43 protein-coding genes and 1 pseudogene (2 of these 44 cut by a window edge) are annotated in these 57,671 nt (G+C 67.9%); 28 read left to right on the forward strand and 16 right to left on the reverse strand.

The window, feature by feature from the left end; genetic code table 11:
* The 3 genes from FHP25_RS20055 to FHP25_RS20065 all read right to left on the reverse strand — a co-directional run.
* Nucleotides 1-884 carry the 5' end (the start) of a hypothetical protein gene (locus FHP25_RS20055; RefSeq protein ID WP_147848738.1) on the reverse strand. Its footprint begins 2,050 nt before the window's first position, so the window shows 884 of its 2,934 coding nt (coding positions 1-884); its start codon is at nucleotides 882-884; its stop codon lies off the left edge, out of view.
* 59 nt (nucleotides 885-943) lie between these two features.
* Nucleotides 944-1,666, reverse strand: coding sequence for a hypothetical protein (locus tag FHP25_RS20060; RefSeq protein WP_147848739.1), 723 nt, complete (start codon nucleotides 1,664-1,666; stop codon nucleotides 944-946).
* Between the two features lie 98 nt (nucleotides 1,667-1,764).
* Nucleotides 1,765-1,953 (reverse strand): hypothetical protein, encoded by a 189-nt coding sequence (locus FHP25_RS20065; RefSeq protein WP_147848740.1) that lies wholly within the window; start codon nucleotides 1,951-1,953, stop codon nucleotides 1,765-1,767.
* A 1,179-nt stretch (nucleotides 1,954-3,132) separates the two neighbouring features.
* On the opposite strand from FHP25_RS20065, the gene FHP25_RS20075 reads away from it, so the two are divergent.
* Both FHP25_RS20075 and FHP25_RS20080 read left to right on the forward strand, forming a co-directional pair.
* Nucleotides 3,133-3,423 carry an antibiotic biosynthesis monooxygenase gene (locus FHP25_RS20075; protein ID WP_147848742.1) on the forward strand — a complete coding sequence of 97 codons (291 nt, stop codon included), beginning with the start codon at nucleotides 3,133-3,135 and terminating at the stop codon, nucleotides 3,421-3,423.
* A gap of 1,064 nt (nucleotides 3,424-4,487) precedes the next feature.
* Nucleotides 4,488-5,699: a patatin-like phospholipase family protein gene (locus FHP25_RS20080; protein WP_147848743.1), complete on the forward strand. Its 1,212-nt coding sequence runs from the start codon at nucleotides 4,488-4,490 to the stop codon at nucleotides 5,697-5,699.
* A 169-nt stretch (nucleotides 5,700-5,868) separates the two neighbouring features.
* Here the strand turns inward: FHP25_RS20080 and FHP25_RS20085 are convergent, their stop codons facing one another.
* Nucleotides 5,869-6,585 (reverse strand): class I SAM-dependent methyltransferase, encoded by a 717-nt coding sequence (locus FHP25_RS20085; RefSeq protein ID WP_218578471.1) that lies wholly within the window; start codon nucleotides 6,583-6,585, stop codon nucleotides 5,869-5,871.
* Nucleotides 6,586-6,998: 413 nt separating this feature from the next.
* Between FHP25_RS20085 and FHP25_RS20090 the strand changes: the two are divergent.
* Both FHP25_RS20090 and FHP25_RS20095 read left to right on the forward strand, forming a co-directional pair.
* Nucleotides 6,999-7,664, forward strand: a pseudogene (locus FHP25_RS20090) (substrate-binding domain-containing protein); the annotation flags it as partial.
* 252 nt (nucleotides 7,665-7,916) lie between these two features.
* Nucleotides 7,917-9,164 (forward strand): Gfo/Idh/MocA family protein, encoded by a 1,248-nt coding sequence (locus FHP25_RS20095; protein ID WP_147848746.1) that lies wholly within the window; start codon nucleotides 7,917-7,919, stop codon nucleotides 9,162-9,164.
* Nucleotides 9,165-9,275: 111 nt separating this feature from the next.
* Here the strand turns inward: FHP25_RS20095 and mdtI are convergent, their stop codons facing one another.
* Together mdtI and FHP25_RS20105 are read right to left on the reverse strand one after the other, a co-directional pair.
* On the reverse strand, nucleotides 9,276-9,608 hold the full coding sequence (gene mdtI / locus FHP25_RS20100; RefSeq protein WP_147848747.1) for a multidrug/spermidine efflux SMR transporter subunit MdtI: 333 nt from the start codon (nucleotides 9,606-9,608) through the stop codon (nucleotides 9,276-9,278).
* Between the two features lie 11 nt (nucleotides 9,609-9,619).
* Nucleotides 9,620-9,952, reverse strand: coding sequence for a DMT family transporter (locus tag FHP25_RS20105; protein ID WP_147848748.1), 333 nt, complete (start codon nucleotides 9,950-9,952; stop codon nucleotides 9,620-9,622).
* A 481-nt stretch (nucleotides 9,953-10,433) separates the two neighbouring features.
* Between FHP25_RS20105 and FHP25_RS20110 the strand changes: the two genes are divergently transcribed.
* A complete protein-coding gene (locus FHP25_RS20110; RefSeq protein WP_147848749.1) occupies nucleotides 10,434-11,336 on the forward strand; it encodes an SAM-dependent methyltransferase in 903 nt (300 codons plus the stop codon).
* Nucleotides 11,337-11,492: 156 nt separating this feature from the next.
* Here FHP25_RS20110 and FHP25_RS20115 read toward each other — a convergent pair whose 3' ends face one another.
* Nucleotides 11,493-11,753: a hypothetical protein gene (locus tag FHP25_RS20115; RefSeq protein ID WP_147848750.1), complete on the reverse strand. Its 261-nt coding sequence runs from the start codon at nucleotides 11,751-11,753 to the stop codon at nucleotides 11,493-11,495.
* A 228-nt stretch (nucleotides 11,754-11,981) separates the two neighbouring features.
* On the opposite strand from FHP25_RS20115, the gene FHP25_RS20120 reads away from it, so the two are divergent.
* The 5 genes from FHP25_RS20120 (at nucleotide 11,982) to groL (ending at nucleotide 25,770) form a co-directional block, all read left to right on the forward strand.
* Entirely contained in the window at nucleotides 11,982-14,066 is a 2,085-nt protein-coding gene (locus FHP25_RS20120; RefSeq protein WP_147848794.1) for a hydantoinase/oxoprolinase family protein, read from the forward strand.
* Between the two features lie 840 nt (nucleotides 14,067-14,906).
* Nucleotides 14,907-20,465 (forward strand): beta strand repeat-containing protein, encoded by a 5,559-nt coding sequence (locus FHP25_RS20125; protein ID WP_147848751.1) that lies wholly within the window; start codon nucleotides 14,907-14,909, stop codon nucleotides 20,463-20,465.
* Nucleotides 20,466-20,541: 76 nt separating this feature from the next.
* Entirely contained in the window at nucleotides 20,542-22,290 is a 1,749-nt protein-coding gene (locus FHP25_RS20130) for a type I secretion system permease/ATPase (protein WP_231712405.1), read from the forward strand.
* Between the two features lie 5 nt (nucleotides 22,291-22,295).
* Complete coding sequence (locus FHP25_RS20135) at nucleotides 22,296-23,789, forward strand: HlyD family type I secretion periplasmic adaptor subunit (protein ID WP_231712406.1); 1,494 nt, start codon at nucleotides 22,296-22,298, stop codon at nucleotides 23,787-23,789.
* Between the two features lie 352 nt (nucleotides 23,790-24,141).
* Nucleotides 24,142-25,770, forward strand: a complete 1,629-nt coding sequence (gene groL / locus FHP25_RS20140) for a chaperonin GroEL (protein ID WP_147848752.1) — start codon at nucleotides 24,142-24,144, stop codon at nucleotides 25,768-25,770.
* A 218-nt stretch (nucleotides 25,771-25,988) separates the two neighbouring features.
* Here the strand turns inward: groL and FHP25_RS20145 are convergent, their stop codons facing one another.
* Nucleotides 25,989-26,618, reverse strand: a complete 630-nt coding sequence (locus FHP25_RS20145; protein ID WP_147848753.1) for a helix-turn-helix transcriptional regulator — start codon at nucleotides 26,616-26,618, stop codon at nucleotides 25,989-25,991.
* A 228-nt stretch (nucleotides 26,619-26,846) separates the two neighbouring features.
* Here FHP25_RS20145 and FHP25_RS20150 point away from each other — a divergent pair, with 228 nt between their 5' ends.
* The 8 genes from FHP25_RS20150 to FHP25_RS20185 all read left to right on the forward strand — a co-directional run bounded on the left by FHP25_RS20150 (nucleotide 26,847) and on the right by FHP25_RS20185 (nucleotide 36,015).
* Complete coding sequence (locus FHP25_RS20150) at nucleotides 26,847-27,593, forward strand: DeoR/GlpR family DNA-binding transcription regulator (protein WP_178133651.1); 747 nt, start codon at nucleotides 26,847-26,849, stop codon at nucleotides 27,591-27,593.
* A 190-nt stretch (nucleotides 27,594-27,783) separates the two neighbouring features.
* Nucleotides 27,784-28,428, forward strand: coding sequence for a hypothetical protein (locus tag FHP25_RS20155; protein ID WP_147848755.1), 645 nt, complete (start codon nucleotides 27,784-27,786; stop codon nucleotides 28,426-28,428).
* Nucleotides 28,429-28,505: 77 nt separating this feature from the next.
* Entirely contained in the window at nucleotides 28,506-30,173 is a 1,668-nt protein-coding gene (locus FHP25_RS20160) for a hydantoinase B/oxoprolinase family protein (protein ID WP_147848756.1), read from the forward strand.
* 19 nt (nucleotides 30,174-30,192) lie between these two features.
* Nucleotides 30,193-31,380, forward strand: coding sequence for an NAD(P)/FAD-dependent oxidoreductase (locus FHP25_RS20165; RefSeq protein ID WP_147848757.1), 1,188 nt, complete (start codon nucleotides 30,193-30,195; stop codon nucleotides 31,378-31,380).
* Nucleotides 31,381-31,539: 159 nt separating this feature from the next.
* Nucleotides 31,540-32,556: an agmatinase gene (gene speB, locus FHP25_RS20170; protein WP_147848758.1), complete on the forward strand. Its 1,017-nt coding sequence runs from the start codon at nucleotides 31,540-31,542 to the stop codon at nucleotides 32,554-32,556.
* Nucleotides 32,557-32,668: 112 nt separating this feature from the next.
* Nucleotides 32,669-33,649 (forward strand): tripartite tricarboxylate transporter substrate binding protein, encoded by a 981-nt coding sequence (locus FHP25_RS20175; RefSeq protein WP_218578473.1) that lies wholly within the window; start codon nucleotides 32,669-32,671, stop codon nucleotides 33,647-33,649.
* Nucleotides 33,650-33,780: 131 nt separating this feature from the next.
* On the forward strand, nucleotides 33,781-34,554 hold the full coding sequence (gene pxpA / locus FHP25_RS20180) for a 5-oxoprolinase subunit PxpA (protein WP_147848760.1): 774 nt from the start codon (nucleotides 33,781-33,783) through the stop codon (nucleotides 34,552-34,554).
* Nucleotides 34,555-34,614: 60 nt separating this feature from the next.
* Entirely contained in the window at nucleotides 34,615-36,015 is a 1,401-nt protein-coding gene (locus FHP25_RS20185; RefSeq protein ID WP_147848761.1) for a M20 family metallopeptidase, read from the forward strand.
* A gap of 165 nt (nucleotides 36,016-36,180) precedes the next feature.
* Here the strand turns inward: FHP25_RS20185 and FHP25_RS20190 are convergent, their stop codons facing one another.
* Both FHP25_RS20190 and FHP25_RS20195 read right to left on the reverse strand, forming a co-directional pair.
* A complete protein-coding gene (locus FHP25_RS20190) occupies nucleotides 36,181-38,049 on the reverse strand; it encodes a flavin-containing monooxygenase (RefSeq protein WP_147848762.1) in 1,869 nt (622 codons plus the stop codon).
* A gap of 141 nt (nucleotides 38,050-38,190) precedes the next feature.
* Nucleotides 38,191-38,976, reverse strand: a complete 786-nt coding sequence (locus FHP25_RS20195; protein ID WP_147848763.1) for an IclR family transcriptional regulator — start codon at nucleotides 38,974-38,976, stop codon at nucleotides 38,191-38,193.
* Nucleotides 38,977-39,076: 100 nt separating this feature from the next.
* Here FHP25_RS20195 and FHP25_RS20200 point away from each other — a divergent pair, with 100 nt between their 5' ends.
* Both FHP25_RS20200 and FHP25_RS20205 read left to right on the forward strand, forming a co-directional pair.
* Nucleotides 39,077-40,636 carry an acyl-CoA synthetase gene (locus FHP25_RS20200; RefSeq protein ID WP_147848764.1) on the forward strand — a complete coding sequence of 520 codons (1,560 nt, stop codon included), beginning with the start codon at nucleotides 39,077-39,079 and terminating at the stop codon, nucleotides 40,634-40,636.
* 23 nt (nucleotides 40,637-40,659) lie between these two features.
* Nucleotides 40,660-41,799: an FAS1-like dehydratase domain-containing protein gene (locus FHP25_RS20205; protein ID WP_147848765.1), complete on the forward strand. Its 1,140-nt coding sequence runs from the start codon at nucleotides 40,660-40,662 to the stop codon at nucleotides 41,797-41,799.
* 79 nt (nucleotides 41,800-41,878) lie between these two features.
* Here the strand turns inward: FHP25_RS20205 and FHP25_RS20210 are convergent, their stop codons facing one another.
* Nucleotides 41,879-43,204, reverse strand: a complete 1,326-nt coding sequence (locus FHP25_RS20210; protein ID WP_147848766.1) for an adenylate/guanylate cyclase domain-containing protein — start codon at nucleotides 43,202-43,204, stop codon at nucleotides 41,879-41,881.
* Between the two features lie 109 nt (nucleotides 43,205-43,313).
* Between FHP25_RS20210 and FHP25_RS20215 the strand changes: the two genes are divergently transcribed.
* The 7 genes from FHP25_RS20215 to FHP25_RS20245 all read left to right on the forward strand — a co-directional run bounded on the left by FHP25_RS20215 (nucleotide 43,314) and on the right by FHP25_RS20245 (nucleotide 51,446).
* The gene (locus tag FHP25_RS20215; protein ID WP_147848767.1) at nucleotides 43,314-44,816 is read left to right on the forward strand and encodes a M81 family metallopeptidase; all 1,503 of its coding nucleotides are present in this window, start codon (nucleotides 43,314-43,316) and stop codon (nucleotides 44,814-44,816) included.
* Nucleotides 44,817-45,087: 271 nt separating this feature from the next.
* Nucleotides 45,088-45,432 (forward strand): hypothetical protein, encoded by a 345-nt coding sequence (locus FHP25_RS20220; RefSeq protein ID WP_147848768.1) that lies wholly within the window; start codon nucleotides 45,088-45,090, stop codon nucleotides 45,430-45,432.
* Nucleotides 45,433-45,727: 295 nt separating this feature from the next.
* Nucleotides 45,728-47,236 (forward strand): ABC transporter substrate-binding protein, encoded by a 1,509-nt coding sequence (locus tag FHP25_RS20225; protein ID WP_231712407.1) that lies wholly within the window; start codon nucleotides 45,728-45,730, stop codon nucleotides 47,234-47,236.
* A gap of 187 nt (nucleotides 47,237-47,423) precedes the next feature.
* Nucleotides 47,424-48,365, forward strand: coding sequence for an ABC transporter permease (locus tag FHP25_RS20230; RefSeq protein ID WP_147848770.1), 942 nt, complete (start codon nucleotides 47,424-47,426; stop codon nucleotides 48,363-48,365).
* A gap of 3 nt (nucleotides 48,366-48,368) precedes the next feature.
* Nucleotides 48,369-49,250: an ABC transporter permease gene (locus tag FHP25_RS20235; RefSeq protein ID WP_147848771.1), complete on the forward strand. Its 882-nt coding sequence runs from the start codon at nucleotides 48,369-48,371 to the stop codon at nucleotides 49,248-49,250.
* Between the two features lie 199 nt (nucleotides 49,251-49,449).
* On the forward strand, nucleotides 49,450-50,448 hold the full coding sequence (locus tag FHP25_RS20240) for an ABC transporter ATP-binding protein (protein WP_147848797.1): 999 nt from the start codon (nucleotides 49,450-49,452) through the stop codon (nucleotides 50,446-50,448).
* The gene (locus FHP25_RS20245) at nucleotides 50,445-51,446 is read left to right on the forward strand and encodes an ABC transporter ATP-binding protein (protein ID WP_147848772.1); all 1,002 of its coding nucleotides are present in this window, start codon (nucleotides 50,445-50,447) and stop codon (nucleotides 51,444-51,446) included. Before FHP25_RS20240 ends, FHP25_RS20245 begins: the two co-directional genes overlap by 4 nt.
* Nucleotides 51,447-51,591: 145 nt before the next feature.
* On the opposite strand, the gene FHP25_RS20250 is transcribed toward FHP25_RS20245, so the two are convergent.
* Nucleotides 51,592-53,121: an amidase gene (locus FHP25_RS20250; protein WP_147848773.1), complete on the reverse strand. Its 1,530-nt coding sequence runs from the start codon at nucleotides 53,119-53,121 to the stop codon at nucleotides 51,592-51,594.
* Between the two features lie 121 nt (nucleotides 53,122-53,242).
* Here FHP25_RS20250 and FHP25_RS20255 point away from each other — a divergent pair, with 121 nt between their 5' ends.
* Entirely contained in the window at nucleotides 53,243-54,769 is a 1,527-nt protein-coding gene (locus tag FHP25_RS20255; protein ID WP_147848774.1) for an ABC transporter substrate-binding protein, read from the forward strand.
* 281 nt (nucleotides 54,770-55,050) lie between these two features.
* Here the strand turns inward: FHP25_RS20255 and FHP25_RS20260 are convergent, their stop codons facing one another.
* The 4 genes in view from FHP25_RS20260 to FHP25_RS20275 are tightly spaced (each overlapping or abutting the next) and all read right to left on the reverse strand, a layout consistent with a single transcriptional unit that may run on beyond the window.
* Nucleotides 55,051-56,010, reverse strand: a complete 960-nt coding sequence (locus tag FHP25_RS20260) for a branched-chain amino acid ABC transporter permease (protein ID WP_147848775.1) — start codon at nucleotides 56,008-56,010, stop codon at nucleotides 55,051-55,053.
* The gene (locus FHP25_RS20265; RefSeq protein WP_147848776.1) at nucleotides 56,007-56,861 is read right to left on the reverse strand and encodes a branched-chain amino acid ABC transporter permease; all 855 of its coding nucleotides are present in this window, start codon (nucleotides 56,859-56,861) and stop codon (nucleotides 56,007-56,009) included. Before FHP25_RS20265 ends, FHP25_RS20260 begins: the two co-directional genes overlap by 4 nt.
* The gene (locus FHP25_RS20270) at nucleotides 56,858-57,589 is read right to left on the reverse strand and encodes an ABC transporter ATP-binding protein (RefSeq protein WP_147848777.1); all 732 of its coding nucleotides are present in this window, start codon (nucleotides 57,587-57,589) and stop codon (nucleotides 56,858-56,860) included. The genes FHP25_RS20265 and FHP25_RS20270 overlap by 4 nt, the downstream gene beginning before the upstream one ends.
* Nucleotides 57,586-57,671: the 3' end of an ABC transporter ATP-binding protein gene (locus tag FHP25_RS20275; protein WP_218578474.1), read on the reverse strand. 691 nt of this gene lie beyond the right edge of the window; 86 of the gene's 777 nt are visible here — the last part of the coding sequence; its start codon lies off the right edge, out of view; the stop codon is at nucleotides 57,586-57,588. The genes FHP25_RS20270 and FHP25_RS20275 overlap by 4 nt, the downstream gene beginning before the upstream one ends.

Genomic DNA, 57,671 nt, shown 5'->3' on the forward strand with positions numbered 1-57,671 from the left:
CCCCACGCCAGCCACACGATGCTGCTGTTCCGTGGATCGACGGCGATCGACAGGTCGCTCGCCACCAGCCGCTCCAGCGCCATTGTCTGGAAATTCTCGAACGGCACGTTGACCGCGGTCACCACGCGCTGGCCCGCCAAGCCGTCCACAGCATCGAGCAAGTTGACGAATTGCGCCGGCCCTGCCGCCCAGTTGTCGTCGCGCGCGACGACGATATCGGAGTTGCCGCCGGCGCGGCGGCCGATATAGGCCGCGTACACGGTGCCATCTATGTGGACCGAAGGGCGTATCGGGGGAAGGTCCTGCCCGCCGGTGGCTCGCGGCTCGATGCGCCGCGCGACGAAGTTCGATGGCGGCGGCGGCACCGCGGCGGCGCCATCGAGGGACACGTCGACGGTAGCGGTGCGGCCCGCCGCGCCGTTGAAGTCGTTGTTGCCGACGAACACGCGGTCCTGTCCGGTGCCGGCACCGCGGAACACCCTGGCCGCTTCGACATAGGGCTGGTCGACACCGCTGCCGGTGCGGTCCACCAGCACGTCCATGACGGTCGGCACGGTGAAGCTGGTGGTGCGCAGGATGTTCAGCCGCAAGCCGCCGGGCCGGCGCAGGATGCCCGAGTACAGCCGGCCCTGATGACCAAAGGCGAGCGTGATGTCGCCGGTTGCCGCGCCGGCCGTGCTCGGCACGATATTGTTCAAGGTCCAGGTCAGGCCTGCATCGACCGAGACGAAGACCGGCGCATTGGCACCGCCCAGCGGATCAGGTGTGAATGCCGACCCAGCCACGCGTGCCGGGTCGGCCGGATCGATCGCCAGGTTGGGTTCGCTGTCCTGGTTCATCTCGCCGCTGAACACATTGGGGATCATGTTGACGACGTACGTCATGGCTTCCCCCCTTCAATGAAGCGCAGGCCCCCGCCCCGCGGCAATCGTGGACAGGCGCATCACAGCAACGAGGCGACGAGCTGCGCGCGATCCACGCTCTGGACATCGAACTCGTCCATCACCACGTTGGAGCGCTTGTCCGGTGCGCCGGGCGCACCTTTACGCAACAACAAGACAGCCCGCTGCCCGACTGCCAGCTTGGGCGCGCGGTACCACATCACGTCCTGGCTGTTGGCGAACATCACCTTGACCGTCTTCGGTGTCGTGCCCTTGATGACCTGATCGACCACCACCGTCGCCGTCGCCCAGTGCGGGTCGTGCTCGCTCTCCCGTGGCTTGGCCGCCGCCGCGGCCGCCTCCATGATGCCGGTGACGCGGCCGACAACGACGCTCGAGGCCTCCGCCGCACGCGCCTTGAGGCTGGCCCGCAGAGCGCTGGCCTGATCGCGCGCCTTGGCGCTGTCGGCGCTGGCGCCGGACAGTCGCCGTGCCGATGCCGGTTGCGGCGTGACCGCCTTGCGCTTGCCGGTTTCCTGGACCGCCAGGCTGGTGCCATAGAGCAGCCCTCGCGCGGAAAACTCGGCTTTCTCGCCCATCGCGGCGGGCTGGCGGAGCTGGACCGTGATCTCGCGGCCAACAATGGCGCGCATCGCATCGGGCGCCCGCACAACCGCGTCGACCCGAACGACCGCCGTGCGATCGCCGGCTTCAAGCAGCGCCTCGGTCGATTTGCCGAGCGCAATGACGGTGCCATGGAATACGAACGGAGCCTGGGAAGCCATGTGTCGCCCCCTTCGCAGACGTAGAGCTGCCACGAGTGTATCCCGCTTCGGCGCCAGCCTCGCATATCAGCGCGAGGCATGGGCTTCGAAAACGTGAACTACCGACGTGCCGCCAGCTTTGTGATAATGAAATCCAGCGCGGCCCAGGTGACGAGGAACGCCACGCACTCAAGCGTGAAGCTGTGGAATTTATAGAAGACCTCGGCAACCACCAGCGCACCGACGAGGCTCGGCAGCTGGATTGCGGTCAGTTGTCGTGTCGATAGGGATTTTATGAGCGTGTACATCGAGCCACTCCCCCCAATGAATGGAACGGCATCCTACGCTGGCACGCTGCATACGAATGTACACCAATTCCTGCAAAACCTGCAATGGAATCCCGGATAATTCGTTCGCAGGGTATGCTCCACCTCGATCTGTCCGGCGAGACAAACAGCGACACCCAGCAAGCGTTTCAGACGGCGCTCCGCCGGGTCTTTGACGTCGCGCATCGCGATGGCAGCTTGCCACCGCCTTGGACGCCCCCTGCTGCCGCAGGGCTATCGCATATGGCACTATCGGCCGAACCGTCAGAAGACGAACCACAGAGGCACAGCGCAGCCTTTGGCCGCAACCAAATGCGGGGAAAGCGCTTCATGGTGAGCCTGTCGAACCATGAAGCGGCGCACCACTGCCCGTGCGACGCCTTCATGGTTCGACTCGGTGAATGCTTCGCATTCACCTGTGCTCACCATGAAGGCTACAAAAATCATCGCGGCTTGCGAAGATTCTTGAGGTCAGTAGCACAGAGACACAGAAATCATGCAGAGGAAGACGCCACCGCGCGCCGAAGGCGCGCAGCCCTTCGTTCTCTGTGTTGCCTCTGTGCCTCTGTACTACTGACCTCAAGAATCTTCGCGAGCCGCGGCGATTTGGATCTGCTCGCTGTCATCCTGAGCGAAGCGAAGGATCTTTTGAGCGGTGCTGTCGCACGGGAACGATGGCGGCGTACGGCGTCTCGACGGCGCACGCCCGTGCGAAGCGACGGTCTAACAGATCCTTCGCTTCGCTCAGGATGACAGCGAGCGCGTGGCGGGCCCCTGTCCTTGGTTGCGGCCAAAGGCTGCGCTGTGTCTCTGTGGTTAGCTTTCATGGTGCCATATGCGGTCGCCCTACCTGCTGCCGCCGTCGCTCTCAATGCAGGCGGAGCCGTCGTCGGGTCTTCGACGTCACGGATCGGCCGCGTTTGAACGGCCATCGTTCCGGGTTGGATTGTTCCGTTCGGGTTGTCAGAGCGCACCGGGGTCGCCCTCTATTCACCCGATCAGCACCGGCACAACAGCGACCTTCAGCTTGTCCAGCCGCCTTGAAGAGCGCCGGCGCCGGGTGCCGATCGCGCTCGATGTGCATACGGACCTTGTGCGCAGGGGAAGACACTTCTTCGGCGGCCTGCTACTAATCGGTCGATCATCTCGACGGAGGGTGTCATGTACGCCGCAATTCGTCAGGCGAAGGCAAAGGCCGGTATGGCCGATCAGCTTGCCAGCCGGATCAAGGACGTAATTCCGATCATCAGCAGCGTCGAGGGCTTCATGGGATACTACGTGGTATACGCATCAGACGACACGCTGACCGCGATCAGCGTCTTCAACAACGTCGCCAGCGCCGAAGAATCGAACAGGCTGGCACTGGCCTGGATAGAAGAGAATCTTGGACCGCTGCTCGTCGGGCCTGCCACCGCGACGGCCGGGCCGGTGATCGTCCATTCCTTACCCTAACGCCAACTATCAACGCCAACTATCGCGGGAAGGGTGAGTCAGCGAGAGGCCTTCTGGGAAAGCGCACAAGGCGGACTTTTGCCAGGTTTCCACCTCGTGCCGGAAGTTCCCTTTGTGCGGATCCGCTTTGCCGGGATGAACTGACCGGAGTTCTTCCGAAACCAAGGCGGCGCGGCCCGATGCGCCGGCAATCATGATCGCGGCCTATGGTGAATGGATTGCCCGCCCTGGTGCTCCTTCGCCATCCGTCCTTGAGCGGGCACCAAATGCGTTGATGTCGCGATCTTTGCTTCGTAGTCACGGAGCCTTCCAAGGTTTGTTGGCCGGACCAACTGGCGCACCCATCCGCATGTAGCACTGCGAACAGGCGAAATGTCCGTTGTTGACGTTGTAGGTGCTCTCGAATTCCTTGACGTATCTCGCGGGCGATATTCTTCTGAGCAACGCCTCTTCAACGTACTCTTCGATTTCTTCGGGCGACTTGCCACACCCGATACAAACCGGCTTGTTTAGGTCTGCCATGTTCCAACCACAGTGCCGTGGGGATGCAGGACAAATGACGGATGAGCCGGCCCCGTGAAGACCACGGCGGTCAATCATCCGTCAGCGATGTTTCCTTGGTCCTACGCCACGCTCATGTCGAAACCGTTACGGTGGTAGTTCACTCAGCAGCGGAGCGCAACGGCAAAGGCTTGGTCGAAAATCGGGCGCTATGCGGCGTCAGGCCAGCCCTGCCTGTTTCAGCGGTATATGGCGCCACTTCCCCGGCCCATCGGGCTGCGGGGAGCGGGAATGCAACGAACACCATCTCACCCACCGGCGACTGAGGTCCGCTTCTGACCCGAAGCCGACATGCTCCGAGCATCCGTCAACGGCGAAGCTGGGGAATGGCGGCCGGCGGACGGTCATCGAAGAGATGAGGATGGCCGTACGGGCGGGCCGCGCCCTCCCGGCGCGCCAGTGCTCAGGGAGGGCGCGAAAGTTCGGCTTTCGGATAGGCAAGGGTCGCGTCTGGTGCAACGATGGGCCTGCCAGGCGCCAGCGAGGTGCGGGGGGGATAAGTCATGCTCAGACGCAGAGCGGTTTCACGCATGGCGCTCTCGTGCGCCGTCGTCGGGCTGGCGGGGTGCTCGATACCCGAGCGCGAGCCGGCCGTGCCGCTGGCCGACACGGAACGCGCCATGCCGTTCGGCATCGCCAATGCTCGGTACTTCGCCGACGGCGAGGTCAAGGAGATGGAGGTCGAAGGCCGCCGCGCGATCGAGCGCGAGGTCGCAGCGCGGCGCGCAGCGGGCCAGCCGCTGAGCCCGCTGCCGCCTGTGAATTACCTGGCCGTATCGGGCGGCGGTGACGACGGCGCGTTCGGCGCTGGCCTGCTGGCGGGTTGGAGCGAAAGCGGCACGCGGCCGGAGTTCAAGCTGGTCACCGGCGTGAGCACGGGCGCGCTGATCGCGCCGTTCGCGTTCCTGGGGTCCTCCTACGACGCGTCGTTGCGCGAGTGCTACACGTCGATGAAGGCCGAGAACGTCTTCAAGAAGCGGGGACTGACGGCCGCCATGTTCGACGACGCGATGGCCGACACCTCGCCGCTCGCCGAGGTGATCGCCCGTTATGCCAACGAGGCCATGCTGGAGGCCATCGCCCGCGAGTACGGCAAGGGCCGCATCCTGCTGATCGGAACGACCAATCTCGACGCGCAGCGGCCGGTGATCTGGAACATCGGCGCCATCGCGTCCAGCGGCAACCCGCGCGCGCTCGAGCTGTTCCGTAAGATACTGCGCGCGTCGGCGGCCGTGCCGGGCGCCTTCCAGCCCGTGCTATTCGACGTCGAGCTCGACGGACGCAAATACCAGGAGATGCACGTCGACGGCGGCGCCATCGCCCAGCTCTTCCTGTATCCGGCGTCGATCAACGTCGGCACCGCCGGGCCGCGGCGCGTGCGGCGGGCGTTCGTCATCAGGAACGCCCGGCTCGATCCGAACTATGCCGCCACCGAGCGGCGGACGATCAACATCGCCGGGCGGGCCGTCAGCACCATGCTGACCTCGAGCGGGCGCAACGACGTGCTGCGGACCTACTTCATCAGCAAGCGCGACGGCGTCGACTATAACCTCGCCTTCATCGGGTCCGACTTCAACACGCCGGGGTCCGGCGAATTCAGCCCGACATACATGGCGGCGCTGTACGACTATGGCTATCAGCATGCCCGGCAGGGATATCGCTGGCACAAGGCACCGCCGGGACTGGAGACGCCGGCTGCCGCGGTCAAGCCATGAGCAGTCGAACGGCAGAACGCGGGATGCGCCGTCAACCTTGAGCCTGGCGGCTCGATCAACCGGAACCGGATCTGCTTTCTCCATGCTTCGTCGGTGGTGCGCGACGCGGACGCACCAACCGCGCCTGCCGCATCGGCCGGGTCCGCGACAACCGAGACGGTGCGCAGGGTCACGCGCCCGGCTTCTGCCATTCCATGATGTGGAAGTACGGCACGCGGCGGTGCAGCGCCGCGCGCTGCGGATCGCCGCCCGCCGGCGCCGGCTCGGCGAAGTGGCGCAGCAGCAGACCCTGCCCGAGCAGCAGGGTCATGTAGGTGCTGAGCGGACGATGCCAGTTGCGGATGCGGATGCCCTTCCAATGCACCCACGCGGCGCGCTCTTCCAGATAGTGGTCGATATGGAAGCGCAGCTCGCCATACGCGTCGCGGGTCCAGCCGTCGGGCGGGCCTGCCGTGCTGAAGCTGTTGAGGTTGGCGATCAGCAGCGTGCCGCCGGGCCGCAGCGCCGCAGCCATGCCGGCAATGGCCGTCCGCAGATCGGGGATGTCGATCAGCGTCAGGTAGCTCACGACCAGGTCGAACGATCCTTCCGGCACGCCCAGCGCCTCGGCGCGGCCGATGCGGTAGTCGCCTTGCGGATCGAGCTGCCGCGCCCGGCGGACCAGGGCCTCGGTCGGGTCGATGCCGACGGGCTGGATACCTTCCCCGCGCATGATGCGGCAGAAGCGGCCCTCGCCGCAGCCGACATCCAGCGCGGCACGAAAGCCGCGCCCGCGCAATCGCGCGATCATCGGCGCATCCAGCACGAAGCGCCGGCCGTAGTCGCCCGCCTCGCCCTGTGCGGCGATCCATGCCGCCGCCGAGTCGTCCCATCCATCCGCGGCCATGGTGTCCATCGTACGCGCCCTCCGACCGGGGCGCCGTTCTAGCCACCCGGCGCCGTGCTGGCGAGCGCTCATGCCGGCGCGCGGCCATGCCAAGGCAGCCGTGGCACTGTCCCGGGATCGGAAAGGCGAAGGGCCGCGACAAGGTCCCCCCTACCTGCGGAGCATTCGCATATGCTGCCGTTCACCCCTCGCCCCGCGGCAGCGGGGAGAGGGAGGGGCCCATCGCGAAGCGATGGGAAGGTGAGGGGTACGAGCGATCAGTCCCTATCTCTGCTGCATGGCTTGATCGTTCCTACCCCTCACCTTCCCATGCCTTCGGCATGGGCCCCTTCCTCTCCCCGCTGCCGCGGGACGAGGAGACGGCACCGGTGCTCCCATATGCGAATCCCCTGCCTTTACCTGCGGACCCGGCCATGCTGCGCGACGGCCACGCCGACGGCATGATCCTGATGACCGGCAAGCTGCCCGCCGGGCCCGAGCCGCCGGCGTCGCTGCCCGTGGTGGTGGCATCGGAGATCATTGAGGGCGCTGGCTTCCCGCATGTGCAGGTGGACAACGTCGCCGCGGCGGCAGGCGCCGTGCAGCACCTGGTCGCGCTCGGGCACCGGCGCATCGCCCACATCACCGGTCCCGTGCCCGAGGTGCTGTCGGTGCATCGCCGCCGCGGCTACCGCCAGGCCATGCGCGCCGCCGACCTGAAGATCCCGCCGGGCTACATCCAGCGCGGCGACTTCCTGCTGGCCAGCGGCCGGGCCGGCTGCCGTGCCCTGCTCGACCTGCCGATGCCGCCGACCGCGATCTTCTGCGCCAACGACGAGATGGCCTTCGGCGCCATCCATGAGCTGCGCCAGCGCGGCCATGACGTGCCGGGCGACGTCTCGGTCGTCGGCTTCGACGACATCTACCTCAGCGAAGCGTTCTATCCGCCGCTGACGACGGTCAGCCAGCCGCGCGCCGAGATCGGCCGCATGGCCATGACGCAGCTGCTGGCGATGATGTCGGACAAGAACCCGTCGCGCGCCCCGGTGATCCTGCCCACGGCGCTGAAGGTGCGCGGCACCACGGCGCCGCCACGCATCGACCCTTCTCCCCGCGCAGGTCAGGGGCGCGAAGCGCGCCCGAGGGAGAAGGTGGCGCGAAGCGCCGGATGAGGGGCTTTTGCGATGTCGGGAGTAGGCATGATTTTTCTGGCGAACCCGCCTGTCGCCACGGTCGGGAAGCCCCTCATCCGCCGCCGGCGTTTCGACGCTTCGCGTCGAAACGCCTTTATCGGGCACCTTCTCCCCGCCTACGCGGGGAGAAGGGAAACACGCTAACCAACGAGGTGCATCATGACCAGCGCAACCAGGGACAAGCTGCGTATCGGCTTTGTCGGCACGGGCTTCATCGCCCATTTCCATCTGCGGGCGCTGGTCGGCGTGCGCAATGTCGACGTCACCGGGGTGTTCAGCCGCAACGCCGCCAACCGCGAGCGCGTCGTGCAGGCGGTGGCCGCGCTGGGGCTGGGCACGTGCCGCAGCCACGCCAGCCTGCAATCGCTGCTGCAGGCCGACGATGTCGATGCGATCTGGATCCTGTCGCCCAACGACACGCGGCTGGATGTCATGCGCGCCATCCATGCCGAGGTCACGGCAGGACGCTCCAAGGTGCTCGCCGTCGCCTGCGAGAAGCCGCTGGCGCGCACCATCGCCGAGGCGCGCGAGATGCTGCGGCTGGCCGAGGATGCCAAGCTCAACCACGGCTACCTGGAGAACCAGGTGTTCGCCACGCCGGTGCTGCGCGGCAAGGAGATCGTGTGGCGCCGCGCCGCGTCGGCCACCGGGCGGCCCTATCTGGCGCGCGCCGCGGAGGAGCATTCCGGCCCGCACGAGCCCTGGTTCTGGCAGGGCGACAGGCAGGGCGGCGGCGTGCTGTCGGACATGATGTGCCACAGCGTCGAGGTGGCACGGCATCTTCTGACCGCGCCCGGCGCGCCGCGCGGGTCGCTCAAGGTCAGATCGGTGAACGGCACGGTCGCCAACCTGAAATGGACGCGGCCGGCCTATGCCGATGCGCTGAAGAAGCGCTATGGCGCCGCGGTCGACTACCGCAACCGGCCGTCGGAGGATTTCGCGCGCGCCACGGTGACGCTCACCGACGACGACGGCCACGAGCTGATGATCGAGGCCACCACGTCCTGGGCCTATGTCGGCGCCGGGCTGCGCATCCAGCTCGAGCTGCTGGGCCCCGAATACGCCATGGAGTTCAATTCGCTGTCGACCGGCCTGCGCGTGTTCATGTCGCGCGCCGTCACCGGCGCCGAGGGCGAGGACCTGGTGGAGAAGCAGAACGCCGAGCAGGGGCTGATGCCCGTCCTGGAGGACGAAGCCGGCGTCTATGGCTACACCGACGAGAACCGCCACATGGTGGAATGCTTCCGCAAGGGCGAGACGCCGCTGGAGACCTTCCATGACGGGCTGGCCGTGGTCGAGATCCTGATGGGCCTGTACCGCTCGGCCGAGCTCGGCCAGACCGTGCACTTCCCGGCGCCGGAGCTGGAGACGTACGTGCCGCCGGTGGCCCGGCCGCGCGGGGGTTAGTTCATTTTTGGACCGCGCGCGTCCACGCGCGCATCGGCGCGCCAGCGCCGACAAGCTTTCGCTCTCCGCTTCGCGGCGGGCGATGCGCGCGTGGACGCGCGCGGTCCAAAATCAACCGAGGTTGAGCGTGGCGACGCCGGCGACGATCAGGGCCATGCCGAGCCAGCCGATGAGCGCGATGCGCTGGTGGAACAGCAGCCAGCCCAGCACCGCGGTCGCGACCAGGCCGACGCCGCCCCACAGCGCATAGGCCACCGACAAGTCCATGCCCTTGATCGCCTGCGACAAGGTCGCGAACGACGTCAGGATGCAGCCCAGCCCTGACATGCCCAGCAGCCGCTTCCTGAAGCCGTCCGCCATCTTCAGGAGCGCCGTGCCGCCGATGTCGAGCACCACCGAGGCCGCGAGCCACAGCAGCGGGATGATGGCGACGGAATGCGTCATGGCAGCCACCATCACGCAGCGCGCGCATTCGTGCCGCGCAGCAGCAGCCAGATGCCGACAAGGATGGCGCTCAACCCGAGCACGCGCAGCGGGCCCAGCGCCTCGCCGAAGACGAAATAGCCGATCGCCGCCAGGCCGACGATGCCCAGCCCTTCCCACAGCGCATAGGCTGCGACCATGGGGATGGCGCGCAGCGCGACGCTGAGCAGGAAGAGCGACAGGCTCAGCAAGCCCATCGACGCGATATAGCCGGCAACCGGCATGTCAGCCGCAAGCTTGAGCGCCGACGTGCCCGTCACCTCGACGGCGATCGCAGCCAGCAGAACAAGACGATGATAATTCATAGGACACGCAGGGATATTCACGCACCGGCGCGCGCCAGCGTGCAAACACCAGAAAACAGAAAACGGGATGGGTGGAAATCTTGTGGAGCGCGACGCTAACGCTGTGCCGTGACGTCGCGCTCCAAATCGCAGTGGGCGTGCCACCAGCGCAGAAGCGTTCCTGGAAAGCGTTCGGCATATGGGATCATAGCAAAGTCAAGCTATGCCCTGGCATGGATTCTGTCAAGTCAGGGCGGCTCGGCGAAAACGCATGGGCAGACATAAAACTGACATATGACGGTCACAGCCGAAATTCTATAAGCGCAACCGCAGACGATACGACATCTTCTATTTCTTCATTCAATCATATAACCATTATTATTTATGTATTTCTTTGTAAATAGCCAACTGACTTTGATGCTTAATTGCGATTTGACTGGGCGCGGCGGTTCGGTGATGAGGATACCGGCCGGCATTACTTCCGAAGGACGACCACCGACAGATGCGCACCGCCTATCTCGCCGCCGACGGCTTCCTGCCGCAGCTCGCCGAGGAGCTGCGCCGTGGCGGCATCCGCGTGACGGCGGCGCATGATCGCCTGCTGATCGCCGAGGGCGATGCGATCGCCAGCGCCTGGGCCGCCAACATCTGGCATGACGTGCAGGAGGTCGCGATCGCCTCGATCGGCGAGGCGGCGCAGAGGCTGCGCGCGGTGCAGCGCAACTGGGCCATGTACGCGCCCGTGCACCACCGCCGCGCGGCGCTGATCCAGGCGCGCCTGCCGCATGTGTCGGCCCGGCCGCTGGTCTTCCCCGGCGCGCTGCCCGCGGCGGCGCTGGGATCCTGGACATTGCTGGCGCCGGACCGGCTGCTGCACGCAGCGCGCTGCAGCGCCGCCTGCCCCAACGGCGAGATCACCTTCGCCGAGGACCGCAGCGGTCCGCCCAGCCGCGCCTATCTCAAGCTGTGGGAGGCCTTCACGCGCCTTGGCGCGTGGCCCGGGCCCGGCTCGCGCTGCCTCGACCTCGGCGCGACGCCGGGCGGGTGGACCTGGGTGATGGCCAGGCTCGGCGCCGATGTGATCGCCATCGACAAGGCGCCGCTCGATGCCGCGGTGGCGGCGATGCCGGGCGTGACATGGCGCGGCGAAAGCGCCTTCGCGCTCGATCCGGCGACGTTCGGCCCCGTCGACTGGCTGTGCAGCGACGTCATCTGCTATCCGGCGCGCCTGCTGAAGCTGGTGCAGCGCTGGCTGGCGGCGGGCAATGTGCGCCACTTCGTCTGCACGCTGAAGTTCCAGGGCGGGACCGACCACGACACGGCCGCCGCCTTCGCCGCCATCCCCGGCAGCCGGCTGTTCCACGCCCACAACAACAAGCACGAGCTGACATGGGCGCGGCTGTAGTCTTCCTCCTCCGGCGGGAGCGGCCGCCGTGCATCATCGTCATCCCGAGCGCCCCTTCGACAGGCTCAGGAGAGGGATCTCCCGCGAAAGACGCACGGTGCGCCATCCGCGGGAGATCCCTCGCTGCGCGCGGGATGACAGTCCTGCAGCCCGCGGCTACGGCCCCGGCGGCCAGTAGATCGACGATTGGTCATAGGCGCCCGGCGGGCCGCGCCGGTAGGCGGCCCGGTAGCCGTCGCGGTAGCCGCTGCGATAAGAGCCGTCGCGATACGAGCTGTCGCGGCCGTAGCCGTAACCGTAGCTGCTGCCGCCGTAGTAGCCGTCGCGATAATACGACGAGCGCGGGCCATCGTCGGGCACGCAGGCCGCCAGAAGCACAAGGGCAGCAATCGATAGTGGTGCAGCAAGGCGGGACATGGCGATCCCCTCTTACAGGCCGGTCTCCAGCCGAAGACCGTCACGACTTCATAGCCTGCAAGATCGTTCCCGTTCTTGTCAGCACTGCGTTGAGATTGAGGTGTTTCGGCGACTCGCCGCCACCGTCCCGGCATGGCCGCGCCGGGATGAGCATCTGGTCATGGCGGCGGAACGTGCTCTACTGTGCCGCAGCTGCAGCGTAAGCGGAGGGTCCGGGTGAGTGACGGGATGCGTCTGGCCGTCGATATCGGCGGCACGTTCACCGATGTCGTGCTGGAAATCGGCGATCCCCGCCGCGGCGGCAGGCGGCTGACGTGCAAGGTGCTGACGACACCGCGGGCGCCGGAGGAAGCCGTGATGGCCGGCACCCGCGCCATCCTGGCCGATTCAGGCCGCGCCTTCGCCGATATCGACGTCTTCGTGCACGGTACGACGCTGGCCACCAACGCCATCATCGAGCGCAAGGGCGCGCGCACGGCGCTGATTGCCACCGAGGGCTTCCGCGACACGCTGGAGATCGCCTACGAGAGCCGCTACGACCAGTACGACGTCTTCATCGAGAAGCCGCGGCAGCTGGTGCCGCGGGCGCTGCGCTTCACGGTGCCCGAGCGCATGGACGTGCAGGGCCGGGTCCGCCTGCCGCTCGACGAGGCGGCCGTCCGCGCGCTGGTGCCGACGCTCGCGCAGAAGGAGGTCGGCGCCATCGCCGTGGCCTTCCTGCACGCCTATGCCAATCCCGCCCACGAGCGGCGCACGCGCGAGATCCTGCTGCAAGAGCTGCCGGCGCTGTCGGTGACCTTGTCGTGCGAGGCCTGCCCCGAGGTGCGCGAGTACGATCGCACCTCGACGGCCGTGGCCAACGCCTACATCCAGCCGCTGATGGCCGGCTACCTGGCGCGGCTGCGCGACGGCTTCGCGGCCGAAGGCTTCCACGGCATGATCTACCTGATGACGTCGGGCGGCGGCCTCACGGCGCTGGAGACGGCGCGCCGGTTTCCCATCCGGCTGGTCGAATCGGGCCCGGCCGGCGGCGCCATCCTGGCCGCCAACGCCGCCGCCGAGCGCGGCGAGGACAAGGTGCTGTCCTTCGACATGGGCGGCACCACGGCGAAGATCTGCCTGATCCAGCACTACACGCCCTTCAAGTCGCGCAGCTTCGAGGTCGACCGCGCCGCGCGCTTCCTCAAGGGCAGCGGCCTGCCGCTGCGCGTCCCGGTGATCGAGATGGTCGAGATCGGCGCCGGCGGCGGCTCGCTGGCGCGCATCGACGCGCTCAAGCGCATCGTCGTCGGCCCCGAGAGCGCCGGCGCCGAGCCGGGCCCGGCGTCGTACGGCCGCGGCGGCACCCGGCCGACAGTGACCGATGCCGACGTCGTGCTGGGCAAGATCGATCCGGCGCGCTTCGCCGGCGGCACCATCCACCTCGATGTCGAGCGCGCGCGCCAGGCGCTGGACGCGGCGATCGGCGCCGAGCTGGCGCTGGCCAGCGAGATGGCGGCCTATGGCGTGGGCGAGATCGTCGACGAGAACATGGCCAACGCAGCGCGGGTGCACGCGGTGGAGCGCGGCGCGGTGATCGGCGAGCACACGATGATCGCCTTCGGCGGCGCAGCGCCACTGCACGCCGCGCGGCTGGCGGAGAAGCTGGGCCTGCAGCGCATCGTGGTGCCGCCCAATGCCGGGGTCGGCTCGGCCGTGGGCTTCCTGCAGGCGCCGGTCGCCTACGAGCTGATCCATTCGCGCTACATGCGGCTGGACGGGTTCGACCCGGCGGCGGCCAACGCGCTGATCGACGAGATGGCGCGCGAGGCGCATGCCCTGGTGGCGCCCGGCGCGCGCGGCCAGGCGGTGGTCGAGACCCGTGTCGCCTATATGCGCTATGTCGGCCAGGGTCACGAGATCACCGTGCCGCTGCCGGCCCGGCCACTCGACAGCAGCGACACCGAAACGCTGCGCCGCGCCTTCGAGCGCGAATATGCCGTGCTGTTCGAGCGCCACATCCCGGACGCCGCCATCGAGGCGCTGAGCTGGTCGGTTACGGTCGCCACCGAGGCACGCCGGCCAACCCAGGTGACGCCGCCGGCGCGCCGGCCGGCGCCCCGGCCCGTGGGCGCGCGGGCATTCTTCGATGCCCGCCAGTCGCGTCACGTCGAGGTGCCGGTCTACTGGCGCAGCGACCTGCAGCCCGGCGCCACGATCCCGGGGCCGGCGATCATCGCCGAGGACGAGACCTCGACCTTCGTGTCGCCGGCCTTCGATGCCTGGCTCGACGCCGCCGGCGGCATCGTGCTGGAACGCAAGCCCGCGGGCTGACCGCATGGAGGCAGGCCGTATCGCGAGCAGCTCGCCGGTCGCACCCGGCAAGGCCTGACGACCACGATCATCGCGCCGTGGGCGCCGGCCTCGATGTTGGCTTTTCTTATTGCCATGAAGTCGTCTGGTTAGATATTAAGAAGCATTCTTAGATGATCGTTCAATTTATTCTCTGATCATCCTAGTATTGTCAGCATTTTCGGCGGAAAGCGCTTGACTTGCCGTGGGGCGCCTGATACCCGAGCAGCATAGTACGATTGCCAGATATCCTTTTTTGAGCCAACAGTTAACGCGTTTGCGTGTGCACCTCAGTTTCAAGAGAGTGCCCTGTTGAGCGTGGCGATATCGGACAGTCCATCTGCGGGACGTTAATCCGCAGGTTCAAAAAATCGGTTCCATCTTGCCGCCGCGTCCCGCGTTTGCGAGGCCAGGTGCTCGCGCCGACCGCGGCCAAGGCCAGGAAACATACCGCCTGGGGAGGTGGTCATGGGGATCCGCAATAGCGCCTGACCGTGGCGGCAGGTTTCGCTAGACGCGAGGACTGCCGCCAGCAGCAATCTCAACCATGGCAGGCTGTGTTCTTCCGAGCCGTGCGCCGGAAAGGAGAGCTTGTTTCTCCTTGTCCACGGCAACGCACGATCGGAGGCGTGAGCTGCACCTGCCTGCTGACGATAAACGCATCGCCGCGTGAGACGATGCGAGGAGCTGACTTGCGTCCAAAGGAGCAGCACACAGCTCCGCACCGCCCAACAGCCTTCGTGGCTAAGCGGCCTCATGGCAACGAATGTCGTCAATGACACCTGCATTGCGCCGGTGACCAGACATGGGAGGGATTAAACCATGGCACCGAAAGACATCACCACGACCGACGACCTGACGATCGATCCGCTCGCGACAGCCGACCCGCTCACCATCTCCACCGACCGCGCCGACTATGCGCCCGGCGACACGGTGACGATCAGCCTCTCCGGCATCAAGGCCGGCGCCACCTATACGTTCCAGATCCAGGATCTGCCATCCGACCCCGGCGACAACGGCAAGGCAGACATATACAAGCCGTTCACCGTGACTGACGGCGGCAAAGGCGATCTCGACGGAGCCGCGAACGGCCAGATCGTCACGACGTGGACCGTTCCCCACAACAACGACGCCGTGAACGCGACGCTCAGCCTGACGGCGACCGGCGCGGACGGCTCCAAGGCATCAACGACATTCACGGACGCGCCCCCCGCATCGACCGTGAGCGTCAGGCTCGATCAATGGGCCGATGGACCGGCACCGGACGCCGACGGCACCGGCGGGAACAACGAAGTCTTCGTCAACGGCAACCTCAACCAGACCAAGGCGCATTACAACGAAGGCGACAGCGTTCCGTACCGGGCATTTCTCGACGACCTGAACACCGGTACGGTCTATGGCATCCAGATCCAGTGGGACACGGTCGATTCAGGCGCCTATGCACTCGACTACCTGACGAGCTTCAATTTCTCCTTCGAGGGCACGCGCCATCCCGGTGAACCGGATGTGACGCCGACCGTGGGTATCACCGATATCAGCTCCGGTGCCATCTCGACCGTCAATATCCCATCCGACCCGCAGCTTCTCACCGGGTTCGGCGCCCAGTTCGGCGTGACGGACGGCCTGGGGTCGGGCCAGCCGTCAGGGCAGCAGGTCTTCACGATCTTCGGCGCCGTCAGCAATCTCTCGACCAGCGCCATCACCTACAACGCCGATCATACCAAGGCATCGATCACCGTCTTCTTCACCTACAACGGCAGCACCGCCAACAACGCGGATAGCGTCGTCGTCGCCTGGGGCGGCCATATCGCGTCGTCCCTGGATTGGCGCGACGATCCGGGCGAGACGGTCCAAACGGCGTCTGATATCAGCGGCTCGCCCTATCACACGCGCGTGCTGACCCTGTTCGAGAACGGCGTCGCGACAAGCATCGGCAACCAGGACCGCTCGCTGTCCGCGGCGGCCGTGGAAGCGCCACCCGTCGCCAACGACATTTCCCTGCTGGCCGATGAGGACAACATCACGGGCGGCAACAACGACGTGCAGGCCGGTGACGACGCCCAGGCCAACCTGACCGGCACCCTGCCCGTCACCAACGCAACCAGCGTCAATTTCGCCGATCTGCACCTGGATCCCGTCCTCAATACGTCGAGCGCGCCCGTCACCTCCGGTGGCGCGGCGCTGACCTTCTTCTGGGACGGCGGCTCCGGGACACTCTTTGCGTCGACCAACACGAGCTCGCTCGCGAACGCACAGGCGTCGGCCGTTTTCAAGATCCAGGTCGCGGCCTCGTCTCCGTTCACCTATACCTTCACGCTGCTCGATCAGGTTGATCATCCAGCGGCCAACGGCACGGCGGACGACAACACCGAGAATCCCAACATCCTGGTCGACCTCACCTATACGGCAGTCGGTGTCGGAACCGACACCGGTGTCATACACGTCACGCTCGATGACGATATCCCGATCGTGACCGCGGCACAGCAGACCGGCACGGTCGACGAGGACGGCGTACCCGGCGGCATCGCCGGCGGCGTCGGCGACGTCGCCGGCGAGGCCACCGTCGCCACCGGCAGCGTCGCACCCCTGTTCAGCCCCGGCGCCGACCAGCCCCTGACCTTCAGCCTCAGCGCCGACACCAGCGGCCTGGCCGCCCTCACCTCCGGCGGCGTCGCCGTCACCTACGCGGTGGTCGGCAACACCCTCACCGCGTCGGCCGGCGGCAGCACCGTGTTCACGTTCTCGGTCAACAGCACCACCGGTGCCTGGACCTTCACGCTCAGTGACCAGCTCGATCATGCCGCCGGCAATGACGAGAACGACCTCACCATCAACCTCAGCTCGATCCTGCGCGCCACAGACTTCGACGGCGACACCGCCGCCGCCGCGGCCAATGCCCTGGTCGTCACCGTCGATGACGACACACCGACGGCAAGCCAGGCGTCACAGACCGGCACGGTCGACGAGGACGGCGTCCCCGGCGGCATCGCCGGCGGCGTCGGCGACGTTGCCGGCGAGGCCACCGTCGCCACCGGCAGCGTCACACCGCTGTTCAACTCGGGCGCCGACCAGCCCCTGACCTTCAGCCTCAGCGCCGACACCAGCGGCCTGGCCGCCCTCACCTCCGGCGGCGTCGCCGTCACCTATGCGGTGGTCGGCAACACTCTCACTGCATCCGCCGGCGGCAGCACCGTGTTCACGTTCTCGGTCAACGGCAGCACCGGCGACTGGACGTTCACGCTCAGTGATCAGCTCGATCACGCCACCGGCAACGACGAGAACGACCTTACCATCAACCTCAGCTCGATCCTGCGTGCCACCGACTTCGACGGCGACACCGTCGCTGCCGCAGCCAATGCCCTGATCGTCACCGTCGATGACGACACGCCGACGGCGAGCCAGGCCTCTTCGACCGGCACGGTCGACGAGGACGGTGTCACTGGCGGCATCGCCGGCGGTGTCGGCGACGTCGCCGGCGAGGCCACCGTCGCCACCGGCAGCGTCACACCGTTGTTCAACTCGGGCGCCGACCAGCCCCTGACCTTCAGCCTCAGCACTGACACCAGCAACCTGGCCGCCCTCACCTCCGGCGGCGTCGCCGTCACCTACGCGGTGGTCGGCAACACCCTCACCGCGTCGGCCGGAGCCAACACCGTCTTCACCTTCAGCCTCAACGGCACCACCGGCGATTGGACGTTCACCCTGGTCGACCAGCTCGATCATGCCACCGGCAATGACGAGAACGACATTACCATCAACCTCAGCTCGATCCTGCGCGCCACAGACTTCGACGGCGACACCGTCGCCGCCGCCGCCAACGCCCTGGTCGTCACCGTCGACGACGACACACCGACGGCGAGCCAGGCCTCTTCGACCGGCACGGTCGACGAGGACGGTGTTCCCGGCGGCATTGCCGGCGGTGTCGGCGACGTCGCCGGCGAGGCCACCGTCGCCACCGGCAGCGTCACGCCGCTGTTCAACTCGGGCGCCGACCAGCCCCTGACCTTCAGCCTCAGCGCCGACACCAGCGGCCTGGCCGCCCTCACCTCCGGCGGAGTCGCCGTCACCTACGCGGTGGTCGGCAACACCCTCACCGCCTCCGCTGGAGCCAACACCGTCTTTACCTTCAGCCTCAACGGCACCACCGGCGATTGGACGTTCACCCTGGCCGACCAGCTCGATCATGCCACCGGCAATGACGAGAACGCCCTTGCCATCAACCTCAGCTCGATCCTGCGCGCCACAGACTTCGACGGCGACACCGTCGCCGCCGCGGCCAATGCCCTGATCGTCACCGTCGATGACGACACGCCGACGGCGAGCCAGGCATCGCAGACCGGCACGGTCGACGAGGACGGTGTCCCCGGCGGCATTGCCGGCGGTGTCGGCGACGTCGCCGGCGAGGCCACCGTCGCCACCGGCAGCGTCACACCGCTGTTCAACCCAGGCGCCGACCAGCCCCTGACCTTCAGCCTCAGCACCGACACCAGCAACCTGGCCGCCCTCACCTCCGGCGGCGTCGCCGTCACCTACGCGGTGGTCGGCAACACCCTCACCGCCTCCGCCGGAGCCAACACCGTCTTCACCTTCAGCCTCAACGGCACCACCGGCGATTGGACGTTCACCCTGGTCGACCAGCTCGATCACGCCACCGGCAACGGCGAGAACGATCTGGCCGTCAACCTCAGCTCGATCCTGCGCGCCACCGACTTCGACGGCGACACCGTCGCCGCCGCAGCCAACGCCCTGATCGTCACCGTTGATGACGACACACCGACGGCGAGCCAGGCGTCGTCGACCGGCACGGTCGACGAGGACGGCGTACCCGGCGGCATCGCCGGCGGTGTCGGCGATGTCGCCGGCGAGGCCACCGTCGCCACCGGCAGCGTCACGCCGCTATTCAACTCGGGCGCTGACCAGCCCCTGACCTTCAGCCTCAGCGCCGACACCAGCGGCCTGGCCGCCCTCACCTCCGGCGGCGTCGCCGTCACCTACGCGGTGGTCGGCAACACCCTCACCGCCTCCGCCGGAGCCAACACCGTCTTCACCTTCAGCCTCAACGGCACCACCGGCGACTGGACCTTCACCCTGGTCGACCAGCTCGATCATGCCGCCGGCAACGACGAGAACGACCTGGCCGTCAACCTCAGCTCGATCCTGCGCGCCACCGACTTCGACGGCGATGTTGTCGCCGCCGCCGCCAACGCCCTGGTCGTCACCGTCGACGACGACTCGCCCGTGCCGCTCACACCGGCCATCCTGTCGGTCAGCAACGCCGCCAGCGCCACCGCCAACGCCGCGCTGGGTGCATTCAACCACGTCGGTGCCGACCAGCCCGGCTCCTCCGTCTTCATCGGCCTCAACGGCTCCGTGCTGCAGGGCGCCATCCAGGACGGCACCCCGACGCTCGAGAACCTCAAGGCCGGCGGCTCGGACATCTTCCTGTTCGGCTTCGGCACCAGCACCCTGATCGCCACGACGGACGCCACCAACACCGACGTGGCCCAGCGGGTCTTCACCATGGGCCTCAATCCTGACGGCTCGGTGCAGGCCAACGACCTCTACAGCATCAACATGTTGCGGCCGGTCGACAACCTCGTCGACGTCGGCTTCGGCAACTTCACCGCCGCCCCGGCCTCGGGTAACCCCTTGACCCTGGTCGTCAACGATATCGGCGGCAGCACCATCGATGCTCTGTTCAGCGGCTTCGTCGACCAGAGCAACAACTCGTCGACCCAAACCACGGTCAACGTCAGCGGCGCCGGCGTTGGTGTCGGCACCGGACAGGATTTCGATTTCGATCCGCAGACCGCCAGCGCGACTGACGATCTGACCGACCGTATGAGGATCCAGTTCCTGGCGGATGACGGCGACGGCATCCTGGAGACCGGCGAGGCCCGCACGGTCAACCGGTTCACGTTCATCATGAACCAGAACAACCCACCGGGCGACGACGGCGACGCCCTGATCCGCGTCTACAACGCTACCGGGGCCGAGGTACAGATCACCGGCATCCTCGTCAACGGTGCGACCCTGGTCGGCGCGGGTGGTGCACCGGTGCCGAGCCACGACCCCAGTCCCGGCGGCAATGTCACTGCCACCGCCAACGGCTTGGGTTATGAATTGCACGGCCTGGGCGGCGGCACATCGGGCAGCACGGCCGACAACGACACCGTGACCATCATCACGGCGGCCGGCTACCAGCGGATCGATATCGCCGGCATCGGCAACGATTCGAACAAGGATACGTTCGACATCCTGCTGCAGAGCGTCGCCGTCCCGACGCCGTTCGACATCGTCTTCAACACCCAGGCGAACTTGACCGACTTCGACGGCGACAGCGCCGCGGCCAGCCAGCTCGAAGTCCATCTGCTCGCCTGACGGCCAGACGCCACACACCTGGCCGGCGCCGCCGCAGGCGCCGGCCGCCCCGCGGACAGTCAAGCGCAGCGTCGCCATGATGCACATCGCGAAACCTCTCCCGGCAGCGGCGGCGTCCCTGATCTGGCGCCAGGCGCCGGCGCTGGTCGTCTTCAGCTTCCTGGTCAACCTCCTGCTGCTGGTCAGCGCCATCTACATGCTGCAGGTCTACGATCGCGTGCTATCGAGCGGCTCGCTCGACACGCTCGTCTGGCTGACCGCGGCAGCGCTGGCCGCCATGGTCGTCTACGGGCTGCTGGAGCATGTGCGACGGCTGATGCTGGGCCGCATCGGCTATTGGCTCGAAACCGAGCTCAGCGGTCCGGTGATCCGCCGCACCATGCAGGCGCGCCTGGCCGGCACGAAGACGGACGCCAGCCTCAGAGACGTCGGCGACCTGCGCGCCTTCATGGCCGGCGAACCGATCCTCGCCTTCCTCGACGCGCCGTGGGCACCGGTATTCATCGGGCTGCTGTGGTTCCTGCATCCCGCACTGGGCGTGCTCGCGACCGCGGGCGCCGCGGTGCTGTTCCTGGCCGCGCTGACCAACGATCTGCTGACCCGCAAGCGCCAGCAGCGCAGCGCCGCCATCCTGCGCGCCAGCCAGACCAGCGTTGCGCACTATGTCGAGAACGCCGAGACGATCAGCGCACTGGGCATGACCGGCGCCGTGATCGGCCGCTGGCAGGAACGGCAGCGCGAGGCCGGCGCCGAGCAGCAGCGTCTCGCCGAAACGACGGCAGCCATCGGCAATGTCTCGCGGGCGCTGCGCCTGGCGCTGCAGACCATGATCCTGGGGCTGGGCGCCTACTACGTGCTCCAGGGCCAGCTCACATCCGGCGGCATGGTCGCGGGATCGATCATCCTCGGGCGCGCGCTCGCCCCGGTCGAGCGCTCGATCGCGGCATGGCGCGGCCTGGTCGCCGCCGCGGCGGCGCGGCGCAATCTCGATCGCCTCTTCGGCCCAGCCGAGATCGCGCGCGATCCGTTTCCGCTGCCGCGACCGCAGGGCTGGCTCGCGGTCCAGAGCCTGCACTACACGGCGCCGCAATCGCAGCATCCCGTTCTCAAGAGCATCACCTTCGCCCTGGAGCCCGGCCAGGTCTGCGCCGTCGTCGGTCCCTCGGGGGCCGGCAAGTCGACGCTGTGTCGCCTCATCGTCGGCGCCTGGAAGCCGGCGTATGGCCATATCCGGCTCGACGGCGCCGAAGTCTCGACATGGCATTCCGAGGATCTCGGGCAGTATATCGGCTACCTGCCGCAGCAGGTCGTGCTTTTCCCCGGTTCGGTGGCCCAGAACATCGCACGCCTGCGATCCGCCGACAGCGCCGACGTGATCGCCGCCGCCAGGCTTGCCGGCGTGCACGAGATGATCCTGCGCCTGCCGGACGGCTACGAGACCGATATCGGCGTGCATGGCGATCGCATCTCCACCGGCCAGCGCCAGCGGCTGGGGCTGGCGCGCGCCCTGTTCGGCGATCCCAGCCTGATCGTGCTCGACGAGCCGAACGCCAATCTCGACAGCGAGGGCGACCAGGCCCTCCTGCAGACGCTGCTGGCGCTCAAGCAGAAGGGGCGCACGATCGTCATCGTGACGCATCAGCAACGCATGCTGCAGGTATGCGACATGACACTGGTGCTGATGGAGGGTCAGGTCACGGGCTTCGGCAAGCGCGACGACGCCCTGGCGGCGCTGGCCAGCAGCACGCGCAAGCCCCGCGACGGGGCCGCGCGTACCGCCGACGATCCCCTTGCCGCACGCCCCAAGCTCGTGAAGGCGGAGTAAGGACCATGGCGCAAACCCTGCAGCAATGGTGGCAGCAGGTCCTGTCGCTCATCGCGACGTGGTGCGACAGCCTGCTCGACTTCCTCCGGTCGGCGACGCTGGACGATCTCGTGTCCTTGGCCATGCGCGAGTGGCCCTTGATCCTGGCGGTCGGTGTCGCCCTGCTCTGGCTCGCCGCCTCCCGGCGTCGCACGCACGGCATCGATGCGGCCGGCCTGGCGGCGATGATCCGCGGCCCCCGCGCCCTGGGCTATGCCGTGGGCGTGGCGTTCTTCGGCGGCCTCGCCGCATGGTCGTGGATCGCGCCGCTGGCCAGTGCCGCGATCGCGCCGGGCGTGGTCAGTCCCGACGGCCATCGCAAGACCGTGCAGCACCTGGAGGGCGGCATCATCCGGGCGATCCATGTCCGCGAGGGTGACGTCGTGGCCGTCGGCGACAGGCTGGTGACCCTGGAGGAGACGCAGGCACGCGCCAAGCTGGACGAGATGCGCGAACGCTATGTCCATCTACTGACCGCCGAGGCCCGCCTGATCGCCGAGCAGAGCGGCGCCGAGCAGATCGCGTTCCCGCCCGAGATCACGGTCAACGCGACCGTCGGGACCAGGCGGGCCATGACCAGCCAGGTGGACCTGCTGGGCAGCCGGCGCGCCACCCAGCAGGGCAAGGAACGCATCCTCACCCAGCGGATCAGGCAGTCGGAGGAAGAGATCGCCGGGCTGCGCAAGATCATTGCCGCCCAGGCCACGCAGCTGCAGCTGCTCGATCGTGAAATCGTGATCGTTCGCAAGCTCTACGAGCAGGGCATCGAACGCCTGCCGCGCCTGCTGGCGCTCGAGCGCACGCAGGCCGAGGTGCGCGGCGAGCAGGCCAACAACGAGGCGCGCATCGCGCGCATCCAGCAGCAGATCGGGGAGACCGAGATCCAGCTGCTGACCATGCGTGACCAGGACAAGGAGCGCGCCAACGACGAACTGACCAAGGTCCGCGAGCAGCTCGCCGTCCTGCGCAGCGAACTGCCGGGACGCGAGGACATCCTCACCCGCACGGTCATCCAGGCGCCGATCGCGGGCGTCGTGATGAACGTGAAAGTCACGACCGAGGCGGGAGTCGTCGGGCCGGGCCAGGCGCTTCTCGACATCGTGCCGGGCGAGGCGAAGCTGATCATCGACGCCCGCCTGAAGCCCAACGACATCGACGTCGTTCAGCCGGGCATGCGGGCGCGCGTGCTGCTGACGGCCTATCGCCAGCGCGTCATGCCGCAGATCTTCGGCACGCTGCGTTCCGCGTCGGCCGATCGCCTGGTCGACGACCGGACGGGAGAAGCCTACTTCCTCGCCAAGATCGAGGTCGATGCGGATGATATCGCGCGCCTGAAGGACGTGCGGCTGGCGCCGGGCATGTCGGCCGAGGTCATGATCCTCACCGGCGAGCGCACCGTCATGGACTATCTCCTGCGCCCATTGATCGAGTCGTTCATCAAGAGCTTCCGCGAGAGCTGAGGAGAGCGCGGCGCGGCTCGCCGCGGGCGGAAAATCGCGGTGTCGCATCGGCGAAGCGCCTGTGCCCATGGCCGCATGGCATGGGCGGCCATCTCCGGCACCGATCTCCAGCTGCACGCTCCATCCCCGTCGGGCGGCCGTGGTGCCCAGCCAGCCTGGACCGGCGCGCAGGTCCGGCCGGCACCCGGCCGGCCGCTGATGGCCACTTTGCCAAGCCATGTCGCGGCACTACAGTAGGCCCGTTTCCGGGTCCGCCTTGTCGAGCGGGCACAGGTCTCCTTGGAGGGGGGCTCTGCTGCTGCGAGACTCCGGATGTCGCTCGCGGCGGATGCTTCAGCAGGGAGAACGACCCATGCCAGCCAAGGACGTCAAGTTCTCCACCGAGGCGCGGGAGAAGATGCTGCGCGGCATCGACATCCTCGCCAACGCGGTGCGTGTCACACTCGGCCCCAAGGGCCGCAACGTGGTGCTCGACAAATCGTTCGGCGCGCCGCGCATCACCAAGGACGGCGTCGCCGTCGCCAAGGAGATCGAGCTCGAGGACAAGTTCGAGAACATGGGCGCGCAGATGGTGCGCGAGGTGGCGTCCAGGACCAGCGACGCCGCCGGCGACGGCACCACGACCGCGACCGTGCTCGCCCAGGCCATCGTCAGGGAGGGCGCCAAGGCCGTGGCCGCCGGCATGAACCCGATGGACCTCAAGCGCGGCATCGACATGGCGGTCGAGGCCGTCGTCGCCGATCTCAAGAAGCATGCGCGCAAGATCACGCGCAACGACGAGATCGCCCAGGTCGGCACCATCTCGGCCAACGGCGACCAGGAGATCGGCACCTTCCTGGCCGAGGCGATGCAGAAGGTCGGCAACGAGGGCGTGATCACGGTCGAGGAGGCCAAGTCGCTGCAGACCGAGCTGGAGGTGGTCGAAGGCATGCAGTTCGACCGCGGCTATGTCTCGCCCTACTTCATCACCAACGCCGACAAGATGCGGGTGGAGCTCGACGAGGCGAGCATCCTGGTGCACGAGAAGAAGCTCGCGACCCTGCAGCCGCTGCTGCCGGTCCTGGAAGCGGTGGTGCAGTCTGGCAAGCCGCTGCTGATCATCGCCGAGGATGTCGAGGGCGAGGCGCTGGCGACCCTGGTGGTGAACAAGCTTCGCGGCGGGCTCAAGGTGGCGGCGGTCAAGGCGCCGGGCTTCGGCGACCGCCGCAAGGCGATGCTGGAGGACATCGCCATCCTGACCGGCGGCACCTGCATCAGCGACGATCTCGGCATCAAGCTCGAGAACGTGACGATGGACATGCTGGGCCGCGCCAAGAAGGTCGAGGTCGACAAGGAGGCCACCACCATCGTGAGCGGCGCCGGCGCCAAGAAGGACATCACCGCCCGCATCCAGCAGATCCGGGCGCAGATCGAGGAGACGACGTCGGACTACGACAAGGAGAAGCTGCAGGAGCGGCTGGCCAAGCTGGCCGGCGGCGTCGCCGTGATCCGCGTCGGCGGCGCCACGGAGGTCGAGGTCAAGGAGCGCAAGGACCGGGTCGACGATGCCATGCACGCCACCAAGGCCGCGGTCGAGGAAGGCGTGCTGCCCGGCGGCGGCGTGGCCCTGCTGCGCACGACAAAGGCGCTGGACAAGCTGGAGCCTGCCAACGGGGACCAGAGGACCGGGATCGACATCGTGCGCCGTGCCCTGCAGGCCCCGGCGCGCCAGATCGCGCTCAACGCCGGCGAGGACAGCTCGGTCGTGGTCAACCGCGTGCTCGAGAAGCGGGACTACGCCCACGGCTATGATGCCCAGAGCGGCACATACGGCGATATGTACGACAAGGGCATCATCGACCCGGCCAAGGTGGTGCGCACGGCCCTGCAGGGCGCCGCGTCGATCGCCGCCCTGATGATCACGACGGAGGCCATGATCGCCGAGCGGCCCGAGAAGAAGCCGGCGCCGATGCCCGGTCCCGGCGCCGACATGGACTACTGACGCGCCCTCCCCTCGCCCCGCAGCAGCGGCAGGGCATTCGCATATGCCCCTACCGTCATCCCGAGCGTAGCGAGGGATCTCCCGCGAATGGCGCACCGTGCGCCTTGCCGCAGGAGATCCCTCTCCTGAGCCTGTCGAAGGGGGCGCTCGGGATGACAGCGAGGTCATATGCGAATGCCCTGGCGGCAGCGGGGAGAGGAGACAGCTATCGGCGCGCCTCAGACCGGCGAGTCGGCGAAGCCGCGCAGCACCAGGCGTACCAGGTTCGCCTGCCGGCGGGCGCCGGTCTTGTCCAGCACGCGCTTGAGGTACTCGCGGGCGCTGGAGACGCCGATGCCCAGCGTGCCGGCCGCCTGCGCCACATCGGCGCCGCGCGTCAGCAGGGCCGCGATCGAGGCTTCGCGCGGTGTCAGGCCGTAGGCGGCGCCCAGCGCGTGCGTGTCGATCCGCACCGGCGCGGCCGGATCGATGATGAACAGCGCCACGCGCGGCGCGCCATCGTCAATGCCGTCAAGGGGGATCACGGTCACCACCAGCGCCGCGAGGCCCGACGGCCGCTCCAGATAGACCCGGCGGGACGGCACCTGCCCCGCCGCCACGGCCGCGACGGCCGCCCGCAGCGCCCGCGTCGCAGCGCCGGAGGCGGCGCTCACGCCTGTCGCATCCGCGGAGATGCCGTCGGCAGCCGCCACGATGCGGCTGGCGCGGGCATTGATGAAGGCCGGATGCCCCGCCGCGTCCAGGAGGATGACGCCGGTATCGAGGCGCTCCAGCACGGCGCCATAGACGGTGGGGATCGCGTCGGCATTGATCCCGGCACGCGCCGCCATCTGGTGATTCACACGCACCTGCCCCCGCCTTTCCAGAGATGCACTATGTTCACCGGGATTAACACATCACCTTCCGATCGCAGCCATCGGCCGGTTTTTATTTTTCTGATCGCTGCGATAAGAAATCCTTTGGGACTCGCGTTCCAACGGTAGCGAAGCCTGCTATAAGCCGCTCCGGGTGACCGGGTTACCTCGCCACCGGCAATGGAAGGACTGTCCGCGGTGCTGGCCGAGCAGCGTCAAAGCATGATCCTGGCACTGGTCAACCAGCGTGGGTCGCTGTCGATCACCGAGCTGCAGCACAAGCTCAAGGTGTCGCGCGAAACGATCCGGCGTGATCTGATGCTGCTGGCCGACCGCAGCATGCTGCGCAAGACCCATGGCGGTGCGCTGTCGCTCGAGCAGGGCGAGCCGCTGATCGCGGTGCGCGAGGCGATCAACACGGACGCCAAGCAGGCCATCGGCCGGCTGGCGGCACGCCTGGTGCCCGACGGCGCCACGGTGATGCTGGGCGGCGGCAGCACGGTGCAGGCGGTCGCCGACGCCCTGCTCGAGCATCAGGACCTCACCGTCATCACCAACAGTGTCGCCAACTGCAGCCGGCTTGCCGGCCGCAGCAAGAACCGCGTCTTCATGCTGGGGGGCGAGATCCAGACCGCCAACAACACGGCGCTGGGCCGCGACGCCACGGCAATGCTGGCGCACTATTCCGCCGACGTCGCCATCGTCGGCGCCGGCGCCGTCTCGCCCACCGGCTGGGTGATGGACTACACGCGCGAGGAGGCCGAGCTGTACGGCCAGATGCTGCAATCGGCCCGCCAGCCTGTCGTGGTGGCCGACCACAGCAAGTTCAACCAGCATGCTCCGGTGCGCCTGACCACCTTCGAGAAGATCACGCACCTGGTGTCCGACCGGCGGCCCGACGGGCCGCTGGCCAAGATCCTGGCCAAGCTGCCGGTCGAGCTCGTGATCGCCGGCCGGCCCGGCGGGTAGCGCCGGCACGCGACGCGCTTTGCCGCCGCCGGCCCGGCGTCGTCATTCCGAGATATCGGCTTGCGGATATTCCCAAATGGGAATATCGCGATGCCCGCCGCGGCGCCCATCCTGTCCCAGGGCGATCGCGCGCCTCAGGGAGAGGGCCATCTACACGCCACCATCGCTGTCGCTCCATGCGGCCCCGGCCGTGGCAGCGCAACCAGACTTCACGCCACCATCCACGGACGCAGGCGATGGGCTTGCCGGCCTGCCGCTGCCGGGCACGGCTCTCGACGTCGCCGCCCACGCCGACAGCTGCCTGGCCATGATCGAGCCGATGATTGGGCCGTTGCGGATCGTGCTGGGCGTCTCCGTGTTCTACACTGCGCTGTCGCCCATCCTCGGCAATGCGCGTGGCACGGCGCTCGGCGCGCTGCAGCAGCAGGAGATGCTGGCCGGCCTGGCGCACGGCATCGTGCTGACCGCGCAACGCCGGCCGCCGGTCTGGATCAAGCAGCACGGCTTCGTGAAGATGTGGCCGGTACGCAAGCACCCAGGGCACGGCCGGCAGCTGCAGGGAATCTACAACACCGCCCTGATGGCCGGCATCGCGCACGCCCGCCGGCTCGACCAGGCGGCCGCGCGGAACCTGATCGCGTCCCTGCTGGGGCGCATGGACGAGCCGGCACGGCGCCAGCACGGCAGCTCGGCGGCATGGAAGCCACGGCAATGGGAAGCGCACCACCGAGCCTGCGCCGACATCCTGCAGCAGGAGATCAGCTGCCGCGTTGCCGCTGATCCCGCCGGCACGGCGCCGGCACGGCGGCCCTCGGATTGCCTCGCCGCCGCGTGAGGCGCGTGGCTATCGACGACGCCACCGGCACGGCATAGAGTCGGCATCCCACCCGTGGGAGCTTGGGATCCTGCCGCATGTCGTCCAACAGCCTTGGCCAGATCGATCTGCAAATCATGTGGAACCGCCTGATCGCGGTGGTCGAGGAGCAGGCGCAGACCCTGATGCGCACCGCCTTCAGCCCGATCGTGCGCGAGGCGGGCGACCTCTCGGCCGGCGTCTTCGACCTGCAGGGCCGCATGCTGGCGCAGGCGGTGACCGGCACGCCCGGCCATGTGAACTCGATGGCCGAGTCGGTGAAGCACTTCATCCGCCACTTCCCGACGGCGACGATGAAGCCGGGTGACATCTACATCACCAACGACCCGTGGATGGGCACCGGCCATACCAACGACTTCGTGCTGACCACGCCGTGCTTCAAGGACGGACGGCTGGTGGCGCTGTTCTCGTGCACCAGCCATCTGACCGATATCGGCGGCCTCGGCTTCGGGCCCGACGCCACCGACGTCTTCATGGAAGGCCTCTACATCCCGATGCTGAAGCTCGCCGACCAGGGCCGCATGAACGAGACCCTGATGGCGATGATCCGCGCCAACACGCGCCTGCCGGTCGACACCGAGGGCGACGTCTACTCCCTGGCCGGCTGCAACGACATCGGCTGCCGCCGCCTGGTCGAGATGATGAGCGAGTTCGGGCTGGCCGACCTCGACACGCTGTCGGCCTTCATCCTGGAGCGCAGCCGCGAGGCGGTGCTGGGCGAGATCGCGGCCTTGCCCAAGGGCACCTGGCGCAACGAGATGATGGTCGACGGCTATGATGCGCCGATCAAGCTGGTGGCCACGACCACCGTCAGCGATAGCGGCATCCATGTCGACTACACCGGCACCGACGCGCAGGTGCGCCGCGGCATCAACGTGCCGATCGCCTACACCACGGCCTACACCGTCTTCGGCCTGGGCTGCGTGGTCTCGGCCCGCATCCCCAACAATGCCGGCTCGCTGGCGCCGCTCACGGTGTCGGCGCCACCGGGCACGATCCTCAACGCCCAGAAGCCGGCACCGGTGCTGCTGCGCCACGTCATCGGCCAGATGCTGCCCGACATGGCCTTCGGCTGCCTGCGCCAGGCCGTGCCCGAGCGCGTGCCCGCCGAAGGCACCTCGTGCCTGTGGAACCTCAACATGCGCGGCGCCGTGGCGGGCGGCGATGGCGGCAATTACGGCTTCACCATCACCGTGACCAGCAACGGCGGCACCGGGGCGCGGCCGCAGGCCGACGGGCTGTCGGCCACGGCCTATCCGTCGGGCGTGCGCGGCACGCCGGTGGAGATCGCCGAATCGATCGCGCCGCTGATCTTCTGGAAGAAGGAGCTGCGGGCCGACAGCGGCGGCGCCGGCGCCCGCCGCGGCGGGCTGGGCCAGGCCATCGAGATCGGCTCCAGCATCGAGAAGCCCTTCGACCTGCTGGCCGCGTACGACCGCATCGACTATCCGCCGCGCGGCCGCGACGGCGGCGCCAACGGCACGGCAGGCTATGTCGGGCTGAAGTCGGGCCGCGCGCTGAAGGGCAAGGGCACGCAGACCATCCCGCCGCATGACCGGCTGGTGATCATGACACCCGGCGGCGGCGGCCTGGGCGATCCCCGCCGACGCGATCCGCAGCACGTGACGGAGGACGTCGCGGAAGGGCTGGTGTCGCCCGAAACGGCGGAGCGCGTCTATGGCGTGCCGCTCAAGGCCGCGGAGTGAGCCGGCGCCGCGCTCGATCATGACCGCCCAGGGCACCTACGACGTCGTCATCGTCGGCGGCGGCGCCATCGGCAGCGCCATCGCCTACTGGCTGACGCGCGATGCAGCATGGCGCGGCCGCGTCGCCGTGGTCGAGCGCGATCCGACCTACGCCCGCGCCTCCTCGGCGCTGTCGGCCAGCTCGATCCGGCAGCAATTCTCGACACCGCTCAACATCCATCTGTCGCGCTTCGGCATCGGCTTCCTGCGCCAGGCGCGCGAACTGCTGTCGGTCGACGGCGAGCCGCCCGTCGAGCTGGGCCTGCGCGAGCCCGGCTACCTGTTCCTGGCCTCGGCCGCCGGCGAGGCGATCCTGCGCGACAACCACGCCATCCAGCGCCGCGAGGACTGCGCTGTCGAGCTGCTGGCGCCCGATGCATTGAAGCAGCGCTTTGCGTGGATCGACACCGACGGCGTCGTGCTGGCCTCGCACGGCGTGGCCAACGAGGGCTGGTTCGACGGGCCGGCGCTGATGCAGGCGTTCCGGCGCAAGGCACGCGCGCAGGGCGCGGTGTATGTGCATGACGAAGTCACCGGGCTGGATACCGACAGCGGCCGGGTCACGACCGTGCGGCTGGCGTCGGGCCGGGCGCTGGCGGCGAGCCAGGTGGTGAATGCCGCAGGATGCTGGTCGGCGCGCGTCGCGGCCATGGCCGGCGTGGCGCTGCCGGTCGAGGCGCGCCGGCGCAGCGTGTTCGTGTTCGACTGCCGCGAGAAAGTCGCGCCGGCGCCGCTGGTCATCGACACGTCAGGCGCCTGGTTCCGGCCCGAGGGGAAGTTCTTCATCGGCGGCATCTCGCCGCCGGAAGAACAGGATCCGCCCGACCTGCCGCTGGAAGCGAACCATGCGGAATGGGACGAGCTGGTGTGGCCGGCGCTGGCCGCCCGCGTGCCAGCCTTCGGCGCGGTGAAGGTGGTGAACAGCTGGGCCGGCTACTACGAATACAACACCTTCGATCACAACGGCATCGTGGGCCCGCATCCCGAGCTTGCCAATCTGGTGTTCGCCACCGGCTTCAGCGGCCATGGCATCCAGCAGTCACCAGCCGTCGGCCGCGCCATCGCCGAATGGCTGACCCAGGCCCGCTACGTGTCGCTCGACCTGACGCCGTTCGGCTTCGACCGCATCGCCGCCAACCGCCCGATCATCGAGCGCAACGTGGTGTAGGGTCAAGGCTGTCATCCCGAGCGCAGCGAGGGATCTCCCGCGCATAGCGCACGGTGCGTCTCGCCGCAGGAGATCCCTCGCTGCGCTCGGGATGACAGGTAACCCTGATTTGCGGCACACTGCGCCGAACCAAGAGCATCACTGGCGTGGAGCCCCCTCATGAGCGACCGCCGTTCCTTTCCCAAGCCGCAATCCGGCATGGTGGTGCCACGCTTCGGCGGCATCGCCACCTTCATGCGCCTGCCCGCCTTCACCGATCCGGCCGATCTCGATATCGGCCTGGTCGGCGTGCCGTGGGATGGCGGCACCACCAACCGGCCCGGGGCCCGTCACGGCCCGCGCCAGATGCGCGACATGTCGACCCTGATGCGCCGCGTGCACCATGTCAGCGGCATCGAGCCCTACACGCTGGCGCGCATCGGCGACCTGGGCGACACGTCCGTCAACCCGGCCAGCGTCGATGACAGCCTGACGCGCATCGAGACCTTCTACGCCAAGCTGCACAAGGCGGGCGTCGTGCCGCTGTCGGCGGGCGGCGACCATCTCGTGACGCTGCCGATCCTGCGCGCCATCGCCCGCAGGCGGCCGCTGGGCATGGTGCATTTCGACGCCCACAGCGACACCTGGGACACCTATTTCGGCGGCTACAAGTACACCCACGGCACGCCGTTCCGCCGCGCCATCGAGGAAGGCCTGCTCGATCCCAAGCGCATCGTGCAGATCGGCATCCGCGGCTCGCTGTACGGCAATGCCGACATGGCCTGGGCGTACGACCAGGGCATCCGGGTCATCACCATCGAGGAGTATTTCGACCTCGGTGTCGACAAGGTGATCGAGGAGGCCCGCCGCGTCGTGGGCGACGGTGCGACCTATGTCAGCTTCGATGTCGACGGGCTGGACCCCGTGTTCGCGCCCGGCACCGGCACGCCCGAGATCGGCGGCTACTCCACGCACGAGGCGCAGCGCATGATCCGCGGCCTGCGCGGCTTGGACCTGGTCGGCGCCGACGTGGTCGAGGTGTCGCCGCCATTCGACCCCAGCGGCAACACCGCGCTGGTCGGCGTCACGATGATGTGGGAGCTGATGTGCCTGCTGGCCGAATGTGTCGCAAAACGCCGCGCGCGACCGGCCGCGAAGCGACAACGGTTCGCCCGCCGGAATAAACGCAACGTTTGACGCCGCAGATGCAAGCGCCGGCTGGACACATGCATCGCAGCGCTCGCCAATAGCGCCGCGTTCGCCTGCAGGTCAACGAACCGCAGGCGACGGCATGTTGGGGGGAGCGCATATGCGTCGCATAGTCAAAGGTTCGATCAGGTCCATTCTCGCCACGGCAGTGGCAGCCTTCGGTGTCGCCGCAGCAGCGATCACACCGGCCAGCGCCCAGATCCAGTTCGTGTCGCCCTACCCGCCGGGCGGCATCACGGACATCGTCAGCCGCACGCTGGCCGACGGCCTGAGCAAGAGCCTCAACCAGACCGTGATCGTGCTCAACAAGCCGGGCGCCAACGGCATGATCGGCTCGGACTACGCCGCCAAGTCGGCGCCCGACGGCAAGACGCTGCTGCTGGTGGCGGCCGCGCATGCCATCAACCCCAGCATGCATGCCAGGATGGCCTATGATCCCTTCAAGGATCTCGTCGGCGTCTCCCTGATCGGCAAGACCGGTCCGGTGATCTTCGCCTCGGCCAAGCTGCCGATCACCACCATGCAGGAGCTGGTGGCCTACGCCAAGAAGCACCCGGGCAAGGTGACGTACGGCTCCTCCGGCGTGGGATCGGGCGCGCATCTCGTGGGCGAGCTGCTGTGCCAGACGCTCGGGATCGACATGACCCATGTCGTCTACAAGGGCTCGGAAGCAGCCCTGATCGATCTGTTCAACGGCGAGCTTTCGCTGTTCATCAACACCGTGCAGACCTGGGCGCAGCACGGCAGCAGCGGCAAGCTGCGGGCGCTGGCGATCGGCAGTGCAGCGCGCTGGCCGCGGGCGCCGGATATCCCGACGCTCGACGAGACCGTCGCGCCCGGCATGGTCGCCGACAGCTTCCTCGGCGTCCTGGCGCCGGCCGGCACGCCTGCGGCGGCCGTGGACACGTATTCGAAGACCATTGCCGCGATCATCGCCCGCAAGGACGTCACCGAGCGGCTGATGGACTACGGCATCGAGCCGACGGGATCGACACCGGCTGCGTTCGACGCCTTCATCGCGTCCGAGGCGAAGAAGTGGGGTGACCTGATCCGAGCCCGGAACATCAAGCCCGACCGGTAGCTGATGCGTCTGCTGTCCCCTCCCCGGCTCGCGCCGCCGGGGAGGGCCAGCAACAATCCTCGCAATTTACAATAGCTGGCGGACTTGCCACGATTTGGCCTTCGATGACCGCTGGGCCAGCGAGGACCGACATGACGCTGCTGAACTGCGACATGGGCGAAAGCTACGGAATTTGGCGGTTGGGCGACGATCGCAGGATCATGCCGGCGATCCATATCGCCAACGTCGCCTGCGGCTTCCACGCCTCCGACTTCAACCATATGCGCGCGACAGTGCGCCTCGCCAAAGCCAACGGCGTGGAGGTAGGCGCCCATCCATCGCTGCCGGACCGTCAGGGCTTCGGTCGGCGTGAAATGCGGATCAGCCGGGAGGAATTGGCCAACTGCCTGATCTATCAGATCGGGGCGCTGAAGGGCTTTCTCGACGCTGAAGGCATGCGACTGTACCACATCAAGCCGCATGGCTCGCTCTACGGCATGGCGGCACGCGATCCCGAGATCGCGCACGCCATCTGTGACGCGGCCGACGTCTTCAAGGTGGCGCTGCTCGGCATGATCAACACCGAGCACGAACGCGTCTATGCCGCACGCGGCCATCGCTTCATCGCCGAATACTACGTCGATCTCGACTATGCCGACGACGGCAGCCTGATCATCACCCAGGAGCATGATCCGGTGGATCCTCAGGAGGCTGTCAACCGCGGCCGCCGCGCGATCCGCGAGGGCCTGACGCGCTCCATCGGCGGCAAGGACATCGCGGTGCGTGCCGATACGATCTGCGTTCATTCCGACACGCCGGGCGCGCACCTGATCGCGGAGGCCCTGCATCGCGCATTGCTCGCCGAGGGGCTGGTCGAGCCGCGCCGTGCCGGCGCGCTCGCGACATCGTCGACCCGGTCCACATGACAGTTGCCGGCATGGTGATTTGCGCTAGGGTCGTGCCGCGCGACAGGGGAGCAGCGATCCATGGCGGGTTCTCGTGACGGCGCCATAAGGCGCATCGAAGCCTATTTCGACGATGGCGGCTTTCTTGCCGACCTGCAGCGGCGCGTGGCGATCCCCACGACCAGCCAGGAAGCCGATTCGATGCCGGCCCTGCGCGCCTATCTCGCCGACGAGATGACGCCGACCCTGGCGCACCTGGGCTATGCCTGCGAGGTCATCGACAACCCGCAGCCGCAATACGGCCCGTTCCTGATCGCGCGCCGCAATGAGGATCCGGCCGCGCCCACGGTGCTGACCTACGGCCATGGCGACGTCATCCGCGGCCAGGACGAGCAGTGGCGCGCCGGCCTGTCGCCCTGGACCATCGTCGTCGAGGGCGAGCGCATCTACGGCCGCGGCACGGCCGACAACAAGGGCCAGCACTCGATCAACATCGCGGCGCTCGAGGCCGTGCTGGCCGAACGCGGCCGCCTGGGCTTCAACTCGACCATCCTGATCGAGACCGGCGAGGAGACCGGCTCGCCAGGGCTGGCCGCGTTCTGCGCCCAGCATCGCGACAAGCTGAAGGCCGATGCCCTGCTCGGCTCGGACGGCCCCCGGCTCGACCCCAAGCGGCCGGCGATCTTCGGCGGCACCCGCGGCACCATGAACTTCACCATGGCGCTCGACCTGCGGGCGGGCGGCCATCACTCCGGCAACTGGGGCGGGCTGCTGGCCAATCCGGGCCTGATCATGGCGCATGCCATCGCCTGCGTGGCCGACGCGCGCGGCCAGATCAAGGTGCCGGAATGGCGGCCCAGGACCTTGACCAACTCGGTGCGCGCAGCGCTGGCCGGCCTCACGATCGACGGCGGTCCCGACGGGCCCAGGATCGACACCGAATGGGGCGAGGAGGCTCTGACGCCGGCCGAGCGTGTGTTCGGCTGGAACAGCTTCGAGGTGCTGGCCTTCAGGACGGGCAATCCGGACAAGCCGGTGAACGCCATCCCGCCCAGCGCCATCGCGCATTGCCAGCTGCGCTTCGTCGTCGGCACCGACCCCAAGGACATCCTGCCCGCCCTGCGCCGGCACCTCGACAGGCACGGCTTCGGCCAGGTCGCCGTGGCGCCGTCGCGCGAGGTGATCATGAACGCCACGCGGCTCGACCCCGACAATCCCTGGGCCAAATGGGCCGTGGCCTCGATCCAGCGCACGACCGGCCACAAACCCGACGTGATCCCCAACCTGGGCGGCTCGCTGCCCAACGAGGTCTTCGCCGACATCCTGGGCATGCCCACCGTCTGGGTGCCGCACTCCTATGCCGCCTGCAGCCAGCACGCGCCCAACGAGCACCTGCTGGCACCCGTCGCGCGCGAGGCGCTGCGCCTGATGACCGGCCTGTTCTGGGACCTCGGCGAGCAGGGACGGCCGCAGCCGGGATGATCAGCGGTCGAAGGACCTTGCGGTGCCCGGGACAGCACCGGCGTTGCTGGTGACGGCTGGGACCGCGTCGCTCCAGCGACGCTCATGGCGATCGCTGAGAAGAGCGCCGCTGGAGCGGCGCGGTCCCAGCCGTCACCAGAGCCGCCAGTGACTGGTGTCGCCGGCTCACGCCTGCGGCGGCCCGAAGACATAGGGCTCCAGCGACTTCTGGGCGGCCATGCGCAGCTTGTGCCACTGTTCCGGCCCGCCGTAATAGGCGAGGCTGCCAGGCTCGGCGTTGCCCTCGCCGTTATAGTAGGACAGGCAGTCGCGGAAGGCCGCCGTGCGGATATCGGCCTCGCGGCAATGCGTGGCGTAGGCGATCTCGCTGTCCCTGGTGATATCGACAACCGTCGCGCCGCGCTCGCGCATCGTCTTGAGCATCCACACCACGTAGTCGGTGTGGGCCTCAAGACCGCGGGTGAAGTTGAACTGGCCGCCGCCGCCCTGCGGCCCCGACATGATGAACAGGTTGGGGAAGCCGTGGCTGTGCAGGCCGAGGAACGTGCGGACGCCTTCGTCCTGCCACTTCTCGCGCAGGACCCGCCCACCGCGGCCGCGCGTCATGTTGAAGGTCGACGTCGCCATCCACTGGAAGCCGGTGGCATAGATCAGCACGTCCAGCGGGTACTCGATGCCGTCGTGCACGACGCCACGTTCGTTGATCCTGCCGACGCCGCCGGGCGCGGTATCGACCAGCGTGACATGCGGCAGGTTGAACGTCGGCAGGAACTCGTCGTGGAAGGTTGGCCGCTTGCAGCCATAGGGATAGTACGGCTTCAGCGCCGCGGCCGTCTTCGGATCCTTGACGATGGCATCAACGCGGGCGCGGATCTGCTCCATGATGCGGAAGTTGGTGTTGAGCTGCTTGGCCATCAGCTCGTCCGGTGAAAGCTGCCGCTCGTGCTTCCTGGTCGGCTTGAAGACGTCGACGCGGCCGGAGAGGAAATCGTCGTTGCCCTGCAGCGCGGTGCGGCCCGATGAAATCATCGCCAGCCGTTCGCGCCGCGCCTTGGCCCAGCCCGGCTCCCGCGACCATCGGTCGATCTCCTCCGGCGTGGTTGCGCGCTGGTCGCGCACGTCGATCGTCGAGGGCGTGCGCTGGAACACATGCAGCGTCTTCACCACCTTGGCGATCTCGGGGATCACCTGGACCGCGGTGGCGCCGGTGCCGATGATGCCCACGCGCTTTCCCGTCAGGTCGACGTGATAGTTCCAGCGCGAGGTGTGGAAGGATTCGCCCTTGAAGGTCTCCATGCCGTCGATGCGCGCCAGCTTCGGCGTCGTCAGGATGCCGTTGGCCAGCACGACGCAGCGCGCGCGCATCGCATCGCCGCGATCGGTATGCACCGTCCACTGGCTGGTCGCCTCATCCCATGTCGTCTGCGTCACCGTGGTGTGGAACAGGCAGCGGTCATAGAAGCCGGATCGCTCGGCCATCATCTGGCAGTATTCGAGGATCTCGAAGCCCGACGCGAACTTCATCGTCGGGTAGTAGTTCATGTCGTCCAGCAGCGGCAGGTAGCTGTAGGCTTCGACATCGCAGGCGATGCCGGGATAGCGGTTCCAGTACCAGGTGCCGCCGACATCGCCTCCCTTCTCGCAGAAGCGGACATCGTTGAAGCCGGCATCGCGCAGCTTGTGCCAGAGCAGCAGCCCGCCGAAGCCCGCGCCGACGACGAGGATCTCGCAGGAATCGGTCAGCGGATCGCGCGCCACCGGTGGCGCCGAATAGACGTCCTCGAGGTAGCGCGCGAACGTGCCCTCCATCGCCATGTAGTCGGCCGCGCCGCGCCTTGCCTCCTTGTAGGAGCGATACTTCGCCTGCTCCTCGGCATTGAAGACGGCTCCGGCGGGCGGCGGCGGCAGCGACGTCAGCGCCGCATCCGCGACCGGCGAATAGCCCTTGCCGGCAATCTTTTCGGTCGCCTTCGCGGCACGCGTGCTGAAGATCTTCAGCCCCGTGGATTCACATATCCTGATCGACTGCGTCATGTCCGGTTCCCGCTGCCTGCGACCCCAAAGAAGCTCGCGGCTATTTCCACGTAGCCACCGCGATGCGTCAATCGCGTCTGCAGCCTTCCTTTTTCAGACCACCTTCCAGCGCAGTGCACGGCTGCCCGGCCGCAACGGCATCTACGACAGCTGCGATGCGACCGTCGCCGCGGCCTTCTGCATGTCGCGCGCCAGCGCCACGGCGGCGGCACGCTCCAGCTGGTCCGAGAGGCCGACGGCAGCGATACTGTGCGACAGGGTCGGCCGTGATGTCGGCACCGGCACGGCGACCACCGTCACGCCGCCGATGTAGTTGCCGCGGTCGATGCTGTAGCCCTGGCGGCGCACCACCTCGACCTCCTTGCACCACGTCTCCCAGGCCGGGGCGTTCTGCCACTGCAGCAGCCGGAACCGCTTCTTCACCTCGGCCGGCGGATGCGCGCCGAAGGCGGCGACGCAGCGGCCGGTGGCGCTGATGAGCGCGGGAAAGCGGCTGCCGACATCGACATGCAGGCGGATCGGCGTGCGGCTGCGCGACAGCGCCACCACCACCATGTGCTCCAGCCCGATCAGCTCGAGACCGATCGCGGTCACGCCATGGCGCGCCGACAGCAGGTCGAGGTCTGGCTGAACGAGGCTCGTGAAGCCGCTGTTCTCCAGCACGGCGCGCGCCAGCGACAGCATGCCGACGCCAAGGCTGTATTGCTTGGTGCCGGCGTCCACCCGTACCACCCCCTCCGCCACCAACGCGCGCAGGATGTGCAGCGCCGTGCTGGGCACCAGCCCGAGCTCACGGGCGATCGCCTTGACCCCCAGCGGCGTCCGGCTGCGCCCCAGTAGGCGCAGGATCGCGAGCGCACGCGTGACGGCAGGCACGGCCCGGACACGCGGGGTGGCCGAAGCGGATGTCGTCAGCTCGTTTGTCATAGTTGTCTATATACAACTACTGAATCTATTTTACAATGATCGAAACTTGCCTCTAGGCTGCGGCCCGTTGCATCCGGCCCTTTCCTTGCACGAGCCGCCGATGACCAGGTTGACGTCGTACACAAGCTATGCCGATGCCCAGGCACATTTTTCCGGCGATGGGCTGTGGGATCTGTTCGATGGCGACCGGCAGAGCTTGAACATCGCGCACGAATGCATCGACCGTCATGTCGACGGCGAGCGGCCGGCCGTCATCGTCATCCAGGCCGACGGCCATGACGAGATCCTGAGCTTCCGGCAGATCGCCGAGGACTCCGCCCGCTTCGCCCACTATCTCGCCGGGCAGGGGGTGAGGGCCGGCGATCGCGTCGCGATCATGCTGGAGCCCTCGCGGGCGTTCTACATGGCGGTCTTCGGCGCCATCAAGCTGGGCGCCATCGCGGTGCCGCTGTTCACGCTGTTCGGTCCCGACGGCGTCAAGCTGCGCATCGACGACTGCACGCCGCGCCTGCTCATCACCAACGCCGAGAAGGCCGCGCTGGTGCCGCCGTCGCCGGCGCTCGGGATCGTCGTTGCCGACCGGCCCTTCGTCGCCGGGCTCGAGCGGTTCCCCCCGCGCTTCGCGCCGGCCACGCGCGCCGATGGCCTCGCGATCTTCCAGTACACGTCCGGCACGACACGCGCCTTGCCCGAGGCGGTCAGGCACACGCATCGCGCGGTGGTGACCTTGATGGTGGCGGCGCTTTACGGCACCGGTCTGCGGCCCGGCGACCGCTTCTTCTGCCCCTCGTCACCGGCCTGGGGACACGGGCTATGGCATGGCACCTTGGCGCCCCTGGCGCTGGGCATCACCATCGGCGCCTACGCCGGAAAGTTCGACGCCGAGCGCGCGCTGAAAGCCTTGCAGGACCACCGCTTCACCAATCTGTCGGCGGCGGCGACCCACTACCGCATGATGCGCACGTCGGGCGCCGCGGCGCGCTACCGCTACAGCCTGAAGAAGCTGTCGTTCACGGGTGAGCCGATCGACAGCGAGACGGCGACATTCATCGAAAGCACGTTCGGCGCGCCGCTCTGCAGCATGTACGGCACGACCGAGATCGGCGTGATCCTGGTCAGCTACCCGGGAGCACCGGATTTCACGGTCAAGCCCGGATCGCTGGGCAAGCCGGTCCCCGGCTGCCGGGTCGAGGTCCATGATCCATCGGGAGCGCCCTGCCCGCCCGGCGTCACCGGCGAGCTCAAGGTCTGGCGCCGTGGCGCCTGGATCCCGACACGCGATCTGGGGCGCACCGATGCGGACGGCTACTTCTACCACGGCGGCCGCGCCGACGACGTCATCATCTCCGCCGGCTGGACGATGAGCGCGGTCGAGATCGAGGACGCGATCCTCAAGCATCCCGACGTGCGCGAAGCGGCGGTGATCGGCGTGCCCGACGCATTGCGCGGCCAGATCGTGAAGGCCTTCGTCGTGGCGAACCGCCCCGGCGACGACGCCTTCATCGCCGAGATCCAGGACCTCGTGCGCCGGCGGCTGAGCCAGCATGAGTATCCGCGCCGCGTGGCCGTCATGGCCGAGCTGCCCAAGACGCCGGCCGGCAAGGTGAACCGCAAGGTGCTGCGCGAGCGCGAGCAATCCGACGCGATGGGCACGGTCTGAACAATCCGAGGAGAGAGACGTCCATGACCACCGGCAGCACGCGCACATTCCCCAAGATCACCGAAGAAGGCCTCGACGCCCTGCGCCGGCGGATCGGCGTCAAGATCGGCCCGACCGCCGAGCCGTGGTGCTACGAGGCGACGCGCGACAACATCCGCCACTACGCGCACGGCATCGGCGATGACAATCCGCTGTGGTGCGTGCCCGAGTACGCCGCCAAGACGAAGCATGGCGGCATCATCGCGCTTCCCAGCTTCCTGTTCAGCACCAGCCGCATCATCTCGGGCTATGTCGGGGGCCTGCCCGGCATCCATGCGATGTGGTCGGGTGCCGACTGGACCTGGCACAAGACCGTCCACCGCAACGACACGATCAACACCGAGGCCTGGCTGAAGGATATCGTCGAGCACCAGACGCGCTTTGCCGGCCGTGCCGTCCAGCAGACCTATCACGTCGATTTCTACAACCAGCAGGGTGACCTGGTCGCCGCCGCCGACAGCTGGTGCTTCCGCACGGAACGCGACCATGCCCGCGAGCAGGGCACCAAGTACGACGAGGTGAAAGCGCGCCCGCCCCGGCGCTACACGGAGCAGGAGCTGCGCGACGCCTACCGCCTCTATGCCGAGGAGGCCGTCCGCGGCGCCGTGCCGCGCTACTGGGAGGATGTCACCGAGGGCGAGGCGCTGCCGGTGATGCTGAAAGGGCCGATGACGGTGACCGGCTTCATCGCCTACGCCCAGGGCTGGGGCGGCCTCTACATCCGCGCCAACAAGCTGGCATGGCGGCTGATCGATGCCCATCCCGGCACCGGCATCCCCAACCGCTTCGGCATCCCCGACTGCCCCGAGCGCGTGCACTGGGAAGAGGAGTTCGCGCGCGAGGTGGGTGCGCCGGGCGCCTATGACTACGGCCCGGAGCGCAGCTCGTGGCTGACGCACCACCTCACCAACTGGATGGGCGATGACGGCTTCGTGCGCAGCGCCTCCTGCAAGATCCGCCGCCACAACCCGGCCGGCGACATGCTGTTCATCACGGGCAAGGTGACGCGCAAATACATCGAGGACGGCCGTCACCTCGTGGCGATCGAGCAGGAGGCGCGCAACCAGGACAACGAGCTGTCGGTGCTGGGCAGCGGTGTCGTCGAGCTGCCGGCACGGGGTTGATGCCCGTCTCCCGCGCGAAGTAATGGATCTTACGGTGGTTGGTGCCAACTACCGGCGCTTCTGATGACAGCCGACCGGGTCAGGCGGCAAGCGCCAGCGGCTCGGCCTGGTAGAGGCGCACGGGATCATCCAGGCCATCGAACGACATCGCACCGAGATCCCGGAACCGCAGGCCGGATCCGGCGACGAGATCCTTGACGGTGTTGGATGTCAGGATCTGGTTGGCCTCGGCGCGATGGGCGATGCGCGACGCGACATGCACGGCGATGCCGCCGACATCGGCCTCCATCAGCTCGACCTCGCCGGTATGCAGGCCGGCCCGGACGGTGAGGTCGAGCGGCCTCATGCCGCCGACGATGGCCTGGGCGCAACGCACCGCGCGCGCCGGGCCGTCGAACATCGCCAGGAACCCGTCACCCAGCGTCTTCACCTCGCGGCCGCGGAACCGGCGCAGCTGCTGGCGCACGACCTCATGGTGCGCCTCCAGGGTCGCGCGCCAGCCGGTGTCGCCCATCAGCGAGGCTTTCCCCGTCGAATCGACGATGTCGGTGAACAGGACGGTCGACAGCACGCGGTTCGACTCCAGCGGATCGCTGTGCACGTCGAGGAACGCCTTGACCTCGTCCAGCAGCCGGCCCGATTCGCCGACCCAGTAGTGGTGGTCGACGCCCGGCAGCTCGACCAGCTTGGCGCCCGGGATCGTGCGCGCCAGGTACCGTCCCTCCGAGACGTTGATGCGCACATCGCCGGTGCGGTGCAGGATCAAGGTCGGCACCCGGATCGTGGGCAGAATATGGCGGATGTCGATCTCGACATTCATCCGCCGCAGGGCGATCACGGCGGCGGGGCTGGCGGCCAGCCGCTCGAACTTGGCCCACCACGCGCGCATCTCCGGATCGTTGCCGACGCTGGGCGAGAATTGCGGCAGGCTCGCGCCGGTGCCCCAGTTCTGATGGATCGCAGCCTCAAGCGCCGCCCGGGTTTCCGGCGAGACGACAGCCGACGGGGCATGGGCATAGGCGCCGTAGAGGATCAAGGCCGCCACCCGCTCGGGATAGGTGGCGGCGAACACGGCGCACATCGCCCCGCCCTCCGACACGCCGGCCAGGATCGCGCGCTGGGAGCCGGCCGCGTCGAGGACGGCCCGGATATCGTCGATCCGCTCCTCCATGGTCGGCATGCCGACGCTGCGATCCGACAGACCGGTGCCGCGCTTGTCGAACCGGATCAGGCGGGAGAACGATGCCATGGCATGCAACGCACGCGCCTGGAGCGGCTCCTCCCAGGCGTGCTCGACATGCGACACAAAACCGGGCGCGAGCAGCACGTCGACCGGCCCATTGCCCGTGACCTGATAGGCGATATGAACGTCGCCGCTCTTGGCGTAGCGTGTTTCCCCGGACATGATCCTGCTCACCGACAGCGAACGTAGGCTGCGATTGACGGGTGTCTTTATTGGTACGCCAACTATACTCGACCCATCCACTATCCGCGACTGAAAGGTTGGCCGCGACATGGCTTACAGAGTACTGATCGCGCAATTCATGCACGAGACCAATACCTTCAGCAAACTGCCCACGACTTTGGATGACTATCGCCGCACATGGCTGGTCTACGGCAATGAGCTGGGTGAGCGCTTTCGCGGCACCCGCAGCGAGATCGGTGGACTGCTGGACGCAGCCGAGACTTATGGCTGGACCCTGGTGCCGGCGCTGGCCGCCAATGCCACGCCGTCGGGCAGGCTCACGGCCCAGACGTGGCGCACGATCCGGGACGGCATCGTCTCGGCCGTGCGCAATGCCGGCAAGCTCGACGGGATCTGCCTTGCCTGCCACGGCGCCGCGGTGACTGAGACCTCTGACGATCCCGAGGGCGAATTGCTGGAAGCGATCCGCGCCATTGTCGGGCCGGACCTGCCGATCACCATGACACTGGACCTGCACGCCAATGTCACCGAGCGCATGGCACGCCTGGCGAGCGCGTTGATCAGCTACCGCACCTATCCGCATGTCGACCAGCACGAGCGGTCGCAGCAGGCCGCGGCGCTGGTGCAGTCGCTCATGGAAGGCAAGACGCAGGCGCGGTGCCTGGTGCTGCAACCGGCCTGTATGGTCGGGGCCGATCACGGCCGCACCACGCAGCCCGGGCCGATGCGCGACCTGCTGGCCAAGGCCGACGCGTTCGAGCGCGAGCCCGGCATCAACGTCGTCAGCGTCCAGGCAGGGTTCATGCCATCGGACATCCCCAATGTCGGCCCCTCGATCGCCGTCAGCTTCGCACCCGGTGCCGAGGCGCGCGCGCAGGAGATCGCACGCCAGCTTTGCCAGGAGATCTGGGATCGCCGCGACGAGGAAACGGTGCATCTCATGTCGGTCGACGCGGCGGTGGCACGCGCCAAGGCGCACGACGCGACGAGAGGCCCCCTGGTGATCGCCGACGGCACCGATAACCCCGGCGGCGGCGCCTATGGCGATGCCACGCGCATGCTGCAGGCATTGATCGACGCCGACATAAGGGGCGCTGCGGTCGGCACGATCTTCGATCCGGCCGCCGTGCAGGCGGCGATCGCAGCCGGAGTCGGCAGCACGGTCACGGTCGAGCTCGGCGGGCATCATGACCCGGCGTTCGGTGCGCCGCTGCCGGTGACGGCGCTGGTGCGGCTGCTGTCCGACGGCACGTTCATCAACGATGGCCCCATGGGCAAGGGCGTGCAGCGCTCGATGGGCGCCACCGCGGTGCTGCGCATCGGCGGCGTCGATGTGGTGACCATCTCCAATCGCCTGCAGACCACCGACCTGCAGGTTTTTCTCAGCCAGGGCATCGACCCGAAACGCTGCACCGTGCTGGTGGTCAAAAGCATCCAGCATTTCCGCGCTGCCTATGCACCGATCGCGGGCGACATCGTGGTCGTCGATTCGGGTGCCCTCTGCTCCCCCGACCCGGGCCGGTTCGCCTATACCAAGCTGCGTCGTCCCGTGTGGCCGCTCGATGCTGTCACGGTGCCGTTCGCAACCTGACCACCATCCCGGGCGTTATAACGAGACATTGGCGGCAGATTCCCGGCTTCGCTAACGGCCGCCGGCCAAGCTGATCAACGCGTTCATTGTACGACGCACGACCTGACCGGTCGCGCGGCGTGTCCTTTGCTAAGTCCGCCCTGACCTGGCGGTTGTGGCGCCGCCGGTTGGCGTGTTTTCCCATCGCCACGCCAAGGCTGCTCGCGTGCTTCAGCGGATGCGCCCTGCATCTGCGTCCGCTGCCGCCGCCGCACCACAGCGCAGGTGACCGATGCGCGACACATCCACGCCTTCGCGGCTCCCCGTTCTGGCCGTCTCGTTTGCGCTGGCCTGCATGTTCATGGCCAGCACCGCCATCGGCCATGACGACCACGACTGGATTCGCGGTGGTCGGTTCCGCAGCCCGTCAACGGCCGAGTGGTGCTGCGGCCAGGATGATTGCGTGATGGTGCCGGCGGTCGATGTCGAGGCCGCCGCGCCGGGCTGGCTGATCCGCACCACCGGCGAGACGGTGCCCTACCGCGAGACGCTGCCCAGCCAGGACGGCCATTTCTGGCGCTGCCATAGACCGAACGGCTCGCGCCGCTGCTTCTTCGCACCGCCGGGCACCAGCTAGACGACTGCGTACGGCACTCCTGTCATCCCTCGCTGCGCTCGGGATGACAGTGGACTCGGGATGACACTCCTGGGTCGAGCCCCGCCGCCCCAACGTCAGCTTCGTGTCATGTTGCCAATCATGCCCGGAGCAACTCATACTTCGGCCCAAGCGGACGGCATCGGCCGATCCGCACAAGGCTATGCCGGGGAGTGACATGTCGAGCGGTCTCAACTTTCTGCGGTGCCTTGTTCCGGCTGCCGCGCTTTGTGCGGCGCTGGCTTTGGGCACACAAGCGGCGCAGGCCCAGGAGAAGGTGCTGCGTGCGGTCCTGCATGCCGACGTGCGCGTGATCGACCCGATCTGGACGACGCAGACCATCGCCAACATCCACGGCATGCTGGTCTACGACACGCTGTTCGGCAACGACGCCAACATGCAGCCCAAGCCGCAGATGGTCGACAAGTATGACATCAGCGCCGACAAGCTGGTCTATACCTTCACCCTGCGCGCCGGCCTGAAGTTCAGCGACGGCTCCGCCGTCACGACCAAGGACGTGATCGCGTCGCTGAGGCGCTGGGGCGCCAAGGACGGCGTCGGCATCCGCCTGTTCACCTTCGTCGACAAGCTCGAGGCGGTGGACGACAAGGCGTTCCGCCTGACCTTGACGAAGCCGTACGGCATGGTGCTCGAGTCGCTGGGAAAGACCAACAGCTCCGTCGCAGCCATCATGCGCGAGCAGGAGGCCAAGACCGATCCGCAGCAGCAGGTGAAGGAGTCGATCGGTTCGGGGCCGTTCATGTTTGCCAAGGACCAGTGGGTGCCCGGCAGCAAGGCGGTGTATCTCAAGAACCCGCATTACGTGCCGCGACCGGGGAACGAGCCGCCCTCGTCCTTCGCCGGCAGCAAGATCGCCGGTGTCGATCGCATCGAGCTGGTGTGGATCTCCGATTCGCAGACGGCGATGTCGGCGCTGATCAATGGCGAGATCGATTTCTACGAGAATCCCAGCATCGACTTCCTGCCGATCCTGGAGAAGAGCCGCAACGTCAAGCTGATGAAGACCGGCGATCTCGACAGCACGCACGGCATGATCCGGCTCAACCATCTGCATCCGCCGTTCAACAATGTGAAGGCGCGGCAGGCGATGTACTACCTGATCAACCAGGAGGACTTCCTGCGCGCCATCGTCGGGGACCCCGAGTACTACCGGGTCTGCCATGGGCTCATCACCTGCGGCGCGCCGCTGGCCAGCGACGCCGGCAGCCAGTGGTTCAAGGAGTACAATCCCAAGAAGGCGCTGCAGCTCCTGAAGGAGGCTGGCTACAAGGGCGAGCCGATCACCGTGCTGGCGGCCACCGATCACAACACCATCACGCCGGCGACGCAGGTCCTGATCCAGGCCATGCGCGATGCCGGCATCAATCTCGACGTCCAGTCGATGGACTGGGGCTCGGTCGTGTCGCGGCGCGCCAAGAAGGAGCCGCCGGCGCAAGGCGGCTGGCACATCTTCGTCACCACGACGGGCGGTGTCGGCTCGGCCAACCCGGTGCTGCACACCTGGCTGGGGGCGGCATGCGACAAGGGCCTGTTCGGCTGGCCCTGCGATGAGAAAATCGAGGCGCTGCGCAACGAATTCGCGTTCGCCCAGACCGACGACGAGAAGAAGCGCATCGCGCGCGACCTGCAGGCGCGGGCGATGGAGCAGGTCGTCTACATCCCGTTCGGCCAATGGACGACGCCGCTGGCCTACCGCTCGGACCGCCTGCAGGGCATCGTGCCCAACACCGGACTGGTGGTGCTGTGGGGCATCACGAAGAAATGACGGTGTTGCTTGGCCGTCACCTCTCCCGCAAGCGGGAGAGGTCGGCGCGCGGAGCGCGACGGGTGAGGGCTTCGCGCACAATGCCTTCTATGTGGCCCCTCACCCTCCCATGGCCCTTCGGCAGGCTCAGGGCAGGCTGCTACGCGCCATGGGCCCCTCCCTCTCCCGCTTGCGGGAGAGGGATAACATGACCGCGTACATCCTGCGGCGGCTGCTGGCGACGCTGCCGGTGATGGCGGTGGTGGCGGTGTTCGTGTTCTTCCTGCTGCGCATCGCACCGGGCGATCCGGCGGCGATTATCGCCGGCGAGGACGCCACCCGGGAGGCCATCGAGGCGGTGCGCGCCAAGCTGGGGCTCGACCGGCCGATACTGGAGCAGTTCGCCCTGTGGCTGTGGCGGCTGGCGCAGGGCGATCTCGGGGTGTCGATCTTCTCCAACCTGCCGGTGACCCGGCTGATCGGGCAGCGGCTGGAGCCGACCGTGGCGCTGACGCTCTCGACGCTGCTCGTCGCCGTGGCGCTGGCGATCCCGATCGGGGTCGTCGCGGCCTGGCAGGTGCGCAAGCTGGCCGACCGGCTGGTCATGATCTTCGCCGTGCTGGGCTTCGCGGTGCCCGGCTTCCTCGCCGCCTATGTGCTGATCTACATCTTCGCGGTGCAGCTGCAATGGCTGCCGGTCCAGGGCTATCGCCCGATCGCCGAGGGCCTGTGGCCCTTCGTCGAGGGATTGATCCTGCCCTCGGTCGCGCTGGGCGTCACCTACATGGCGCTGATCGCCCGCATCACGCGGGCGTCGATGCTGGAGGTGCTGTCGCAGGACTACATCCGCACCGCCAACTCCAAGGGGCTCGCCACGCGGCGCGTGCTGCTGCTGCATGCGCTGAAGAACGCCGCCGTGCCGATCGTCACCGTGATCGGCATCGGCATCGCGCTGCTGATCTCGGGCGTGGTGATCACCGAGACTGTGTTCAACATCCCCGGCCTGGGCCGCCTCACGGTCGATGCGGTGTTGAAGCGCGACTACCCCATCGTGCAGGGCCTCATCCTGGTGTTTGCCGCGGTCAAGGTGCTGGTGAACCTAGTGATCGACATATCCTACGCCTTCCTCGATCCGCGCATCCGGTACTGAGCCATGGTCGCGATCACCGACGACACCGCTGCCGAACGCGCCGAGCTGCCCGTCATGGCGCGCTGGGCGACCGCGATCCGGCGCAACCCGACGATCGCCGCCGGTGCGGTGCTGCTGGCCGTGCTGGTGTCGCTGGCCATCCTGGCGCCATGGCTGACGGTGGACCCGCTGAAGCAGGCGACCATCAACCGCCTGCGGCCGCCGTCGGAGCGCTTCTGGTTCGGCACCGACCAGTTCGGGCGTGACATCTTCGCCCGCACCCTGCATGGCGCGCGCGTGTCGCTGATCGTCGGACTGACGGTCGCCGCGATCTCCGGCGTGATCGGGCTGGCGCTCGGCATCGTCTGCGGCTACTTCCGCCGCATCGACGGCATCGTCATGCGGATCATGGACGGGATCATGGCGATCCCTTCCATCCTGCTCGCCATCGCGCTGATCACGCTGACACGGCCGGGGCTGGCCGTCGTCATCATCGCCATCGTCATCCCCGAGGTGCCGCGCGTCGTGCGCGTGGTGCGCAGCGTCGTGCTGTCGATCAGGGGGCAGCCCTATATCGACAGCGCCATCGCCGGCGGCACGCGCGGCTTCAAGCTGCTGGCGCGCCATGTGCTGCCCAACACGCTGGCGCCGCTGATCGTGCAGGCGACCTATATCTGCGCCGCCGGCATGCTGATCGAGGCGGCGCTCAGCTTCCTCGGCGCCGGCGTGCCGCCGGAGATCCCGAGCTGGGGCAACATCATCGCCCAGGGCCGCAACTTCTTCCAGATCGCGCCATGGACCATCCTGATCCCCGGCGTCTTCCTGGCCCTCACGGTGCTGGCGGTGAACCTGATGGGCGACGGCCTGCGCGACCGCCTCGATCCGCGCCTGGCGAGGCGGATGTGATGGCAGCGAACCAAGATGGATGTTCTGTTCCGAACGATGTGCATGTGGTGGCCGAAGAAGAGGTTAACCACAGAGGCACAGAGACACAGAGGGAATCACAGAGAAGAACTGCCGCGCGCCTTCGGCGCGCAATTGTTCTTTCCTCTGTGTGGCCTCTGTGTCTCTGTGCCTCTGTGGTTTTCTTCCCCTCATGACCGCCATGAACATTCTCGAGGTGCGCGATCTGGCGACGCATTTCTTCACGCTCGACGGCGTGGTGCGCGCGGTCGACGGGGTGTCGTTCGATCTGGCGCGCGGCGAGACGCTGGGAATCGTCGGCGAATCGGGCTGCGGCAAGTCGGTGACGGCGCTGTCGATCCTGCGGCTGATCCCGCCCGAAACCAGCCGCATCGTGGGCGGTTCAGTGCGCTTCGACGGCCGCGATCTGGCGGCGCTGTCGGAAGCCGAGATGCGCGCCATCCGCGGCCATCGCATCGCGATGATCTTCCAGGAGCCGATGACCAGCCTCAACCCGGTGCTGACCATCGGCACGCAGATCGCCGAGAACGTGGTGCGCCATACCGGCGTGCCGTGGCGCGCCGCGCTGGATCGCGCGCGGGAGATGCTGGACCTGGTGAAGATCGCCGACGCGCGGCGGCGCATCGAGGAATATCCGCACCAGCTCTCCGGCGGCATGCGCCAGCGCGCCATGATCGCGATCGCGCTGTCGTGCAACCCGCAGGTGCTGATCGCCGACGAGCCGACCACGGCGCTGGACGTCACCATCCAGGCGCAGATCCTCGACCTGATGCTGGAGCTGAAGGAGAAGCTGGGCACCGCCATCATCATGATCACGCACGACCTGGGCGTGATCGCCGAAACGGCTGAGCGCGTCGTGGTGATGTATGCCGGCCGCAAGGTCGAGGAGGCGCCGGTCGAGGCGCTGTTCGCGCAGCCGACGCATCCCTACACGCGCGGCCTGATGCACGCCGTGCCGCGCCTGGACGCCGACGCCGAGATCGCCGGCCGCCGGCCGCGCCTGCAGGAGATCCCGGGCATCGTGCCGGCGTTGAACCGGCCGATCGCTGGCTGCGCCTTCGCGCCGCGTTGCGGCTTCGCCACCGAGCGCTGCCGCGCCGAGGCGCCGCCGCTGGTCTCGACGTCGGCCGGTCACGCGGTGGCCTGCTGGGAAACCGCACGCGTGCTGGAGGCGGCATGAGCGATCAGCCCAGCCTCGAGGTGCGCGACCTCGTCAAGCATTTCCCGATCCATGGCGGCTTGCTGCAGCGGCAGACCGGCGCCGTCCAGGCTGTCGACGGCGTGAGCTTCGCGATCCGCCGCGGCGAGACGCTGGGCCTGGTCGGCGAGTCGGGCTGCGGCAAGTCGACGGTCGGCAAGACGGTGCTGAAGCTGCTCGAGCCGACATCCGGCCAGATCCTGATCGGCGGCGCGGACGTCACGCATCTGAGCCCGCGCGCGATGTGGCCGCACCGCCGGCGCATCCAGACGGTGTTCCAGGACCCCTACTCGTCGCTGAACCCGCGGCTCACGGCCGGCACGATCGTCGGCGAGCCGCTGGAGAATTTCGACATCGCCCGCGGCGCCGAGAAGGAAGAACGTGCCGCGGCCCTGTTCCAGCGCGTGGGCTTGCGGCGTGAAGCGATGACGCGCTTCACCCACGAGTTCTCGGGCGGCCAGCGCCAGCGCCTGGGCATCGCCAAGGCGCTGTCGGTCAACCCCGACGTGATCGTGGCCGACGAGCCGGTGTCGGCGCTGGACGTGTCGGTGCAGGCGCAGGTGCTGAACCTGCTGATCGACCTGCAGGACGAATACCGGCTGGCCTACCTGTTCATCAGCCACGACCTGGCGGTGATGCGCCACATCAGCCACCGCATCGCGGTGATGTACCTGGGCCGCATCGTCGAGCTTGCCGACAAGCGCGCCCTGTTCTCGACGCCGCTGCACCCCTATACCGAGGCGCTGCTGGCGGCGGCGCCGATCCCCGATCCGGTGCGCAAGCGCCGCGGCCGCGTCATCCTGAAGGGCGATGTGCCCAGCCCCGCCAGACCGCCCAGCGGCTGCCGCTTCCACACACGCTGCCCCTACGCGCTGCCGGCGTGCCGCCAGGACGACCCGCCGCTGATCGAGGTCGCGCCCGGCCATCACGTCGCCTGCCTGCGCCGTCCGGCCGGCGGCGATCCGGTGCCGCTCTCTTAACCTCTCCCGCGAGCGGGAGAGGTCGACGCGCGCAGCGCGGCGGGTGAGGGCCCAAGGACGAGGCGCCGCGTCTGCAACCCCTCACCCTCCCATTGCGCTACGCGCAATGGGCCCCTCCCTCTCCCGCGCAGCGGGAGAGGGTATATCAGACGCTGGCGCCCGATGTGGCGTGGCCGGACGGGCGCGCATCCAGCACCGGCGGGTGAGTCACGATCGACTTCAGCTCCGGGGTCGGCTTCGTGAGCTTGGCGAGGTCGGGACGGGGCCGGCGCAAGGCGGCGATGGCCTCGAAAGCCTGCTCCATCGCGTGCGCCGCGCCCAAGAGCGCGCGGTCGCCGCGGAAGCGGCCCACCACCTGCAGGCCGAACGGCATGCCGGCATGGTCGGTGCCGCCGGGGATCGCGATCGCCGGGTTGGTGGCCAGGGTGACGAAATAGGTCGGCGCCAGCCAGTGGTAGTAGTTGCGCAGCTTCTCGCCGTTCATCTCCTCGAGATAGAGCCTGGTCCACGGGAACGGCGACACCGGCGTCGTCGGCGCCAGCACCAGGTCATAATCGCGGAACGTCTCCTGGAAGGAGCGGAAGATGCGGGTCTGCTCCAGGTGCGCCCAGGCGAAATCGGCCAAGGTCATCTTGGCGCCGATCTCGTAATTGGCGCGCACGTTGGGTCCGAGCGATGCCGGGTCCTTCTCGTAAGCCTCGCGGTAGCGGGCCAGGAAGCTCACGGCGCGGATCACGTCGAAGCAGCGGTCGGCCTCGCCGAAATCGAAGGCGACGTGATCACAGCGCGCGAAGAGATGCGCCATCGCCTGCACCTTCTCGCGCATGACGGCCCGGATCGGCGCATCGACCGGACACTGGCCGAAATCCTCGGTCCATGCCACGCGCAGGCGACCGAGATCGACCGGCGGCGGCACGGCGAAGGCCGCGCCGCCGGCGTCATAGGACAGCGGATCGCGGTCGTCGGGCGCCGCCTGGGCCGCCAGCAGCAGGCAGGTATCGGCCACCGTGCGCCCCATCGGGCCCAGCACCGAGATCGGCGTCCAGCCCAGCCCACGGCGCTCGACCGAGACGATGCCGGGCGACGGCCGGAAGCCGACGACGCCATTCATCGCCGCCGGGATGCGCAACGAGCCGCCGGTGTCCGAGCCGGTGCAGACCGGCAGCATGTCGCAGGCCAGCGCCACGGCGGAGCCGCCCGACGAGCCACCGGCGTTGAGCAGCGGGTTGAAGGGATTGCCGGTGGCGCCCCAGACACCGTTGCGGCTGTTCGCGCCGGCACCGAACTCCGGCACGTTGGTCTTGCCGACGACGACGGCGCCCGAAGCGCGCACGCGCGCCACCATGGCGTTGTCCTGCGCCGGCACGAAATCGCGGTAGAGCGGCGAGCCATAGGTGGTCAGCAGCCCCTCGGTCTCCTCCAGGTCCTTGATGCCCGTGGGCAGCCCGTGCAGCAGCCCCAGCGCCTCGCCCTGGCGCACGGCCCGCTCCGCCGCCGCCGCTTCCCGGCGGGCGCGATCGTAGCAGGTGGCGGTGACGGCATTGACCGCCGGGTTGATCGCCGCGATGCGGTCGATGCAGGCCTCCAGCAGCTCGACCGGCGAGATCTCCTTGCCGCCGATACGGCGGCGCAGCTCGACGGCCGACAGCGACACGAGCTCTTGGTTGACGGCCATCGGTGCTCCTTCCCTGGCAATCGGCGCACGATAGCGAACCGGCGCCGCCGCGGTCCAGCGCTTGCCGCCGCTGCCGGGGCCTGCCTATGCTGCGGCCTGGGGTGACATCGGGAGGACCGTCATGGTCATCGGGAGAATGCTGCGCGGGCTTGCCGTCGTCGCGGCGCTGGGGCTGGCCGCAGGCGAGGCCGCGGCCCAGAAGTCAGCCGACACGCTGCGCATCCTGTTTCGCGACGCCGTGCCCAACATCGAGCTCTACTTCAATTCGCAACGGACCGGCCTGATCCTGTCGCATCTGGCGTGGGATACGCTGGTGCATCGCGATCCCGTGAGCTTCGAGCTCAAGCCGGCGCTGGCCACGGACTGGAAGCTGATCGAGGACAACAGCCTCGAGTTCACGCTGCGCCAGGGCGTGAAGTTCCACGACGGCAGCACCATGACGGCCGACGACGTGGTCTACACCATCAACTTGGCGGCCGATCCCAACAGCAAGGTGGCGACGCCGTCCAACTATTCGTGGATCGACACGGCTGAGAAGATCGATGACTACAAGGTCCGCGTGAAGCTCAAGCGGCCGACGCCGGCGGCGCTGGAATATGTCGCGCTGGTGCTGCCGATCAATCCCAAGGCCTATCGCGAGAAGGTGGGCGCCGAGGCATTCTCGCGCGCGCCGGTGGGCACCGGCCCCTACAAGATCGTCAAGCTCGATCAGGCCAAGGAAGTGCATTTCGAGCGCTTCGCCGACTACTACAAGGACAGCCCCAAGGGCATGCCCAGGATCGGCAAGCTGCTCGTGCGCTTCGTGCCCGATGCCGCCACCGAGATGACCGAGCTGCTGGCCGGCCGCGCCGACTGGATCTGGAACCTCAATCCCGACCAGTTCGACAGCGTCAACAAGATGCCGACCCTGCAGGCGGTGCGCGCGGAATCGATGCGCATCGGCTATCTGTCGATCGATGCCGCCGGCCGCAGCGGTGCCGGCAATCCGCTCACCAAGCTCAAGGTGCGCCAGGCCATCTGGCACGCCATCGACCGCGAGACGATCGCCAAGCGGCTGGTCACCGGCGGCTCGCGCGTGCCGCCGGCGCCCTGCTATCCGACCCAGTTCGGCTGCGACGGCGATGTCGCCGTGAAGTATGACTACGATCCGGCCAAGGCCAAGGCGCTGCTGGCCGAGGCCGGCTACCCCGACGGCTTCGACACCGAGCTGGTGAGCTACATCCTGCCGCAGTGGACGGCGTCGGTGCAGAGCTACCTGCAAGCCGTCGGCATACGCGCCAAGGTCAGCCAGCTTCAGGTCGCCGCCGCCATCCAGCGTGCCTGGCGCGGCGAGAACCCGCTCTATCTCGGCAGTTGGGGCAGCTACTCGGTGAACGACGTGTCGGCCATCCTGCCCAACATGCTGGGCGGCGGCAATGACGACTACGCGCGTGATCCCGAGATCCACAAGCTGCTGGAGGAAGGCGGCTCGGCCAACGACCCGGCCAAGCGCAAGGCGGCCTATTCGGCCGCGATCAAGCGCGTCACCGAGCAGGCCTACTGGCTGCCGCTGCACACCTACGTCAATACCTACGGCTTCGTGAAGACGCTCGACTTCAAGCCCTTCGCCGACGAGCTGCCGCGGTTCTACCTATACGGGTGGAAGTAAGCCCCGGCACCCGGCATTCCGAGAGTTTGCCACTTTAATCTTCCCCCGGAGGGGGAAGGTGGCGCGAAGCGCCGGAAGGGGGATGTTGCAGTGGATTCGATGCAGCCGATGAACAACGAATCCGTTCGAGCATCCCCCTTCCGCCCCTTCGGGGCACCTTCCCCCTCCGGGGGAAGGACAAGATCACAAGCTCCGGGCGTAGCGAGGGATCTCCTGCGGCAGCGCGCCTTGCCGCAGGAGATCGCTCGCTGCGCTCGGGATGACGGGTCAGGTCAGGTCGGTCATGCCGATGAGCGCAGGCGGCGGGCGGCCACATCCCACAGGCCGATCAGGCCCTTGGGCCACAGCAGCAAGATGGCGGCCAGGACGGCGCCGAGGATGATCTTGTCGCCGTCGCCGCCGATCGAGAAGAAGGTCTGCTGCACGATGATCAGCGCCGTGCCGATCAGCGGCCCCAGCAGCAGCCGTCGGCCGATGATGACGATCGCCGTCAGCATCAGCACCAGGAAGTAGCTCTCGAACATGTCGGGACCGACATAGGCGCGCTGGTAGGCGTACAGCCAGCCGGCCAGCGCCGATATCGGCGCCGAGGTGACGAACACCGCCAGCCGCACCCGGCGCGCATCGACGCCCAGCGCCGTCGCCAGGTCGGGGTTCATCTGGACCATCAGGGCGCTGGTCCCCAGGCGCGAGCGCCGGAAGCGATGGATGAACAGCAGCGTCGCCATCAGCAGCAGCCAGGCGATAGGCCACAGATCCGTGTTGGCCGCGCCTGACACGCCCCAGCCGAAGATCGTCAGGACCAGGGGCGGCACGCCGACGATGCCGTCGGAGCCGCCCAGGAACGACCAGTTGAACGCGACCTCCATGGCGACGACCGCGGCCGCGTACGTGACCAGCGAGAAGACGAACTCGCGCGTGCGCAGGGTGACGAGCCCGAGGACACAGGCCAGCACCACCGCGGCGACGATGGCAGCAGCAGCGGTCGCCCAGCCGTTCCATCCGTAGTTCACCGCCAGCATGGAAGCGGCATAGCCGCCCGTCGCCCAGAAGATGGTGTGACCCAGGCTGACCTCGCCGAGATAGGACAGGATCAGGTCGGCGCCATAGGCCATCACGGCCAGGATCGCGATCGTGGTGCACGCGGCATAGACCACCGGCGCACCGCCCGACACGGCCGGGATGAAATACGCAAGCGCGGCCAGCGCCAGGGCCAGCGGCGCCGACAGGCGCGCCATCATCGTGCCGCGAGCCCCCCTGGCCGCACGACAAGCACCGTGAGCAGGACCAGGAAGGCCGCCGCCGTGGTGTATGCCGGCGACACCAGCGCGCCGAAGAGCGCCGTGAACATGCCCAGGCCGAAGCCGGCCAGCAGGCTGCCGCCGACGCTGCCGATGCCGCCCAGCACCACGACGACGAATGTCAGGATGACTTCGTCAAAGCCCATGCTGGCCAGGATCGGGCTGCGCGGCGCCACGAGGCCGGCGCCCAGCGCCACCGCAGCGCACTCGAAGACGAAGACGCCGATATAGACCTGCGCGGCGTTGATGCCGAAGAGCTGCGCCAGCTTCGGATCCTCGGCCACCGAGCGGACCAGGGCGCCCAGGCGCGTGCGGTTGAGCACCAGCCACAGGACGCCAAAGAGCAGCAGCGTGCCGACCAGCGTGACGACGTCTTGCCACGTGAACCACAGCTCTCCCAGGTGCACGCTGGCCTTCTCGAGCGGGCTGGCGAAGGTCTGCGGATCGCCGCCGAAGATGCGGGCGGCGCTGCCCTGGATGACATAGCCGAAGCCCAGGGTGACGATCATCAGGCTGGTGAGGTTCTGCTGCATCACCAGCCGCTGCATCATGCCCTGCAGCGCGACGCCCAGCAGCCCCAGGGCGAGCACCGACAAGGGGACGGCCACGAAGTAGCTCACGCCCAGCTTCTGCATCGCCGCCCAGGCGAGGAAGGCCGCGAGCATGTAGAGCTGGCCATGGGCGAAGTTCACCAGCCGCGCCGCGCCCAGCAGCACCGTCCAGCCGATCGCCACCAGCGCATAGCCCGATCCCAGGACCAGGCCGTTGATCACCTGCTGGGTGAGGTTCATGCCGTGAGATTCCCGAGATAGGCCTCGAGGATGCGGGGATCGTCCTTCATGTCCGATGCCGCCTCCCTGGCCACAACCTTGCCGCGCTCCAGCAGATAGAGCTCGTCCACCAGCTCGAGCGTCGCGCGCGCATTCTGCTCGACCAGCAGCAGCGAAAGCCCGCGGTCGACCAGCCCGCGCATCGTCGTCAGCAGCTCATGCACCAGGCGCGGCGCCAGGCCGGCCGAGGGCTCGTCGAGCAGCAGCACGGCGGGCGCGGCGCGCAGCGCCCGGCTGACCGCCACCATCTGCCGCTCGCCGCCCGACAGCATGCGGCCTTTGTGGCCGCGGCGCTCCGCCAGGCGCGGGAACAGGGTGAAGATATCGTCCATGGAAAAGGCATGCCGGCCGCGCGTGTCGGCCGGCGGGCGCACCAGCGCCAGGTTCTCCATCACCGTGAGCTCGGCGAAGATGCCCTTGCCTTCCGGCACCAGCACGAGGCCGCGCTCGGCCCGGCGATGCGGCGGCAGCCCGTCCATCTTCTGCCCGGCCAGCCGCACCTCGCCGCGCACCACGGGCGTGCCGCGCGACCAGCCGGCGATGGCGTTGATCAGCGTGCTCTTGCCGGCGCCGTTGGCGCCCACCATGCCGACCATGCGCCCGGCCGGGACAGCCACATCGATGCCGTCGACGGCAACGTTGCCGCCGTAGCGCACGGTGATCCCGATCGCCTCCAGGCTGTCGGTCATGCGGCGCGCCCGAGATAGGCTTCCAGCACCGCCTCGTTGCGCTGGATCTCCGCCGGCGTGCCTTCGGCCAGCTTGCGGCCCT

Origin of the sequence: Vineibacter terrae, from assembly GCF_008039615.1 — a bacterium.
In the GTDB taxonomy this organism is placed as follows: Bacteria; Pseudomonadota; Alphaproteobacteria; order Reyranellales; family Reyranellaceae; genus Vineibacter; species Vineibacter terrae.

Coding starts and splice junctions, on each gene's coding strand:
- FHP25_RS20060 (WP_147848739.1), bottom strand. CDS start 1,666: ATGGCTTCCCAGGCTCCGTTCGTATTCCATGGCACCGTCATTGCGCTC.
- FHP25_RS20065 (WP_147848740.1), bottom strand. CDS start 1,953: ATGTACACGCTCATAAAATCCCTATCGACACGACAACTGACCGCAATC.
- FHP25_RS20075 (WP_147848742.1), top strand. CDS start 3,133: ATGTACGCCGCAATTCGTCAGGCGAAGGCAAAGGCCGGTATGGCCGAT.
- FHP25_RS20080 (WP_147848743.1), top strand. CDS start 4,488: ATGCTCAGACGCAGAGCGGTTTCACGCATGGCGCTCTCGTGCGCCGTC.
- FHP25_RS20085 (WP_218578471.1), bottom strand. CDS start 6,585: ATGGCCGCGGATGGATGGGACGACTCGGCGGCGGCATGGATCGCCGCA.
- FHP25_RS20095 (WP_147848746.1), top strand. CDS start 7,917: ATGACCAGCGCAACCAGGGACAAGCTGCGTATCGGCTTTGTCGGCACG.
- mdtI (WP_147848747.1), bottom strand. CDS start 9,608: ATGACGCATTCCGTCGCCATCATCCCGCTGCTGTGGCTCGCGGCCTCG.
- FHP25_RS20105 (WP_147848748.1), bottom strand. CDS start 9,952: ATGAATTATCATCGTCTTGTTCTGCTGGCTGCGATCGCCGTCGAGGTG.
- FHP25_RS20110 (WP_147848749.1), top strand. CDS start 10,434: ATGCGCACCGCCTATCTCGCCGCCGACGGCTTCCTGCCGCAGCTCGCC.
- FHP25_RS20115 (WP_147848750.1), bottom strand. CDS start 11,753: ATGTCCCGCCTTGCTGCACCACTATCGATTGCTGCCCTTGTGCTTCTG.
- FHP25_RS20120 (WP_147848794.1), top strand. CDS start 11,982: ATGCGTCTGGCCGTCGATATCGGCGGCACGTTCACCGATGTCGTGCTG.
- FHP25_RS20125 (WP_147848751.1), top strand. CDS start 14,907: ATGGCACCGAAAGACATCACCACGACCGACGACCTGACGATCGATCCG.
- FHP25_RS20130 (WP_231712405.1), top strand. CDS start 20,542: ATGATGCACATCGCGAAACCTCTCCCGGCAGCGGCGGCGTCCCTGATC.
- FHP25_RS20135 (WP_231712406.1), top strand. CDS start 22,296: ATGGCGCAAACCCTGCAGCAATGGTGGCAGCAGGTCCTGTCGCTCATC.
- groL (WP_147848752.1), top strand. CDS start 24,142: ATGCCAGCCAAGGACGTCAAGTTCTCCACCGAGGCGCGGGAGAAGATG.
- FHP25_RS20150 (WP_178133651.1), top strand. CDS start 26,847: ATGATCCTGGCACTGGTCAACCAGCGTGGGTCGCTGTCGATCACCGAG.
- FHP25_RS20160 (WP_147848756.1), top strand. CDS start 28,506: ATGTCGTCCAACAGCCTTGGCCAGATCGATCTGCAAATCATGTGGAAC.
- FHP25_RS20165 (WP_147848757.1), top strand. CDS start 30,193: ATGACCGCCCAGGGCACCTACGACGTCGTCATCGTCGGCGGCGGCGCC.
- speB (WP_147848758.1), top strand. CDS start 31,540: ATGAGCGACCGCCGTTCCTTTCCCAAGCCGCAATCCGGCATGGTGGTG.
- FHP25_RS20175 (WP_218578473.1), top strand. CDS start 32,669: ATGCGTCGCATAGTCAAAGGTTCGATCAGGTCCATTCTCGCCACGGCA.
- pxpA (WP_147848760.1), top strand. CDS start 33,781: ATGACGCTGCTGAACTGCGACATGGGCGAAAGCTACGGAATTTGGCGG.
- FHP25_RS20185 (WP_147848761.1), top strand. CDS start 34,615: ATGGCGGGTTCTCGTGACGGCGCCATAAGGCGCATCGAAGCCTATTTC.
- FHP25_RS20190 (WP_147848762.1), bottom strand. CDS start 38,049: ATGACGCAGTCGATCAGGATATGTGAATCCACGGGGCTGAAGATCTTC.
- FHP25_RS20195 (WP_147848763.1), bottom strand. CDS start 38,976: ATGACAAACGAGCTGACGACATCCGCTTCGGCCACCCCGCGTGTCCGG.
- FHP25_RS20200 (WP_147848764.1), top strand. CDS start 39,077: ATGACCAGGTTGACGTCGTACACAAGCTATGCCGATGCCCAGGCACAT.
- FHP25_RS20205 (WP_147848765.1), top strand. CDS start 40,660: ATGACCACCGGCAGCACGCGCACATTCCCCAAGATCACCGAAGAAGGC.
- FHP25_RS20210 (WP_147848766.1), bottom strand. CDS start 43,204: ATGTCCGGGGAAACACGCTACGCCAAGAGCGGCGACGTTCATATCGCC.
- FHP25_RS20215 (WP_147848767.1), top strand. CDS start 43,314: ATGGCTTACAGAGTACTGATCGCGCAATTCATGCACGAGACCAATACC.
- FHP25_RS20220 (WP_147848768.1), top strand. CDS start 45,088: ATGCGCGACACATCCACGCCTTCGCGGCTCCCCGTTCTGGCCGTCTCG.
- FHP25_RS20230 (WP_147848770.1), top strand. CDS start 47,424: ATGACCGCGTACATCCTGCGGCGGCTGCTGGCGACGCTGCCGGTGATG.
- FHP25_RS20235 (WP_147848771.1), top strand. CDS start 48,369: ATGGTCGCGATCACCGACGACACCGCTGCCGAACGCGCCGAGCTGCCC.
- FHP25_RS20240 (WP_147848797.1), top strand. CDS start 49,450: ATGAACATTCTCGAGGTGCGCGATCTGGCGACGCATTTCTTCACGCTC.
- FHP25_RS20245 (WP_147848772.1), top strand. CDS start 50,445: ATGAGCGATCAGCCCAGCCTCGAGGTGCGCGACCTCGTCAAGCATTTC.
- FHP25_RS20250 (WP_147848773.1), bottom strand. CDS start 53,121: ATGGCCGTCAACCAAGAGCTCGTGTCGCTGTCGGCCGTCGAGCTGCGC.
- FHP25_RS20255 (WP_147848774.1), top strand. CDS start 53,243: ATGGTCATCGGGAGAATGCTGCGCGGGCTTGCCGTCGTCGCGGCGCTG.
- FHP25_RS20260 (WP_147848775.1), bottom strand. CDS start 56,010: ATGATGGCGCGCCTGTCGGCGCCGCTGGCCCTGGCGCTGGCCGCGCTT.
- FHP25_RS20265 (WP_147848776.1), bottom strand. CDS start 56,861: ATGAACCTCACCCAGCAGGTGATCAACGGCCTGGTCCTGGGATCGGGC.
- FHP25_RS20270 (WP_147848777.1), bottom strand. CDS start 57,589: ATGACCGACAGCCTGGAGGCGATCGGGATCACCGTGCGCTACGGCGGC.